Annotated in this window: 47 protein-coding genes (2 of these 47 cut by a window edge); 34 read left to right on the forward strand and 13 right to left on the reverse strand. The window is 47.4% G+C overall.

Annotation, left to right across the window (positions count from 1 at the left end; translation table 11 throughout):
* Window positions 1–767 carry the 5' portion of a catalase family peroxidase gene (locus EJP77_RS00250; RefSeq protein ID WP_127197198.1) on the reverse strand. 166 nt of this gene lie to the left of the window's left edge, so the window shows 767 of its 933 coding nt (coding positions 1–767); the start codon lies at window positions 765–767; its stop codon lies beyond the left edge, outside the window.
* Between the two features lie 165 nt (window positions 768–932).
* On the opposite strand from EJP77_RS00250, the gene EJP77_RS00255 reads away from it, so the two are divergent.
* From EJP77_RS00255 to EJP77_RS00275, 5 genes are all read left to right on the forward strand, one after another.
* Window positions 933–1892: a hypothetical protein gene (locus EJP77_RS00255; protein WP_127197199.1), complete on the forward strand. Its 960-nt coding sequence runs from the start codon at window positions 933–935 to the stop codon at window positions 1890–1892.
* Window positions 1893–2155: 263 nt separating this feature from the next.
* The gene (locus EJP77_RS00260) at window positions 2156–2452 is read left to right on the forward strand and encodes a DUF6509 family protein (protein ID WP_127198231.1); all 297 of its coding nucleotides are present in this window, start codon (window positions 2156–2158) and stop codon (window positions 2450–2452) included.
* Window positions 2453–2474: 22 nt separating this feature from the next.
* Entirely contained in the window at window positions 2475–3014 is a 540-nt protein-coding gene (locus EJP77_RS00265; protein WP_127197200.1) for a hypothetical protein, read from the forward strand.
* A gap of 224 nt (window positions 3015–3238) precedes the next feature.
* Window positions 3239–5269 carry a serine hydrolase domain-containing protein gene (locus tag EJP77_RS00270; protein ID WP_127197201.1) on the forward strand — a complete coding sequence of 677 codons (2031 nt, stop codon included), beginning with the start codon at window positions 3239–3241 and terminating at the stop codon, window positions 5267–5269.
* Window positions 5270–5420: 151 nt separating this feature from the next.
* Window positions 5421–5996: a hypothetical protein gene (locus EJP77_RS00275; RefSeq protein WP_127197202.1), complete on the forward strand. Its 576-nt coding sequence runs from the start codon at window positions 5421–5423 to the stop codon at window positions 5994–5996.
* Between the two features lie 76 nt (window positions 5997–6072).
* Here EJP77_RS00275 and EJP77_RS20530 read toward each other — a convergent pair whose 3' ends face one another.
* Window positions 6073–6231, reverse strand: a complete 159-nt coding sequence (locus EJP77_RS20530) for a hypothetical protein (protein ID WP_185897071.1) — start codon at window positions 6229–6231, stop codon at window positions 6073–6075.
* Between the two features lie 696 nt (window positions 6232–6927).
* Entirely contained in the window at window positions 6928–8232 is a 1305-nt protein-coding gene (locus EJP77_RS00280) for an NCS2 family permease (protein WP_127197203.1), read from the reverse strand.
* A gap of 314 nt (window positions 8233–8546) precedes the next feature.
* Here EJP77_RS00280 and EJP77_RS00285 point away from each other — a divergent pair, with 314 nt between their 5' ends.
* A complete protein-coding gene (locus EJP77_RS00285) occupies window positions 8547–10118 on the forward strand; it encodes a response regulator transcription factor (protein WP_127197204.1) in 1572 nt (523 codons plus the stop codon).
* 81 nt (window positions 10119–10199) lie between these two features.
* The gene (locus EJP77_RS00290) at window positions 10200–13025 is read left to right on the forward strand and encodes a glycoside hydrolase family 3 protein (RefSeq protein WP_127198232.1); all 2826 of its coding nucleotides are present in this window, start codon (window positions 10200–10202) and stop codon (window positions 13023–13025) included.
* A gap of 58 nt (window positions 13026–13083) precedes the next feature.
* On the opposite strand, the gene EJP77_RS00295 is transcribed toward EJP77_RS00290, so the two are convergent.
* Both EJP77_RS00295 and EJP77_RS00300 read right to left on the reverse strand, forming a co-directional pair.
* Window positions 13084–14022: an S-layer homology domain-containing protein gene (locus EJP77_RS00295; protein ID WP_127197205.1), complete on the reverse strand. Its 939-nt coding sequence runs from the start codon at window positions 14020–14022 to the stop codon at window positions 13084–13086.
* An 83-nt stretch (window positions 14023–14105) separates the two neighbouring features.
* Entirely contained in the window at window positions 14106–15002 is an 897-nt protein-coding gene (locus tag EJP77_RS00300; protein ID WP_127197206.1) for a helix-turn-helix transcriptional regulator, read from the reverse strand.
* Between the two features lie 135 nt (window positions 15003–15137).
* On the opposite strand from EJP77_RS00300, the gene yicI reads away from it, so the two are divergent.
* The 12 genes from yicI to EJP77_RS00360 all read left to right on the forward strand — a co-directional run bounded on the left by yicI (window position 15138) and on the right by EJP77_RS00360 (window position 35592).
* The gene (gene yicI, locus EJP77_RS00305) at window positions 15138–17462 is read left to right on the forward strand and encodes an alpha-xylosidase (RefSeq protein WP_127197207.1); all 2325 of its coding nucleotides are present in this window, start codon (window positions 15138–15140) and stop codon (window positions 17460–17462) included.
* A gap of 106 nt (window positions 17463–17568) precedes the next feature.
* On the forward strand, window positions 17569–19350 hold the full coding sequence (locus EJP77_RS00310) for a sensor histidine kinase (RefSeq protein ID WP_127197208.1): 1782 nt from the start codon (window positions 17569–17571) through the stop codon (window positions 19348–19350).
* 98 nt (window positions 19351–19448) lie between these two features.
* Window positions 19449–20438: an ABC transporter permease gene (locus tag EJP77_RS00315; RefSeq protein ID WP_127197209.1), complete on the forward strand. Its 990-nt coding sequence runs from the start codon at window positions 19449–19451 to the stop codon at window positions 20436–20438.
* Between the two features lie 15 nt (window positions 20439–20453).
* Entirely contained in the window at window positions 20454–21353 is a 900-nt protein-coding gene (locus tag EJP77_RS00320) for a carbohydrate ABC transporter permease (RefSeq protein ID WP_127197210.1), read from the forward strand.
* A gap of 94 nt (window positions 21354–21447) precedes the next feature.
* Entirely contained in the window at window positions 21448–23160 is a 1713-nt protein-coding gene (locus EJP77_RS00325) for an ABC transporter substrate-binding protein (RefSeq protein WP_127197211.1), read from the forward strand.
* Between the two features lie 53 nt (window positions 23161–23213).
* Complete coding sequence (locus EJP77_RS00330) at window positions 23214–25607, forward strand: glycoside hydrolase family 95 protein (protein WP_246021578.1); 2394 nt, start codon at window positions 23214–23216, stop codon at window positions 25605–25607.
* Window positions 25608–27641, forward strand: coding sequence for a beta-galactosidase (locus EJP77_RS00335; RefSeq protein ID WP_127197212.1), 2034 nt, complete (start codon window positions 25608–25610; stop codon window positions 27639–27641).
* A 236-nt stretch (window positions 27642–27877) separates the two neighbouring features.
* Window positions 27878–28639, forward strand: coding sequence for a prolipoprotein diacylglyceryl transferase (locus tag EJP77_RS00340; protein WP_127197213.1), 762 nt, complete (start codon window positions 27878–27880; stop codon window positions 28637–28639).
* Window positions 28640–28674: 35 nt separating this feature from the next.
* Entirely contained in the window at window positions 28675–30090 is a 1416-nt protein-coding gene (locus EJP77_RS00345; protein ID WP_127197214.1) for a radical SAM protein, read from the forward strand.
* Complete coding sequence (locus EJP77_RS00350) at window positions 30087–30467, forward strand: hypothetical protein (RefSeq protein ID WP_127197215.1); 381 nt, start codon at window positions 30087–30089, stop codon at window positions 30465–30467. The genes EJP77_RS00345 and EJP77_RS00350 overlap by 4 nt, the downstream gene beginning before the upstream one ends.
* 184 nt (window positions 30468–30651) lie before the next feature.
* The gene (locus EJP77_RS00355) at window positions 30652–34500 is read left to right on the forward strand and encodes a PAS domain S-box protein (RefSeq protein WP_246021689.1); all 3849 of its coding nucleotides are present in this window, start codon (window positions 30652–30654) and stop codon (window positions 34498–34500) included.
* A 249-nt stretch (window positions 34501–34749) separates the two neighbouring features.
* Window positions 34750–35592: a hypothetical protein gene (locus EJP77_RS00360; RefSeq protein ID WP_127197217.1), complete on the forward strand. Its 843-nt coding sequence runs from the start codon at window positions 34750–34752 to the stop codon at window positions 35590–35592.
* A gap of 48 nt (window positions 35593–35640) precedes the next feature.
* On the opposite strand, the gene EJP77_RS00365 is transcribed toward EJP77_RS00360, so the two are convergent.
* The gene (locus EJP77_RS00365) at window positions 35641–35856 is read right to left on the reverse strand and encodes a hypothetical protein (protein ID WP_246021580.1); all 216 of its coding nucleotides are present in this window, start codon (window positions 35854–35856) and stop codon (window positions 35641–35643) included.
* 236 nt (window positions 35857–36092) lie between these two features.
* Here EJP77_RS00365 and EJP77_RS00370 point away from each other — a divergent pair, with 236 nt between their 5' ends.
* Entirely contained in the window at window positions 36093–36638 is a 546-nt protein-coding gene (locus tag EJP77_RS00370) for a DUF1697 domain-containing protein (protein ID WP_342772966.1), read from the forward strand.
* Between the two features lie 104 nt (window positions 36639–36742).
* Here EJP77_RS00370 and trhO read toward each other — a convergent pair whose 3' ends face one another.
* Together trhO and EJP77_RS00380 are read right to left on the reverse strand one after the other, a co-directional pair.
* On the reverse strand, window positions 36743–37636 hold the full coding sequence (trhO, locus tag EJP77_RS00375; RefSeq protein ID WP_425464223.1) for an oxygen-dependent tRNA uridine(34) hydroxylase TrhO: 894 nt from the start codon (window positions 37634–37636) through the stop codon (window positions 36743–36745).
* Window positions 37637–37793: 157 nt separating this feature from the next.
* Window positions 37794–38360 (reverse strand): D-glycero-alpha-D-manno-heptose-1,7-bisphosphate 7-phosphatase, encoded by a 567-nt coding sequence (locus EJP77_RS00380; protein ID WP_127198236.1) that lies wholly within the window; start codon window positions 38358–38360, stop codon window positions 37794–37796.
* Between the two features lie 165 nt (window positions 38361–38525).
* Between EJP77_RS00380 and ku the strand changes: the two genes are divergently transcribed.
* From ku to EJP77_RS00410, 6 genes are all read left to right on the forward strand, one after another.
* Window positions 38526–39479 (forward strand): non-homologous end joining protein Ku, encoded by a 954-nt coding sequence (ku, locus tag EJP77_RS00385; RefSeq protein ID WP_127197219.1) that lies wholly within the window; start codon window positions 38526–38528, stop codon window positions 39477–39479.
* 3 nt (window positions 39480–39482) lie between these two features.
* On the forward strand, window positions 39483–40388 hold the full coding sequence (locus EJP77_RS00390; protein WP_127197220.1) for an ATP-dependent DNA ligase: 906 nt from the start codon (window positions 39483–39485) through the stop codon (window positions 40386–40388).
* Complete coding sequence (gene ligD, locus EJP77_RS00395; protein ID WP_127197221.1) at window positions 40385–41269, forward strand: non-homologous end-joining DNA ligase; 885 nt, start codon at window positions 40385–40387, stop codon at window positions 41267–41269. The genes EJP77_RS00390 and ligD overlap by 4 nt, the downstream gene beginning before the upstream one ends.
* Window positions 41270–41318: 49 nt before the next feature.
* Window positions 41319–41546, forward strand: coding sequence for a DUF2188 domain-containing protein (locus EJP77_RS00400; RefSeq protein ID WP_127197222.1), 228 nt, complete (start codon window positions 41319–41321; stop codon window positions 41544–41546).
* A 35-nt stretch (window positions 41547–41581) separates the two neighbouring features.
* Window positions 41582–42298, forward strand: coding sequence for a class I SAM-dependent methyltransferase (locus EJP77_RS00405; RefSeq protein ID WP_185897075.1), 717 nt, complete (start codon window positions 41582–41584; stop codon window positions 42296–42298).
* A gap of 148 nt (window positions 42299–42446) precedes the next feature.
* Window positions 42447–43541 carry a DNA alkylation repair protein gene (locus EJP77_RS00410; protein ID WP_127197224.1) on the forward strand — a complete coding sequence of 365 codons (1095 nt, stop codon included), beginning with the start codon at window positions 42447–42449 and terminating at the stop codon, window positions 43539–43541.
* On the opposite strand, the gene EJP77_RS00415 is transcribed toward EJP77_RS00410, so the two are convergent.
* A complete protein-coding gene (locus EJP77_RS00415; protein ID WP_127197225.1) occupies window positions 43516–44571 on the reverse strand; it encodes an alpha/beta fold hydrolase in 1056 nt (351 codons plus the stop codon). The genes EJP77_RS00410 and EJP77_RS00415 overlap by 26 nt on opposite strands.
* Before the next feature lie 85 nt (window positions 44572–44656).
* On the opposite strand from EJP77_RS00415, the gene EJP77_RS00420 reads away from it, so the two are divergent.
* The 4 genes from EJP77_RS00420 (at window position 44657) to EJP77_RS00435 (ending at window position 49040) form a co-directional block, all read left to right on the forward strand.
* Window positions 44657–45253, forward strand: coding sequence for a TetR/AcrR family transcriptional regulator (locus tag EJP77_RS00420; protein ID WP_127197226.1), 597 nt, complete (start codon window positions 44657–44659; stop codon window positions 45251–45253).
* 70 nt (window positions 45254–45323) lie between these two features.
* Window positions 45324–46736, forward strand: a complete 1413-nt coding sequence (locus EJP77_RS00425) for an NAD-dependent malic enzyme (protein WP_127197227.1) — start codon at window positions 45324–45326, stop codon at window positions 46734–46736.
* A gap of 250 nt (window positions 46737–46986) precedes the next feature.
* Entirely contained in the window at window positions 46987–48039 is a 1053-nt protein-coding gene (locus EJP77_RS00430) for an SPFH domain-containing protein (protein WP_127197228.1), read from the forward strand.
* A complete protein-coding gene (locus tag EJP77_RS00435; RefSeq protein ID WP_127197229.1) occupies window positions 48036–49040 on the forward strand; it encodes an NAD(+)/NADH kinase in 1005 nt (334 codons plus the stop codon). The genes EJP77_RS00430 and EJP77_RS00435 overlap by 4 nt, the downstream gene beginning before the upstream one ends.
* Before the next feature lie 115 nt (window positions 49041–49155).
* Here the strand turns inward: EJP77_RS00435 and EJP77_RS00440 are convergent, their stop codons facing one another.
* Complete coding sequence (locus EJP77_RS00440; RefSeq protein ID WP_221885989.1) at window positions 49156–49413, reverse strand: WGxxGxxG family protein; 258 nt, start codon at window positions 49411–49413, stop codon at window positions 49156–49158.
* 140 nt (window positions 49414–49553) lie between these two features.
* Between EJP77_RS00440 and EJP77_RS00445 the strand changes: the two genes are divergently transcribed.
* Together EJP77_RS00445 and EJP77_RS00450 are read left to right on the forward strand one after the other, a co-directional pair.
* Window positions 49554–50441 carry a PhzF family phenazine biosynthesis protein gene (locus EJP77_RS00445; RefSeq protein WP_185897077.1) on the forward strand — a complete coding sequence of 296 codons (888 nt, stop codon included), beginning with the start codon at window positions 49554–49556 and terminating at the stop codon, window positions 50439–50441.
* A 238-nt stretch (window positions 50442–50679) separates the two neighbouring features.
* Window positions 50680–51534 carry a copper amine oxidase N-terminal domain-containing protein gene (locus EJP77_RS00450; protein ID WP_127197230.1) on the forward strand — a complete coding sequence of 285 codons (855 nt, stop codon included), beginning with the start codon at window positions 50680–50682 and terminating at the stop codon, window positions 51532–51534.
* 198 nt (window positions 51535–51732) lie between these two features.
* Here EJP77_RS00450 and EJP77_RS00455 read toward each other — a convergent pair whose 3' ends face one another.
* Entirely contained in the window at window positions 51733–52650 is a 918-nt protein-coding gene (locus EJP77_RS00455; protein WP_127197231.1) for a DMT family transporter, read from the reverse strand.
* Between the two features lie 118 nt (window positions 52651–52768).
* Here EJP77_RS00455 and EJP77_RS00460 point away from each other — a divergent pair, with 118 nt between their 5' ends.
* The gene (locus EJP77_RS00460) at window positions 52769–53641 is read left to right on the forward strand and encodes a LysR family transcriptional regulator (RefSeq protein ID WP_127197232.1); all 873 of its coding nucleotides are present in this window, start codon (window positions 52769–52771) and stop codon (window positions 53639–53641) included.
* Between the two features lie 119 nt (window positions 53642–53760).
* Here EJP77_RS00460 and EJP77_RS00465 read toward each other — a convergent pair whose 3' ends face one another.
* Window positions 53761–55263, reverse strand: a complete 1503-nt coding sequence (locus EJP77_RS00465) for a methyl-accepting chemotaxis protein (protein ID WP_127197233.1) — start codon at window positions 55261–55263, stop codon at window positions 53761–53763.
* Between the two features lie 125 nt (window positions 55264–55388).
* Window positions 55389–56579 carry an MFS transporter gene (locus tag EJP77_RS00470; protein ID WP_185897079.1) on the reverse strand — a complete coding sequence of 397 codons (1191 nt, stop codon included), beginning with the start codon at window positions 56577–56579 and terminating at the stop codon, window positions 55389–55391.
* Window positions 56580–56760: 181 nt separating this feature from the next.
* Here EJP77_RS00470 and EJP77_RS00475 point away from each other — a divergent pair, with 181 nt between their 5' ends.
* Window positions 56761–57671, forward strand: the 5' portion of a protein-coding gene (locus EJP77_RS00475) for an ABC transporter substrate-binding protein (protein ID WP_127197235.1). It continues 430 nt past the right edge of the window; 911 of the gene's 1341 nt are visible here — the first part of the coding sequence; the start codon lies at window positions 56761–56763; its stop codon lies off the right edge, out of view.

Raw genomic sequence — 57671 nt, forward strand, 5'->3', positions numbered from 1 at the left:
AGCCGAGTCCGCTGATCGGACCAGATAAGGGTAGGATCGTCTGTAGGATCGCTTGGCTCACCAAGTACAAGATTGAGCTTGAACCTGACTCGTGCCTCTCCAGTTCTCTTTATTAGATCTTCCTCAAGATAATCCGAAGGCAGGGATTTGGCCTCCTTAGCGGACAAAGTATGTACGCCCAGATCCGGTTCCCATTCGTATTTGACGGCTTGTCTGTCCCCTTTGTCGTTCACAAGATAGAAGGCATGAATCGAATAATATGGGATGGTGGCATAACTGGCGGGCGGCTTCAGTGCTCCGAGATGAAAGAAGGCATTCTTGCTCTCGGAGAAATGATCGATTATAGCCCCAATCTTTTCTGGCAGAGAAAGCTCCTTTTGCTTAAATGCGGCTGCGGTCTTCATAATATCAATGAAGGACTCCGGTGTCCGGGCAAAGAATACGGGGATGCTAGCTGCAACGATATTCGTTATGGACTGGTCCGGTAGATGAAATTGAACGGCCATGCCTTTGGCTGGCGACAGCAAATCCGCCATATTGGGATTCGGGTTACTGCCCGAGAATCGCACAACGGCTGGGACTTCCGTATTCTGAAGATGGGAAGCTGTGGTTAAGGATGCTGCACTCCCATTTGGAGTGAATACCGCACTGAAGCAGGCTCCTTTGGCATGTGCCCGGCGAAAGCCGCGGTAGGGACCATCGAAATCCTCAATGGTGTCAACGGCCTGTTGTGCCAAAGTACGTGGATCGGGACGATGTGGGTGCATATCATTACTCCTTTATTGATCAATATGGAAAAGGCATAGCTACTACTTAATAAGATGATCTAAATGGAATGAACCATTTCAGCATGATAATATGAAACTTTTTCCAGAATGGATTCGTCTGTTAGTTATAACTCTTAGATAAATCAGAACAGAGGAGGAAGTCGAATGAATGGGCTCCATGTAAAGAACGACTCGCTTAGAAAGGTTCTCCTGCTCAGTTTGTCTGCCGCGTTAACGGCAGGAATAACTGTCGCGTCATTTAGTCCAAGTGCTGCAGCAGGAGCGCAGACCGCATCTACGGTAACTGCCAAATCATCCAATGATGTGTATCTAGTATATGAATCCTACATTAAGAAACCGAGTAAGCTTGCTGCTGCGAGACAATATTTACTTAAGAACATCAGCAAGGTCAAAGCTTACCCGGCCATGATTATGACCCTTCATCTGGAGAATGCCCAGCGGGCTCAGTTGGAGGCATCAAGTGCGAAACTATATCCTTCTAATGTTCAGAAGGCACTTGATACAGCCTATCGCCAGAAGAAGGATTTGTCCTATAAGACGCTGTTAAGCTTAATAAAAGACTCCAAGATTCGCAGCATTCTTACTGAAGCACGCGACAAAGGCTATAAAGTTGCAACCGGTGAAGGGATGTATTTCCTGACCATGGATTATGAAGGATTTAAGCCCTTCAAACCCTACGTGACGAAGGATATTGCAGCCTATATTGATATTATGGCCACACAGACGAACCAGCCTGCCTTCTCAGATGCAGCAGTAGTGATCAGCTGGGACGAATTAATCAAGCGGACCCTGGCGTTGGAGAATTTCGTCAAGAGCTATCCGAAATCCAACCGGACGAAGGCCGTAAAGCTCGAATATGAAGGGATGAAGTTCAATGTCTTCTATGGATCGAGCAACACGCCGGTGTACAATGAGAACAGCAAGAATGAGTTCACAACACTGCTGCCCAAAGTACGCAAAGCTTATGAAGCTGCTGTTCAGAAGGGAACAGCTGACAGCCAGCTGTTAATAACCATTAAGCAGGTTTTGAAGCTGCTGGACAGCAATGAGGGCAAGTGGTCTAAGGAATTGGACCGCTATTTGAAGAAGCAGATCGAAGTATAAACATGATCCGGATTCAATTCCGGATTCTTGTTAACTGTGGAAGTTCTAATATACAGGGGGTTGGACAGGTGCGAAGCCTGTTCAACCCCTTTTAACTTCTGCCGACTCTAAGTATTTCTCTGACCAGGTTGAACCCGTACGCTGATTTGGATTATTATAAAATAACGTATATTGTAATAGGCACAGCAGCGGGGCACCAATCCAGCTTCCATTTGAGAAACTGAAAGCTTTGGATCAACCGCCGCATGGAAAGGGCGAAGATGATGGATAATATTACTGCATATAGTGTGGAGCTGGTTAAGGATCCATTTGGCATTTTGACCGGCAAGCGTTACGAGTTCATTCTGGATCTCGAAGTAGATGAAGAGGATGAACTTTACTCAGAGCATGGAATTTACCTAAGAGTCATCTATGGTGTTGAAGAGGGCAAGATGGGGATTGTTAAATACCATATCCACGAGAGAGTAACCGACAAGTATATGGATTTCGATCTGGAAGAGGATGAACTTGCCGAAGTAGAGGCATTCTGCAAGGATCATCTTAATGAGGCTGGACAATAACTAAAGAAGGGCTGGGGTTGACTTGAGACGCAGCAGCATTTCTGTGCCCTATGGGTATGAACCGCCCGAAGAGACAAGAAAAGGTACGTTAATCTACTACGATACATTCGAGCATATTACGGACGAGGAATTGGAGGCAGCGGCAGATCTTACCCGGAAGCTGGATTTCAAAAGGCTGGTCCTCTATCCGCTCCACGAGGAGACCGTAAGAAGGATGTCGAAGGAACCCGTCAGAGCCTATCACAAGCGTGAGCAGCAGCTCTACGACTGGAAGAATAACGCTTCCCATTCCGGGGTAGTTGTAGAAAGCTTTGAAGGTAAGCGCAAGAAATATACGCCGCTGGAAGCGGCACTCAGGCATCTGAGTGACAAATATGAGCCGCCCTATTTCTTGTACGTATCGCCAGAAATGACCAACCAGATTGCAGCTTACTCTTCATTTGAAGAGTGGATTGTGAAGCTGAGACTCCTGCTGCCAAGGGAGCCGCAGCATCTGCATCCTAAACTTGAGAAGTATCGTCACAGGTGGAAGACCGTCCGTGAATCGCTGACGGAGGAATAAATACAAGAACAGTATGCGAGGAGCAAGATCTCGGGCATACTGTTCTTTTTTTGTGCTTGTTCAGACTTAAGTCGAGGTACGTAATCCGACTATGGATTTAGCTAGAGTACATCTGGGGCGCCAGATGAGTTTCAGTCGGGGGAACGAGGTGATGGAAGGGGCAACCAGATATGATAATGATCAGGAAATATAAATAATATATACACTAGGTAAGGAGTGAAAGGATGTACCAGGGAAAGTCGCTAAATCGAATAATTTGTATAGCTCTATTAGTTCTATGTGTATTGGGAAGTGTTGCTTATGTTGGTCCCTCTCCACAGGCTAATGCGGAGGCTGCAGCAGGAAAGGGCCCTTCCTCAGCAGATGAAGTAAAAGCATTTGCAGATGCATTTTTTAACCGAGCTGAAATTCGGTCAAAACTGGCAGGTGCGGCGTTTGTAGTCGTTAGCGACAATAAAGTCCTGCTGAACCAAGGTTACGGTTACGCTAATCTGGAGAGTAAGCAACCGATTGAGCCGGATAAGACTTTATTCCGGGTTGCTTCGGTCACAAAGGTATTTACAGCAACCACAGTAATGCAGCTGGCGGAACAGGGGCGAATTAACCTTGAAGACAATGTGGACAAGTATATAGGCGGGATGAAGATTCCCAACCACACCGATAGCCCGCTAAAAGTAAAGCACTTGCTAACCCATACCACCGGTTTTGATTTCACGGATAACTTGAAACCGAACAGTACCGATCTGGACACCGTAACTTCGTTGGAGTCATTCATACAAGAAAGATTACCAACCGTAGTGCGTAAGCCTGGACAGGCCTATCGTTACGATAACTTTGCTTCTGATTTGCAGGGCTACCTCGTACAGAGTGTGGTTGGACAGCCTTTCGAGCAAGTGGTTCGTGAACATATCTTTCAGCCGCTTCACATGAATAACAGTTACTTGGGTCTGAATAGTAAGCTGGCTCAGCGTCTGGCTACTGGATACAACAGTAAGAACCAGCCTATTCAGCCTTATACGGATACTCCCACCATCTCTCCATCAGGTGGATTGATCTCGACAAGCACAGATATCTCCAAATTCATGCTGGCTCAGCTGAATGGGGGAAAGCTTGGCGAAGCGGCAATTCTTAAGCCAGAGACGGTCTCAGAAATGCAAAAGGTTCATGTAGGAATTCTGCCTGAGCTGCCAAATATGGGCTACGGATTTGAGATGTTCTACCACTCTTTATACAACGGACAGAAAGTGGTTGAGAAAAGCGGGGACCACAGCGGTTATCATAGTTATATGTGGCTGCTGCCTGATCGAAAGGTGGGTGGTTTCATTGTAACCAACAGTGATTCAATTGATGTACGTACAGAGTTGTTTAAGGAATTCATGGATCATTATTATCCTGCCGATCAGAAGCCTCGTCCCGCGATTACACTCTCTGCCAAGGACCTAGCCAAATTTGAAGGATCATACCGCTATTTGCGAATTCCCATGCAGGTCTTCGATGTTAAGCTTGAAGACGAACATCTAAGCATTAGTACTCCGGTTGGAGTGAAAAAGCTAAAACCGGTAGGAGATCTATTATTCGAGGATGAGGATGGGAGAATGGCTGCATTCAAAGCGGATGAGAAGGGGGTCATCAGCCATCTTTATTATATGATACCGGATGCATGGAGTGAGCGAGTAGAAGACCAACCGCCTTACTCAGATGTTCCTGTGAATCATCCCTATGCTGGATATATTAACGATTTGCGCAAACTAAACGCGTTTCCTGTAAATACGAGCTCAGCATTTGCACCCGAGAAGACGATGACCCGGGGTGAATTTAGTGCCGATCTAGTCGGTCTTATAGGGATACAACCCACTCAATCCCCGGTCCAATTCAAAGATACAGTAGGCCACCGATTTGCTGCCCAAATCCAGACTTTAGTTGAATACGGCGCCGTTAACGGTTATGCGAAGGACAAGTTTGAACCCGACAGGCCGATTACCAGAGAAGAGGCTGCTGTCCTGTTGTGGAGAATTAGCCAGCAGTTCGCAAATACAGACGTATCAGCAAAGCTTAGCGGAATTACCGACTTATGGGCAAAGCCTGCTGTCGAATTTGTAATAGGTTCCGGTCTTTATGGTCCAGAAGTAAGGACGAACCAAGACGGATTGGCAAATTATCACTCGCGCAGTCCTATGCTCAGGCAGGAGGCGGCTGCTCTTCTAACCAAGGCGGCACGATTCATTTTGACGCAACAGGCCAAGGGAAAAGTTTAAGCAAGGGGATCAAGAAGCTGTACGAATTAACTTTTTTTCATAATTAACACAAAAAGGTTTTACTCGGCATTGTCCTTATGGCATAATCGGGATTGATTGTATAAGTTAACTTATGGAATGGATTCCGTTATTAGGAAAGGAAGAAGTAGGGATGATTGCTAAAAAAAGTTTAATGTGGCTGCCCAGCCTAATGCTTACTATGGCCATGACCGCTTGCGGGAGCACCACAACGATTAAGACAGAGAATGGAACGGCTGAGGTGAAGAAGGACGGGAGCGAGTTCACCGTGAATAGCAAAGATGGGGAGACGACAACGTTCAAAAGTCAGGATGACAATACGTTTCAGATTGAGAGCAATAAAAACGATGGATCCGGAGGGAAAACCACAGTAAAGAGCAGCACTGAAATCCCAGCCAGCTTCCCTAAGGACATCCCGCTCCCGGATGATGCCAAGACCACGGGTTCCATTGAAACGAACGCTGATGGCAAGGAGTCCATTATTGTTACCATCCATACGGATAAAGAGCTTAGTGAACTTGAGACCATGTACAAACAATACTTCAAAGACAATAACGTTAGCAATTCTATGCAAATGGTACAATCGGGTGCGATTCTCTTCTCTGGAGAACTTGAGGGGCATATGATATCGATCTCCGGCAGTCCATCAGGGGATGCGGCTGAAGGAATGGACTTGTCCATCAGCTGGACGGAGAATGAAGCCAAATAAACTTACGTAAAAATGAATTACAAAGAACACCGCCTCCGTCTATCGATGGAAGCGGTGTTCTTTAGGCTAATCCATGTTATTTCAAATCCTCATTCGTGAAAGGAACCGGCTTGGCAACCCACTCATCTGCTTCCGGCTCAATATCTACGCCATTCTCCATTTTCTTCTGCTCCGCTAGAGAATCACGGTTCTTATCCTGCTCATTACGAACTTGATCTTCTGATTTCTGATTCATGTGTAATTCCTCCTTAGGATAGCTTGTCTTCAAACTTCAAACTTGCATAACCTTTACTTATACTTACCCGAAACCTAAATTTGCAAACGTAAATTTTCATCTCATGGGTGTTCGCCGTGATCAATACCACAGCCGGGCATAGACTGTGCATGAAGGACAGGGAATCTACCCAGCCTCAACCTGCACAGTTATAAGCACAGTATACAAAGGTGGTGAACACATGAATAAAAAATACCGTATTCGTAAATTAAGAAATGAAATTGGGCGGCTGACACATGGGAAACGGCTTATTAGAGCATACTTGTCTACCCACAAGCATTCTGGTGATAACAGCCACGTTGTAGTAGATCATGGAAAGTCTGCCGAGAGATCCAAACACAGAGTCATACGCGCTTTGTGAAGCCTCTAAAAATGCAACATAAATAACACATAGATCGTCTTCAATTACAGGACATACAAATTCTGGAAGTGCAGAGGGCGGTCTATTTGAATTTTGCTGGCGACAAGTGAAATTTGGATTGGACAAGCTTTTAGCGGTAACGATGAAAAGAGCAGCGAAGGTCCTGTTCATGGAGGTTCGCTGCTCTTACTTTTATTGGTCGTTTGTGTGATTTGCTTGTATATCCGCTTCCCCGGCAAAGTGAACACAACTTTGATGGGAACAACGGTCCGTTAGCGGCTTCATCACAGTTCATCCTACATTAATGCGTGCAGGATGAAATTGGCGAGGAACAGTACAGTAATGACATACATGACAACCTTAACTTCCCCGCCGCGCCCGGCAGCGAGCTTGGCGATAGGGTAAGCGATAAAGCCAAATGCCATACCGTCTACAATACTATAAGTGAACGGGATCATGACCATCACCAGGAATGCAGGGAAAGCCTCAGTGAAATCACTGAAATTCATTTCTTTAATATTCTGAACCATCAGGCTTCCGATAATGATCAGGATCGGTGCAATGGCGCTGTCTGGAATATAGGTCAGCAGCGGGATGAAGAAGAAGGTAGCTCCGAATAATACGGCGGTGACCAATGGAGCCAAGCCTGTTCGCCCTCCAGCCGCAATTCCGGCGGTTGACTCTGCTGCTGCGACGGTCGGGCTGCTGCCGAGAATGCCGGCCGCAAAGTTGGACAACGAGAGAGCACGAAGGCTTCCCTTAAAGGTCTCGGGTCGTTCAATCATACGAGTCTGTGCTGCAATGAGACCAATATTCTCAAAGACGATGATAAGGAGCAGCAGGAAGACGGCAATCCAGAAAGCGATGTTCGTGAGTCCCGGATACAAAGATAGCTTGCCAAAGATCTCTCCATACTGCTGCCAGGGCTGGGTAGCGAGCTTATTCACATCAGGGTGAACAGCACCCAGAATGTAAGCAAGCGCAGTTCCCACCAGTATACTGATCAGGAGATCCCCTTTGACCTTACGAACAAAGAGAACAAGGGCAAGAAGCAGGGTAACGCAGGCCGTTATTACGTTTGGATCACTAAAGTGACCAATCGTGACAAAAGTGGTCTGATGAGCGACCACGATCCCGCTTTTTTGCAGGCCGATAAAGGTGAGGAACAATCCGATCCCTACGCTGATCCCATGCTGTAGATTGTGCGGGATGGCTTCACTGATTCTTTTGTATAGTGTGGTAAAAGCAACAATGGCGAATAGCAGTCCTGCAACTGCCACTACAGCAAGGGCTTCCTGCCAGGTAAGCTTCATAGAATGCACCAGAGTGTAGGTGAAGAAAGCATTGATCCCCATCCCTGGTACCACAATGATTGGAGATTTGCCCAGGAAAGCCATGAGCAGACAGCCGGCGATCGAGGTCAGCAGAGTTCCAACCATTGCAGCCTGGAGGGGCATGCCCGCATCGCTTAAAATAGCTGCATTCACCATGACGATATATACTACCGCAAAATAGGAAATCAAGCCTGAACTGACTTCCTGTCTCCAATCGTGCTGCCCAGGTTGATAGCCCAGACTTTTGGACAGCAGATTCTGTTTCATGGAAAGGCCCCCATTCAATATCAATAAGTTGACAGCAAGAGTAAGCATACAATCGGAGGCGAGGATAAGCAAGCCATTAATTGTTAGTATACCCTTATGCTTGGATTCTCAAATCGATAGGATTGTGCAACATGCGCATGGAATAATGTTAGAGATTTGCCACCGAGTTATTTATAATGAAATCATACGGAGTGATCTTTAGTTCATTCCATATAGAATGCACCACAATTCACTGACGGATGTCTTATTATATGAAAGCGCTTAACAATATATTAGGCGGATGGATCCGACTAACAAGCAAGAGGGGTTGTACTATGATTAAAGTAATGATTGTAGACGATGAGCCGAAAGTCAGAGAAGGTCTTACCATGCTGATTCCATGGGATTCTTTAGACTTTACGGTTGTAGGTACAGCTGCCAACGGGTTTGAGGCTTTAGAGAAATATAATGAGCTCCGGCCAAACCTGGTTGTAGCGGACATTCGCATGCCGGGTATGGATGGAATTCAGCTCATTGAGAAATTAAGGGAACAAGACGCGAAGCTTCATATTCTGATTCTCAGCGGTTATGCAGATTTCGATTATGCCAAGAAGGCAATCGCAAGCAGAGCGGATGGCTATCTGCTCAAGCCGGTTGATGAAGATGAGTTAATGAGCTATCTTGAACGAATCAGACAGAAGTGGCTGGAGGAGAATGAGCAGCAGAAATGGACTGAATCGGTATTGGAATCGAGCCGCGAGCGTGTAGTTAAGTCCCTGCTAACCGGAACAAAAGAGGAGGCCGAGGCTCTTGAGACCAGCGCTCTGTCGCTTGGCCTAAGCTCTAAAGAATACCAGATCCTCTTAGTGGATCTGTATATGTGTGAGGGGGAGAATCATACGACGGTTGGAGAGGCTGTTGAACGCCTGCAGGCCTATTTTGAACAAATGAAGCTAGGGGTGACCTTCAAGCTGTACTCCCACACAGGGCTGCTGCTGAATAAGCCAATCACCGGATTGCAAATGCGTCAAGAGCTTAGCCGGAATCTGGAAGGCATCTTGAACGGCCTGAATGTAAAGTTCTCGGCTTCGCTCGGGCATGTGGTTCGAAGCATAACGGAGATATCAACATCTTATGTGAAAGCTAAGGAGCTTCTTGAATGTGAATTTTTCTGTGCAGACGAAGGTGTAATGTACTGTGATATGAGTAAGGATACAAAGGCTGAGACACATGTAAATGAACCTGTAGATATCACATCTATTGAAGAACAAATATACTATGCTCTTGATTTGGGTAACCCGGCCCCCATTCCGGAGTTAATGAAGACAGCTGGGGACTATTTAGCGGCAAACGGGAGAACAGAACAAGAAATCAAACGTTATTTTGCTGAGCTGATTACGGGTCTGATTAGTAAGCTCTCCGTACGGAATCCTGATTTGGATGGCATTCTGAGAATCTATACAGAGAGCATTGCTCATCTGTACCAGAAACGGAGCCTGTTCCTGCTTACCCGGCATGCAGCCGAGATCCTTCAGAAAGTGACGAGTCATATTGATCGCTGCCAGCATCAGGATCTGAAGCTTATGCTGGATATGATCCATCGGAATTATGGAGATAATCTGAAGCTGGAGACGTTGGCGGGTGTATTGAACTACAATAATGCTTACCTGGGGAAGCTGTTCAAGAATGCAACAGGAGAGTATTTCAACACCTATCTGGATAAGGTTAGGATCGAGCAGGCCAAGCGGATGCTTCAGGAGGGCATGAAGGTGTATCAAGTCGCGGAGAAGGTTGGCTATACGAACGCCGATTATTTTCACAGCAAATTCAAGAGATATGTGGGAACCTCGCCCTCTGTCTACCGCAAGCAGGGAGAAGGAGCGGAAAAGCATCAAATTTCTATATGAAATTAAAGCTAATTGTAAGGGTACTAAGACGGGAAGCAGAACGTTATGATAGCTTCAAAAAGAGAGAGAGAAGGTATTGCTATGACTTCTGCAAACGCTTACCCTTACTTAAATCCTGATCTGTCGCTTGAAGAGCGTGTAGCTGATCTGGTATCCAGACTGACCCTGGATGAGAAGATTGAGCAAATGTGTCAATATCAAGCCGAGATTCCGCGGCTGAACATACAAGCATACAAGCACGGTACCGAAGGCGCACATGGAGTGGCCTGGCTGGGTGAGGCAACCGTATTCCCGCAAAACACGGGACTTGCGTGTACATGGGACCCGGAACTGATGCGTCAAATTGGTTCGGTCATCGGGGATGAAGCAAGAGTGTATTATCAAAAAGACCCGAAGATCAATGGACTGACCATCTGGGCGCCCACAGTGGATATGGAAAGGGATCCACGCTGGGGCCGTACCGAGGAGGCCTATGGAGAAGACCCTTATCTTACAGGCCGACTCACTACCGAGCTGGTGAAAGGGATGCAGGGAGACGATCCTTTTTATTTCAAAACCGTGGCCACACTGAAACACTTCTACGCCAACAATAACGAAGTGGATCGCGGAAGCGCATCGGTCAGCATAGATCCTCGCAACAAGCGCGAGTACTACCTGAAAGCGTTCGAGCCTACCTTTAAGGAAGGCGGAGCAGCTTCGATGATGACGGCATACAACGGGATCAATGGGGTTCCCTGCAATGTGAATCCCGAGATTAATGACATTGTTAAGGGCGAGTGGGGAATGAAGGGCTTTGTCGTCGGTGATGCAGGGGATGTACTGGGTACAGTGAACGATCACCATTATGTTGAGTCCTATGCCGAGGCTGTCGCCAGATCTGTGAAGAATGGAATAGACAGTATAACCGATGATCAGGATATCTCTTTCCGTGCGCTGCGTGATGCGCTTGAGCAAGGACATCTTACGGAGGCTGATCTGGACCACGCGCTTCAAAATACGTTTCGTGTGCGGTTCCGGCTAGGTGAGTTTGACCCGGCAGAGCGAAATCCTTATGCGCATGTTGAAGAGTCCAAGCTATGTGCCGAGGATCATGCTAAGCTGTCCAAGCAAGCGGCTCTTGAAGGGGTTGTCCTGCTGAAGAACACAGGCATTCTTCCTTTACGCAAGGAGATTGGAAGTGTTGCTGTAATTGGCCCGATGGCCAATGAGGCACATACGGACTGGTACAGCGGAACACCGAAGTACCGAATCACGCCGCTTGAGGGCATTATCTCCCAATTAAACGAGGGCAGGGTCCGTTACTGTGATGGCAGTGACCGGATCCGGATTCGTTCCTTGAAGACCGGCAAGTACGTCGTCGTTGGCAATGAGGAGCAAGGACATGGACTGACCGCTGCGGAACCGAGTCCGGAGAAAGCTGCTATCTTCAGAAGAACGGATTGGGGCTGGGGGAGTGAGACCCTCCGGGAAGATACAAGTGGTAAATTTGTGACCGAGAACGAGGAGGGCTTTCTCTCTGCAACAGCAGAAGAAGCCCGCGGATGGTTCGTGAAGGAAGTCTTCCAGATTCAAGATCAGGAAGAAGGATTAAGCGGGATTACGAACTGGCAGGGGGTACCCGTCGCAATTGGCGGAGACCGTGAACTTAGAGTGAATGGATCCACCGAGAAAGTGGAGAGCCGATTCGCGATCGAAGTCGTGAGCGATGGAATAGCGGAAGCGGTTGAAGCTGCGCGGGCATCAGAAGCTGCTATAGTATTCGCCGGCAATATTCCTTTCATTAACGGGAAAGAAACGATAGACCGAATGGACATTACGCTCCCTTCTGCCCAGCAGCAGCTTATCCAAGCCGTAATGGAAGCTAACCCAAATACGATTGTGGTCTTGGTTGGGAGTTATCCATTTGCCGTCAATTGGGAACAGGAACATGTTCCAGCCATACTGTACACCTCCCATGCAGGTCCTGAGCTGGGCGCTGCCGCAGCAGAAGTCTTGTTCGGGGAGTACAATCCGGCCGGCCGGCTTGCTATGACCTGGTACCGCTCGCAGGATCAGCTTCCGGACATTATGGATTATGACATTATCAAAGGAAAACGGACTTACCAGTATTTCGAAGGCGAAGTTCTGTATCCGTTTGGGCATGGGCTTTCTTACACGGAGTTTGAATACAGTGGGATTCATCTCAGCAGACCAATTATCACTAAGGAAGATGAACTGGTGGTAAGTATCACAATTACGAATAGCGGAAGTCTTGCGGGTGAAGAAGTAGTTCAGTTATATGTGCATGCCGATCAATCAAGAGTACCCAGACCTCTCAAGACATTAAGTGGATTTAAGAGATTGTCAATCGTTCCTGGGGCATCTGAGACGATAGAGTTCAAGCTGTCCACTGCTGATTTGTCCTATTGGGATGTGACCCGGGAGAGATACGTAATGGAGTCAGGCACATATACGATCATGGCCGGCAGTTCATCCAAGGATATTAAAGCTTCTGTCGTCATAACTGCTGAGGGAGAAGAAGTGCCGCCAAGATCTTTGACTAGTCCGGTCAAGGCAGAGAATTACGATGACTATGAAGGCGTCTATCTGGACGAATGTATCGAAGGCGGAAGCAGCGTTCGGACCCGGGAGGAAAGCGGATGGATTGCTTTCTGGGATGTGGAGCTTGGTGAACAGGACCGGGGAGTGCTAAAAGCGAGAGTCTCGTGCATGGACCCTGGTGCCGAGATCGAAGTTCGGCTCGATGAGGCCGCTGGGCAGCTGGCTGGTCGCAGCCTCGTTCCTCCAACCGGCGGCACTCAGGCATGGACCACTCTTGAAATTCCGCTAGAGGGCATCAATGGCCGGCACAGCGTATACCTGCTGCTTAAGGGCTCGATCTTGATCAGCAAAATTCATCTCGAATAGATCATAGAGAAGCGGCTTTCCCGATATATGGGAAAGCCGCTTCTCTTACTTGCCAGTCTTATTTGGAGACATTGCCGGAATCGGTTGCTGTTGTCTCAGTATTTGTATTAGGATCGGCCACTGCCAGCTTGACCTGATACCCAGATGGGATATAGGCGGTATCGCGTACCTTGGTTATGACCTGGGCATACATCCCGGTAGGTCTAGGCTGCACCACCTCGGTATAAATCACCGCTACCTTCTTCGCTTGATCGTACCGAATCGATGAGATTCGAAGTCCGTATCCGGCATGCGGAGCCTGTGCGCTGACCTCTACCTCGGTAACCTGACCATCAATGGTCTTGGTGCTCAGGGCATATTCCTGAAGCGGGCGGCCGTCCGCTTGTGCCTTTAAATTCTTCGTTGCGTCCACACTTTCGTTAAGCCAGCCAGCCGCTACGCTTCGGGTAATCGGCGACTTAGGATTGAAATTCAGCTTGGCATCAAGAAGGGAAATCCCCAAGTTCAACAGGTTCTGAATGCTGCTCGTATAAGCTGGAGTGATGCTGTCTTCATCGGTAATCGTATTGTAACGGTTGATAGTCGAATAATCTTCATTTACTTGGATCGCTTGAGACAGTAAATGTGCGAACTGTTCGCGCGTCATGATCGTATCCGCGGTAATGTCCTTCGGAATGTCCAGACCATGAATCTGGGCAATGACAAAAGCTTCGGAATACCATGCCGAATTGCTAATCTTGGTGAAGTAATCGGAGGCTTCAGGCTTTTTGATAAATCTGTAAGTGTCCAGATTGAGGTCAAGTCCCTTAACGATCGAGTTAATACCCGATGCGTAATCCAGCTTCTGCTGGGGATCCAGACTGCTTCCCGGAATTTGTATGACGTTAATTTTGTTAGCTGTGAGGTCAGGCGCTGTATCTTGAAGCGCACTGACAGGTAGAGCTGCGCTAAGCAGCAGTACCGTAGTGAGCAGCAGCATGCTGTATTTCTTCTTCATGATCTTCGTATCCCCTTTTTGGAGTAATATTCCTGTTCCCCTCTAGACGAGCATGCTGCGGAAAATGTTGCAAAATCAGAAGTTCATATCCCGGATGTTGAACCTTTGCGGAAGGCTGATGGCGAACACTTCATCATTTTTCGAAACACCCGAATGAAATAACTGATGTTATCAAAACCAACCTCGAGTGCAATATCCGAGATTTTGCGATCTTCCACTCTAAGCATTTCAGCCGCCTGCCGAATTCGATAACTGTTCACATAATCCATGGGAGTCTGTCTGGTCATGGACTTGAAGAAGCGGCAGAACTGACCTTCACTCATGGGGATCAATTCGGCCAGCTCATTCAGCCTTATAGGTCGGTCATAATGCTGCTGGATATATAGAAGAACCTTCTTGAGCCGTTCAATTCTGGCCGCTCCTCCGGATGGGTTCATGCTGCGGTTGCAGGCAAGACCGCTTGCTGCAAGCTCGTAGAGCATCATAAGCAGATTGCCTTTGACTGCGGCTTCATAACCGGGAACCTCGGAACGGCAGGCCTCCATGATGGCTGAGATATGGGCTAACAAGCTGATCTCTTCGGGTGAGGTGGGCCGGATCAAGCGGGGGAAAGTAGCTTTTCGCTCCTGAAAAGGAAGTACCGTCCGGTCTTGAATGGCATCATATTGCGCGCTTGCCAGGAGCTGTGCCCCGAAGACAAGCGCAAAAAACCTGCAGCCTTCTGTTCCCAGTGCGTGCCCAGCGTGGATATCACCACCATCAATGAATACAGCCTCTCCGGCGCGGACAGGGAAGTGCTCTTCATCTAATTGGAACAGCACCTCACCTTCAAGCACGATAAAAATCTCGGATTCATCATGCCAGTGGCAATCCAGCACATGCTTACCTGGTCCAAAATCCATCCAGTAAGCCCCGAAAGGCTGCAAGTGCTCCCCGTGTATACGGCTTTCCTTTAACGAACTTTTCAGAGTCGGGTCCATATTGATCACCTCATCAAAATAGTGCTATATAAACATTCAATAATGTAAGTTTTAAATGAATGGTATCAGTATAATGCGAGTATAACGCTTACATTTAGATTTGTAAAAGTATATTGAAAAGGTAGTGTGACGATTATGAAGTTTACGGATGGTAACTGGTTAATCAAAGATGGCTTTTCTCTTCTGAATGCAGTACAAATGCATGACTTTGATATTACGGATAACAGTGTAACCGCATATGTATCAACTACCCCTATTGCTGATCGCGGAGGAATGATCAATACCATTCTATTAACGGTGAAGTTCCATTCTCCAGCTCCTGGAGTTATTGGAGTAAAGTTAATTCATTGGGACGGAGAACGTGATCTGGGTCCGAATTTCGAGCTTAAGCAGGACAGCGGACACCAGGTAACGATTACGGAGAACGAACAGGAAGTCGTGATGCAGAGCGGGGACCTAAGTGTCCATATTGCCAAGGGCAGCAAATGGTCCTTCGATTTCTACCGCGGTACGGAGCGTATTACGGGCAGTGGCTTCAAATCTGTGGCTCACGTGAACGATACACAAGGAAATGTCTACATGCGGGAAGAACTCGACCTTAGTGTCGGAGAATGGGTGTACGGACTTGGGGAGCGTTTTACTGCTTTTCAGAGAAACGGGCAGATTGTTGATGTCTGGAATCAGGACGGAGGCACAAGCTCCGAGCAGGCTTACAAGAATATTCCGTTCTACGTAACCAATAAGGGTTACGGTGTGTTCGTTAATCATCCTGGGCTCGTATCCTATGAAGTTGCGTCCGAGAAAGTGAAGAAGGTTCAGTTCAGCGTGACAGGCCAGACGATGGAGTACTTCATCATCGATGGTCCAAAGCCAAAGGATGTTCTGAACAAATATACCAACCTTACAGGGAAGCCAGCGCTGCCGCCAGCATGGACCTTTGGTCTGTGGCTGTCCACCTCCTTCACGACGAATTATGATGAAGAGACCGTGAACTCCTTCGTTGACGGTATGGCAGAGCGGGATCTCCCACTGCATGTGTTCCACTTTGACTGCTTCTGGATGAAGGAATTTCACTGGTCGGATTTCAAATGGGATGAGCAGGTATTCCCCGATCCTAAGGGGATGCTGACTAGGCTCAAAGCCAAAGGACTTAAAATCTGTGTCTGGATTAATCCTTACATTGGACAGCGTTCCCGCTTATTCGAGGAAGGCAAGAGACTCGGTTATCTGGTGAAGCGTCCTAACGGGGATGTATGGCAGTGGAACCTGTGGCAGCCGGGTATGGCGCTGGTTGACTTCACGAACCCGGAAGCCTGCGACTGGTATGCCGGATATCTGCGGGAACTGGTGGACATGGGCGTGGACAGCTTCAAGACGGACTTTGGTGAGAGAATCCCCGTGGATGTCGTATACCACGATGGGTCGGATCCTGAGAAAATGCACAATTACTATACATTCCTTTATAACAAGGTTGTCTTTGAAGTGCTTCAGGAGAAGCTGGGCAAGAAGGAAGCCGCGGTATTCGCTCGTTCAGCAACAGCGGGAAGCCAGCAGTTCCCGGTTCATTGGGGTGGAGATTGCTACGCAGACTATGAATCTATGGCTGAAAGTCTTCGGGGCGGATTATCTCTTGGGCTGTCAGGTTTTGGATTCTGGAGCCATGATATCGGAGGTTTCGAGAATACGGCCCCAGCTCACGTATTCAAGCGCTGGCTGGCATTCGGACTTCTGTCCAGCCACAGCCGCCTGCATGGCAGCAGCTCCTACCGGGTGCCTTGGGCTTATGACGAGGAAGCCGTTGAAGTTACGCGCTTCTTCACCAAGCTCAAATGCAGCCTGATGCCTTATCTATATAGCTCGGCCGTACAGGCAGCAGAGTATGGATTGCCTATGATGCGAGCCATGCTGCTGGAGTTCCCGGATGATCCGGCAAGTGAACTGCTGGATCGGCAGTATATGCTCGGTGATTCCATTCTTGCAGCTCCTGTATTCAGTGAAAAGGGAGACGTTAAATATTACCTGCCTGAAGGCAGATGGACCCACTTGCTTACAGGTGAAGTCGTTGACGGCGGGAAGTGGAGGAAAGAAGTTCATGATTTCCTGAGCCTTCCTCTCTATGTGCGCCCCAACTCTATTCTTTCCTTCGGAGCAGAGAATACGAAGGTAGATTATGATCTAGCCAATGAAGTAAAGCTGGTCATCTACGAGCTTGAAGAGGGTGCCGAAGCACGCGCTGTAGTACGCAATACGGAAGGAGAGGCCGAACTTCTGGTCACTGCAACCAGGGAAGCCGATGTGATCGAGCTTAAAGTTTCCGGTGCAGGCAAGGCCTTCCGGCTCAGCGTGAATGGAAGAGACAACCTGAACATTCTAGGTGATACGGATGCAGGGCCGACAAGCCCTGAAATCCGGGTTGGCGATTGGAAGGACGAGACACATATTCGCATAAAATTACAGTAAAAATTACAATAGAGGAAAAAAGTCCCCTTTTACCAAAGTGAAAGGGGACTTCGCTTATCTGCTATAATCGGGAGGTAGACTTGATGAGAAAGAAAGAGGGATAGCCATGCTGCACCGTATCGCCCGATTATCCAATAATCTCAAAATGAAGAATAAGCTGATCCTTTCTTTTGTTCTAATCGTGATGGCACCCGTCCTTATTATTGGCGGAGCGGTCACGTTCTATTTCAGGCAGCAGGCTTTGGATAATGCAATTAACCAAGCTACCAATAACGTCGAGAAGATCAAGTCACAGACACTTACGATGCTGAGGGTACCCACGGATGTGTCGAATCTTCTTCTATTTGATGAGAATTTGAAGCAACTCATTAATACGAGATACACCAGTGCATTAGAGCTTACCAAGAGCTATTTGTCCTATACCAAATTCAGTGATTATGTCCGGCAGTACAAGGAAGTGTCTGCTATCCGATTCTACATGGACAATCCGAGTCTAATTAATAACTCGGAGTATATTCCGCTGAATAACCAGATTAAGCAGGCCCATTGGTATCAGAAGGCGATGAGCAGTAAAGTCATTGGCTGGTTCTACATTCCTGACGAGGAGGAGTCGCCGATCCACAGACTGAGCCTGGTCAGGAAAGTGAGCTATCCTGAGTATCATTCAAGCGGGGTGCTCATGGTAGTACTGAATCAAGACGGCCTTAATGGAATGCTGAAGCAGGAGCAGTTCGATACTTTTATCGTAGACGAACAGGGCTTCGTTATTGCTGCGAATAATCCGGCAAAAGTGGGACAAACCCTGGAACAGATGAAGCTGGGGCTGAAGCCGGAGACCGTGAATAAAGGAACTTATAATCAGGTAATCAAAGGCAGTCCTTCTTATGTAATTACAGATAATCTGGTGCCGGAATCAAGTATGAATGGCCTTCGGGTTATCTCTATATTCACAACTGAAAGCATCGTTAAAGATGCGAATCGAGTCAGCTTCATGGGATTCTTGTTCATGCTCTTAGTGCTAGTCATTGCACTACTCTTTGTCTATATCGTATCGGTTCTCACAACCGGACGTCTGCTTCAGTTAAGCCGCCAATTAAACATGGTTGCGCTGGGCAAGTTTGATGTTGAATCCAGAATCGATGGCAATGATGAGATCGGTCAGCTTTCCCGCCAGTTCAATTACATGGTGAGCAGTATCCAGCAATTGATGAATCAAGTCGTTGAGAAGACCGAGTATAATAACGCACTGGAAATTGCCCAGAAGGAAATTAGGCTGAAAATGATGGCAAGTCAGATCAATCCTCACTTTCTATTTAATGCACTGGAATCCATACGGATGAATGCGCTGCTGAAGGGGGAGAAGGAGATTGCCCATATTGTGAGGCTTCTAGGTAAATTAATGCGGAAGAACCTCGAAGCTGGACGGGAGAAGACTACACTTCGTGAAGAAGTGGAAATGATCCGTTCCTATCTCGAAATTCAAAAGTTCCGTTATGAAGAGCGGCTTAACTTTAACATTACAATCGATCCAGCCGCGGAGGGCGTTCTCATTCCGCCGCTTATCATTCAGCCCCTAGTAGAGAATGCGGTTGTGCATGGGATGGAGAACAAATCAGACGGTGTTGAGGTCAATGTAACCATTAAGGCTATGTATGACCGGCTTCAAATTGCAGTTGAAGACAATGGAGCCGGGATAACGGAGGAACGCATGGATGAAATCATTCAATATATATCCGGTACGGAAGATTCAGAGAATCGCAGTATTGGGCTGCGGAATGTTCACCAGCGGCTTACCATGGTGTTCGGGCAAAAAGCGGGTCTGCAAATAACAAGCACCTATGGGGAACGGACCAGAATTTCATTTGTTATCCCCACCGGTGAGGAATGAAATCTCTAATTTTTACATGGTTTTCGATCAAATCTGTTGGGTATTTACGAGTCAATTCCTGCTTTACAATGTGAGTATAGCAGAGGAGGGAACCAGATATGAAAACGCTAACAATGGATGACAACCTCCAACATGAAAGCGTAACCCCTAAAGCTCCCAAGAGAAAAAAGAAGACAAAGGGGGATTTCTGGAAGAGTGTTGGACAGCAGAAGTACTTATATTTTATGTCCATTCCATTTGTAATTTGGTTATTTGTTTTCAGCTATGTACCCTTGTGGGGATGGACCATGGCTTTCCAAAATTACAAACCAGCTAAGTCATTCTCTAACCAAAAGTGGGTAGGTCTCAAGAATTTCGTTGAGCTATTCCAGGATGAGCGGTTCTACCTAGTGCTCAGGAATACGCTTGCCATGAGTATTATGGGGATTGTCGTGGGCTTCATCGTACCGATCGTGTTCGCCATTCTTCTGAATGAACTCAGATCCATGAAGTTCAAGCGCACCATTCAGACCGTATCTTATCTTCCCCACTTCGTATCCTGGGTCGTTGTAGCCGGGATCATCACCAAGCTGCTGTCGATCGATGGAGGAATTGTGAATGAAATTCTGTTATCGCTTCATATCATCGACCAGCCCATTCAATTCATGGCTAAAGGAAATTGGTTCTGGGGAATTGTAACCGCTTCCGATGTTTGGAAAGAAACGGGTTGGAACGCCATCATTTACCTTGCAGCGATTACCGGGATTGATAAAGAGCAGTATGAGGCAGCCCGTGTAGACGGAGCCAGCCGGTTCCGGCAGATATGGAATATTACATTACCTGGCATCAGACCTACTATTATGGTCCTGCTCATTCTGTCGATCGGTCATCTAACCAGTATCGGATTCGAGAAGCAGATGCTGCTCGGCAACAGCCTGGTAACGGACTATTCCGAGGTCCTCGATCTGTACGCACTGAAATACGGTATTCAGATTAACCGGTTCTCCTATGGTACAGCTATCGGGATGTTCAACTCTATTGTCAGCATTATCCTGTTGTTCACTGCGAACGGACTGTTCAAGAAATTTGCGAAAGAAAGCATCATGTAGAGGGGAGGAAGACACATGGCAGGCAGCGCATTTAATTCCACACGATCTGAGAAAATATTCGATTGGTTCAATTACACTTTCTTGACCCTGGTGCTGATAGTGACCCTGTATCCTTTCCTTAACGTGCTGGCGATCTCGCTAAATGACTCAACAGATACCGTACGTGGCGGAATATATTTGTGGCCCCGGGCTTTCACCTGGGACAATTACCAGACGATTTTTAACTACACTGGACTCATACAAGGACTGAAGATCTCAATTCTCCGGACCCTTGTAGGAACCGTGCTGGGTCTAATCGCGGCCTCGATGCTGGCATTTACGCTCAGCCGGGTAGACTTCAGAGGCAGAAAGTTCATTTCCACTTTTGTCGCTTTGACCATGTATTTCTCTGGCGGAATTGTACCGACATACATCCTGATGAGAGACCTTCACTTAATCGGTACGTTCTGGGTATATGTTCTACCCGGTTTGGTAAGCGGATTCAATGTATTCATTATCCGTTCATTCATTGACGGTCTGCCGTTCGCCCTACAGGAATCAGCCAAGCTGGATGGCGCCAATGACTTTACGATCTACTACAGAGTCATTCTTCCGCTTTGCAAGCCCGTGCTGGCCACGATCTCTCTATTCCTTGCGGTAGGTCAATGGAACTCCTGGTTCGATACTTATCTCTATAATGGCACCAAACAGCAGTGGACCACACTTCAGTATGAGCTGATGAAGGTGCTCCAGAGTACACAGCAGGGCGGCAATATGACTAATGCCAACGATCTGGCCACCCAGCTGGCACACGTCTCACCCGATTCCATCAAAATGGCTATAACCATAGTGGTGACCATTCCAATTCTCGTGGTATATCCATTCCTTCAAAGATACTTTGTCGGCGGGATGACCCTGGGTGCTGTTAAATCCTAATTTCTAATTTCTAATTCAGGTCCTTAATCATGGTGAACTCAGGCTCAGCCTGATCACATAAAGAATTGACTCAAGCCTACAGAGGGGGATAAAGATGAAGAATTTCAGAACGACGAAGCTCTTAACTCTTGTTCTGGCCGGTACATTAGCACTGGCTGGATGTTCAAGCTCCAAAGATGCAGGTTCTTCAGGAGCAGCTGATGGCGGCAATGCAGCCGATACTAATTCAACAGCTCCGGTAACGTTCACCTTCTTCGGTGCAGATGCAAGCCCGAACTGGAACAACATGAAGGATGATGTAGGCCAGGAAATTACCAAGAAGACTGGAGTAACCATTAATGCTGAATACGATGTAGGCAGCGGGGGCGGAGATCAGAAGATATCTCTAATGGCAGCCAGTGGGCAATATCCGGACTTAATCTATGCAAAAGGTAGTCTTAGCACTCTGATTGATGCTGGTGCGTTGGTTGACATGACAGATCTGATTGATAAATATGCTCCTAACCTCAAAAAATTGTACAGCAGCAATATGAATCGGCTCAAATACAGCAATGAAGATCCGAAGATCTATTCCATTCCTACCAACGTAGGTGTAGATAATATGATCTTTGATGCAACGGGCGGATTTGAAATTCAGCACCGGGTATTGAAGGAACTGGGCTACCCTAAAGTTAAAACCGTTCAGGATTACGAGAATGTTCTGAAGCAATATGTGGCCAAGCATCCAACCACCAACGGACAGCCTACCATTCCTCTGACGCTAAATGCGGATGACTGGAAAATTATGATTACGGTGACCAACCCGGCATTCCAGGCTACTGGAGCACCGGATGACGGTGAATATTACATTGATCCGACAACTTATGAAGCGAAGCTGCACTATAAGAGACCGGAAGAGAAAGAATACTTCCGCTGGTTGAACCATATGTACAATGAAGGTCTCCTGGACAAAGACACCTTTGTTCAAAAGGATGATCAGTACAAAGCCAAGATTTCCAGCGGCCGTGTACTGGGCCTGATCGATCAGGAGTGGGACTATCAGGATGCTGAGAATGCCCTGAAGTCTGCTAACAAGAATGAGTTCACTTATGCTCACTTCCCAGTAACCATGTCTGAGGATATCAAAGACAAATCCATGCAATCTGTAGGCTTTGACGGTTATGGCATTTCCATTACTACTTCTTGTAAAGATCCGGTTCGTGCCATCAAATTCCTTGACTGGCTTGCTTCTGACGAAGGTCAAGTCCTGAGAAACTGGGGAGTTGAAGGCAAGCACTACAAAGTTGAGAATGGCAAGCGTGTAATCCCTGCAGAAATTCAAAACCGCAAAGTGAATGATGCTTCAACCTTCTCTAAAGAGACAGGAATTGGTCTCTACACAGCAATGAGTGGTCGTTATGGTGACGGTGTGAAGGATTCAACAGGCAACTACTATACTACGAACTTCCCTGAACAAATCGTAGCCAGCTATTCCGATGCAGAGAAAGAGTCCCTCAAAGGTTACAATGCAACAACTTGGAAGGATCTGTTCCCTAATGAGAAAGACTTCCCTGTTAAAGATTGGGGCGCAGCATACAACATGACCGTTCCAACAGATGGTGAATATCAGGTGATCTGGAAGAAGACACAGGATATTGTTCGTAAGAGCATTCCGGAAGCCGTGCTGAGCAAACCAGCTGACTTTGACAAAGTGTATGATAACTTCCTGGCAAGTCTAGATAAAGCCGGAGCTCCAAAAATGGAAGCCGAGTACACTACGCTTGTAAAAGCAAGAGTATCCCTGTGGACTGGAAAAGACATTAAATAAAAACTTCTGTAAGCCCGGGCCGTTGTCCGGGCTTTACTTTATAGGAGGGATTGATGCTCGTGATGCAGGACAAGAAGGAGTTCTGTGAGCGGCTGTGGTATAGGCAGCCTGCGGGGCCCTGGGAAGAAGCCCTTCCGATTGGGAACGGGCGGCTTGGCGGAATGGTGTATGGCGGCGCTGCTGTAGAGAGGATCTCGCTCAATGAGGATACTCTGTGGTCAGGCTATCCAAGAGATACGAATAACTATGATGCCCTTCGACACTTGGGAAAAGTAAGATCGCTTATCGCGGATGGTGGATATGAGGAGGCTGAGCAGCTGATTGAGCGCAGTATGCTCGGACGGCGTACGGAGTCATACCAGCCGCTGGGCGATTTATGGATATACCAAGACCATTCTGAGGATGCAGTTACGGAGTACGAACGCTCCCTGGATCTGAACACCGGTATAGCCTCCGTCAAGTACCGCTGCAGAGGAGCCAAGTACAGCCGTGAAGTATTTGTTAGTGTGCCAGATCAGGTAATGGTTGTTAGGCTTGAAGGTGAAGAGGACATGGATATTACCGTAAGGCTGTCCTCACCGCTTCGGCATGAATTTGTTCAAGACCCCAATCAGCTTGTACTGGTGGGCCGTGCTCCCATACATATAGCGGACAATTACTTGGGAGACCACCCTCAATCTGTTCTCTATGAAGAGGGCAGAGGAATTTCTTTTGCTATAAATGCTGCTGCACATAATTACGGAGGACAGATTGATGTCCTTGGAGACGGACGGATACGAATTACCAGGACCCGAACGATCACGCTGCTGCTTGGAGCTGCGACGGATTTTGAGCATTACGAACAGGTTCCCGGCATGGGGAACCCTGCTCTTACAAGCAGGGCTGTACTCGAGACAGCAGCTCAGCAGGAATATTCGGCTCTGCGGACAGCTCATATTCACGATCATCAGGAGTTGTACGGTCGTGTGAAATTGTGGCTTGGAGCACCGGGTGAATCTGCTTCTGGCCGTGAAGAGCTTCCAACCGACGAACGTCTGCAAAAATACAGTGAGGGAGCGGAGGATCCAGGGCTTGAGGCCTTGTATTTCCAGTATGGACGTTACCTATTAATGGCCTCGTCCAGGCCAGGTACTCAGGCAGCCCATTTGCAGGGGATCTGGAATCCGCATATCCAGCCGCCATGGAACTGTGGGTATACGACGAATATTAATACCCAGATGAATTATTGGCCCGCAGAAGTATGCGGCCTTAGTGAGTGCCATGAGCCACTGACGGATCTAATCCGAGATCTGAGTATAACGGGGAAGAGAACAGCCCGTATTCATTACGGGGCAGAGGGGTGGGTCGTTCATCATAATGTGGATATTTGGCGAACAGCAGGTCCTTCGGATGGGAAGGCCAGCTGGGCCATGTGGCCGCTTGGCGGAGTGTGGTTGTGTCGTCATCTCTGGGAGCAGTACCTCTATCAGCCGAATCATACAGCGTTTCTGAGAGACACGGCATATCCATTAATGAAAGGCGCAGCCCTATTCTGTATGGATTGGCTGGTGGAGGATACCCAGGGAAGGCTGATCACGAGTCCATCCACCTCACCGGAGAACCAATTCATTACCCCGTCGGGTAATGTATGCAGTGTCTCCGCAGGCTCCACGATGGATATATCCCTGATCCGTGAATTATTCCATCACTGTATGCAGGCTGCCCGTATTCTGAAGCAGGATGAAGAGTGGATTAACTCGGTGCAGGAAGCTTGCGATAAGTTAAGACCGCTAGAGATTGGAGAGGACGGTAGACTGATGGAATGGTCTGAGCCATTCCCGGAAGCTGAGCCTGGACACCGCCATGTCTCCCATTTGTACGGACTCTATCCGGGAAATGAAATCCATCCGCGTCTTACACCGGATCTTGCTGAGGCGGCGCACAAATCTCTGGAAGCACGGCTTGAGCATGGAGGCGGTCATACCGGCTGGAGCTGCGCGTGGATCATTAATCTATACGCCCGCTTATACGATGGCGACCGTGCTCATGAATTCATTAGGACATTATTAAGCCGCTCGACCTATCCGAATCTGTTCGATGCTCATCCTCCGTTCCAGATCGATGGGAATTTTGGAGGGACTGCCGGAATTGCCGAAATGCTGCTGCAGAGCCACTCGGATTCTATCGAGCTGCTGCCTGCGCTGCCAAGAGTCTGGCAGGACGGATCGGTGAAGGGACTTAAGGCCAGAGGCGGATTCACGATAGGTATGGATTGGATAGACGGGGAGCTTGTACATGCCACCATTCGTTCCGGGGCTGGAGGGGGATGCCGGATTCGATATCTGGGTCATATCCTTGAAGTGACTGGGCAATCGGATATTCCGTGTGGGGAAGAACTGAGTTTTAGCGCAGAGTCTGGCGTGGAATATACAATCCAAATCAAGAAATCGAGAGAGGATGAAGTGTAGATGATTAACTCTAAACTGCCAAAAATTTGGTATGGCGGTGACTACAATCCTGAACAGTGGGAACCTGAAATCTGGAGCGAGGATGAACGGATGTTCAGGCTGGCCGGGATTGACGTAGCCACTCTTAACGTATTCTCATGGGCACTTAATCAGCCCAGCGAAGAGGAGTATGATTTTGCATGGCTGGATGAGCAGATGGACCGAATGTCACGTACCGGCGTATATGTGTGCCTCGCCACGAGCACGGGAGCGCATCCCGCCTGGATGGCAAAGAGGCATCCGGATGTGCTTCGTGTTGACAAGAACGGCAGCAAGAGGGCTTTTGGCGGAAGACACAATTCATGCCCGAACAGTCCCACCTACCGGAAATATTCCGCGCTGATTGCGGAGAAGCTGGCTGAAAGATATAAGAACCATCCTGCGCTTGTCATCTGGCATGTATCCAATGAATATGGCGGCTACTGCTATTGCGAGAACTGTACTTCGGCCTTCCGGTCCTGGCTCCAGGAGCGTTATGGAAGTCTGGATGCCCTGAATAAAGCGTGGAATACCCGCTTCTGGGGTCATACGTTCTATGACTGGGATGAGATTGTGCCTCCAAATGAACGAAGTGAGGAGTGGGGACATAACCGTACGAATTTTCAAGGCATTTCCCTAGATTACCGGCGCTTTATGTCGCATAGTCTGCTCGAATGCTACAAGCTGGAATATGACGCCATCAAGAAGCACACACCTGATGTTCCCGTGACCACGAATCTGATGGGGCTTTATCCGGAGCTGGATTATTTTGAATGGGCGAAAGAGATGGATGTGGTATCCTGGGACAATTACCCTTCACTGGACACCCCCATCAGCTTGACCGCGATGACCCACGATTTGATGAGAGGGCTGAAGCAGGGTCAGCCGTTCATGCTCATGGAGCAGACGCCTAGTCAGCAGAACTGGCAGGCCTACAACTCCTTGAAGCGCCCCGGAGTTATGCGGCTGTGGAGCTATCAGGCCGTAGCCAGAGGAGCAGATACCGTCATGTTCTTCCAGCTGCGCCGCTCCATTGGAGCCTGCGAGAAATACCATGGTGCTGTGATTGAGCACGTGGGACATGAGCATACAAGAGTCTTTCGGGAGTGCGCTCAGCTTGGTGAGGAGCTCCAGGGACTGTCAGACAAGCTGCTTGACTCCCGCAGTCAGTCTAAAGTAGCGATTCTGTACGACTGGGAGAATCGATGGGCGCTGGAGCTGTCCAGTGGTCCGACCGTAGCGCTGGATTATGTGAAAGAGGTACACAAGTATTATCACGCACTCTTTGATCTGAATATCCAGACGGATATGATTGGGATCTCAGAAGATCTCTCGAAGTATGACATTGTCATTGCTCCGGTTATGTATATGGTCAAACCGGGATTTGCCTCCAAAGTGGAAGACTTTGTAGCAGGCGGAGGCACGTTTGTGACAACCTTCTTCAGCGGTATTGTAAATGAGACGGACCTGGTCACCACGGGGGGATACCCGGGTGAACTTCGCAAAGTGTTGGGAATTTGGGCAGAAGAGATCGATGCCTTGTACCCGGATCATCATAATCAGATTGTGATGATAGAGGATTGGAATGGTCTAAGCGGCAGCTATACCTGCGGTATGCTCTGCGATCTCATCCACACTGAGGGGGCCGAGGTTCTGGCTGAATATGGCGAAGACTTCTATAAGGGAATGCCTGTACTAACCCGGAACGCCTGGGGAAAGGGCAGTGCCTATTATGTAGCGAGCAGTCCGGATGCCGCATTTATGAAGGGATTGATGGAGAACCTTTGCCGGGAGAAAGGAATTGCCCCGCTGCTTCACACACCCGAGGGAGTAGAGACTGCCTTGCGGGTGAAGGACTCAGCAGGTTATTTGTTTGTGCTTAACCACAATCCAGAAGAGGCTGAAGTGGAGGTCGGTCAGGAAGCTCTGCACGAGCTGTTGACCGATATTCAGGTTCAAGGAAAGGTTGTTGTACCTGGGCGAGGTGTAATGATTCTGGAACAGAAGCAGAAATAAATAGCCATAATATATATATAAGGCATTAACTGCGTTGAGATAATCAGTTAGGCCACCTATACACCACTATCACGTTCTCTGGACAGGACAAGGTAGTGGTGTATTCTTACTTTCATTTTAAAAGTATCTACCACCCTGCGAAATTGGTATGATAGAATGAAGACTTGTAATATCCTAATTTAACCAATTATCCGGATTGGACATAGGATTAGAATATCGGAGTAGGAGAGGGAACCGTGCATTTTCCAGTCTATATACATATCGGCAGTTTGGTCATTCATCCACATGTATTGTTTGAATCTTTGGCTTACTTTATCGGCTTTCGAATTTATCTATGGACCCGACGAAAGACAGATGTCCCCTCGAAGAATATGTTTTGGGTTATTGTGGGTGCGGCATTGGGCGCGGCTCTGGGCTCCAAGCTGCTGTGCTGGTTCGAGAATCCGTCAGTTCTATTATCGCCCTGGGATCATTGGGAGGCCCTGCTTGGCGGTAAAACCATTGTAGGCGGATTGCTGGGCGGATTATTTGGCGTTGAGCTGGCGAAGAAGCTGGTAGGCATCACCCGGTCCACCGGGGACGATTTTGCCTTTCCTTTGTTAATTGCAATTGCCATTGGCCGGATCGGGTGTTTCCTGACAGGGCTTGATGACCATACCCATGGCATTCCGACGGATTGGATCACAGGCTTTGACTATGGGGACGGCATACTAAGACATCCGACCCAGCTGTATGAAATCGGCTTTCTTTCGCTTTACGTCCTAACCTTATATTTGATCAAGAAAGTAAGATCAGCTCAGAACCGCCCGCTTCCAGACGGGTCATTATATCAGTGGTCCATGCTTGGTTATTTGTTCTTCAGATTCTGGGTCGATTTCATCAAACCCACCCCGCATCTTTATTTGGGGCTTAACAATATTCAAGTAGCATGTCTGCTTGGCATGATCTATTTCATATTTATTTATAAGACACAAAAGCCGCAGGATCCTGCGCTTTAGTCTATTTTAATTAAATAAGGGGAGTACAAATCGGTATGACAACCAAAAACAGACCGTATCTATTCTATGAATTGACGAACAGCATCTGTTCCAAGTGCATGAAGAAAGTAGAAGCCAAAGTTATCATTGAGAATGACCGTGTATACCTGTCTAAATACTGTTTCGAGCATGGAAGGGAGAAAGTACTGATCTCCACCGATGTGGAATACTATAAGCGCTGCCGTGAATTCATCAAACCTTCGGAGATGCCGCTTCTCTGGAACACGCCGATCAAGTATGGATGTCCATACGACTGCGGACTCTGCCCGGATCATGAGCAGCACAGCTGTCTGACCATTGTCGAGATTATTGATCAGTGCAACCTGAAATGTCCTATCTGTTACGCCGATTCCTCGCCGGAGAAGAAGTTATGGCGTTCCCTGGAAGAAGTGGAACGAATGCTGGATGCCGTCGTGCGCAATGAGGGGGAACCGGACATTGTCCAGATCAGTGGGGGAGAGCCGACCATACATCCTCAATTCTTCGATATTTTGAGGGCGGCCAAGGCGAGGCCCATTCAGCATTTGATGATCAACACGAATGGAATCCGGATAGCCCAGGACCGTGAATTTGTGAAGCAGCTGGCGGAGTTCACCCCGGGTCTGGAAATCTATCTGCAATTCGACAGCTTTGAGAAATCCACCTTACAGGAGCTTCGGGGAGCAGACCTCAGGCAGATCCGGAGCAAGGCCATCGAGCACTTGAATGAATTCAACATCTCGACGACATTGGTGGTCACGTTGAAGAAAGGCCTGAACGATCACGAAATTGGCGAGATCATCCAGTATGGCTTGAAGCAGCGAGCAGTCAGAGGGGTGACCTTCCAGCCGATTCAAGCGGCGGGTCGGTTGGAAGACTTTGATCCAGCCACCGACCGTCTTACTTTAAGTGAAGTTAGGCAGCAGATCATTGACCAGTCCGATCTGTTCCAGGCGGAGGATATGATCCCGGTTCCATGTCATCCAGACTGCTTGGCAATGGGATATGCACTCAAATTGGACGATCAGGTGATTCCGTTAACCCGAATGATGGACCCTGAAATTCTACTAGAGGGTGGACGCAATACAATTGTGTTTGAACAGGATGAGAACATCAAGAACCGAATATTTGAACTATTCTCCACAAGTCATTCCCCGGAATCCTCAGCCCTTTCATTAAAGAGCCTGCTGTGCTGTCTTCCGCTTGTTCAGGTTCCTGAGACGATTAATTATGATAATGTATTCCGGGTAATCATTATGCAGTTCCTTGATCCGTATCATTTCGATGTCCGTTCAGTAAAGAAATCCTGTGTTCATATCGTCCATCCGGATGGGAGAATCATTCCATTTGATACCTATAACATGTTCTATCGCGGGGATCTGGAAGATCGGTTGAACGACATGAAGGCAGAACTGGAAGGAGCCAGGCCATGAAAGATGACCTTGATAGGGACAAATTAACAGAGGATTCTTCGCTTGACAATTCGCATGATCCGCAGTCCGCTCAGCCCGGAGAATACCAGAACAATCCGAACCGCAATGAACTTCACTACCTTTACGAGAAGCAGCAGCATGGTAAAGAAGTCTTGAAGGGTGTTCTGCTGTTAGCTCTCCTGCATGTAATTTGGGTGGTATTTCCACTTGCCTTTTTCGGGATTGGAGTGGCTCAGCTGCTCTATCTCATCCCTGCCATAGTTATAGCGTTGGTCAAGAAAAGGACAGGAATTGCCCAAGGGCTTATCCTCGGAGGAGTAATTACCTTTCTGCTGAATGCCGCCTGTTTTGGACTTCTGTCCATGTCCGCGTTCTAGGTGTTCTTACAACTAAAAAAGATGGGTCCCGATGCTTCATCGGGGCCCTTTTTAGGATATATATACTTGTTAAGTATTATCAAGAATTTCATTTGAGAATATCGTATACTTAAGTTATCAACTTAGAATTGTCTTATAAATGTATAAGGAGGCCTATGTAGTGACGGTATCCTCAACTACTCAAATGGCAATATTCAGGCAATTGTATACACGTTCGCCCATAGGTATAGCCGTTGTGTCACCGGATGGAAATCGATTTTTGATGGTAAATCCTGCGCTTTGTAAAATATTTGGGTATGAGGAACAGGAACTTTTGATGTTGGGGCCAGGTGAACTGGAGGATCCGAATAACAAGGATACAAGTTCCCCTTTTTCAATAATGGACAAGCTCACTCTTCAGAGGAATCAAGATGGAGTAACTCTTGTAGGGCGTTATGTGCATAAATCGGGCAATACATTAACACTTAAACTGGTTGTTGAGCCGGTAATCGAGGACTCTTCAGACTGCCCCGAATGTATGATTATACAGTTTGCGGAGATCCCTGCCGAGCCTTTCATTGATAGCAGGCTGGACCTCAATCTTGATCTCTACAATTTGATTACCAAGAATACACCGGATCTTATAACGGTGAGCACTCCGGATGGATATATTACGTATGTCTCACCTTCCTGTATTTCCGTGCTGGGCTATGAGCAAAGTGAAATGATCGGTATTCATCGTACGCTGTTCTATCACCCTCATGATGCCGAAGAGATGGTGCGCGATAATACCCTATATTCAGATAAAGATGTGTACAGAAGACGGGTCCGGCATAAGGATGGTCACTACCTATGGATAGAAACTTCGTTCCAGATTATTAGGGATGACTTGAACAATATCGAGAAGGTCCTGGCCATCGGCCGGAATATTACGGATAGAGTGAATTTCGAGAAAATGCTCGCTGAAGCTCAAAGTATAGCAAATATGGGAACCTTCGACTGGGATATTCCTAATAATAAGGTCACCTTTTCAGAGGAAATGAGAAAGATCTTTAGTTATCGTGTAAAGCCTGTAGATACGATGGCGCCTATGTCAGAAATTATCCACCCTGAGGATCTGGAGAGGATCAGGGAGATGTATGAGAGCACGATATCCAAAGGCATCGATGGGGAAGCTGAGTACCGTATGATCAGACCTGATGGTAGCATCAGAACGCTGTTCTCCAGGTGGAGAATGGAAGTGGACCCGGTAAGCGGACAAGCTATTCAGATGTTGGGAACCGTTCAGGATATAACGGAACGCAAGGAGACCATCGATAAGTTAAGAGAGAGTGAACGACACTTCAGATTAATCTCGGAAAGTTCCCAGGATTTTATCTCCAGACATGCTGCCGATGATGAGGCCACGTTTCTCTATGCGTCTCCAGTCTGCCGCGCCATCTTAGGATACGAGCCTTCCGAGATGGTCGGACTTCCGGGATTAACCTTCATTCATGAAGAAGACAGGGAGACGGTTAAATATTACCTGGAAATGAACCAGCTGGGACTCGGTCCAGAGACCGTTGTGTTCCGCTTTATTCGTAAAGATGGCTCGTACGTATGGTTTGAGACCACTTCCATCTTTGCCTTTGATGAAGCCAGACAGGTTGAGGAGATCATTGCAGTCTCCCGCGATATTACTGAGCGCAGACTGATTGAGCAGCGACTGCAGGAAAGTCAGAGCCGATATAAGTCACTCTTTGAATATAACCCAGCCGGTATATTTGCGATTGACCTAGAGGGTAGATTACTTTCTATTAATACCGGCATGGAGGCACTGATTGGGTATTCTCGTGAAGAAGTGAGGGGTGAACTGCTGCTGCCTTTCTTCGATATTCAGGACCAGGAAGAGGTCAAGCTGAGTACCCAAAATGTATTTCGCGGGAATACGAAATCTTATGAGACCCGGATACTCTCGAGGGGAGAACAGCTGGTTGATATCAGCCTTACCCTGCTGCCCATCGTTGTGAATCATCAAATTGTGGGAGCATACGGAATTGCAAGTGATATCAGTTCCCGCAAGCAGTCCGAAAGATTGCTGAAAGAGAGTGAAAGCCGTTACAAGTCCTTATTTGAATACAATCCGGCTGCCGTCTATTCAATGAATCTGGAAGGCGACTATTTAACTGCGAACGAGAACCTGGAACTCTTGACGGGTTATTCTCTGGAAGATCTGATAGGCAAATACTTTGGTCCACTTGTCCCTGAAGCCTTTACCAGCAAGACACTCCATCACTTCGCTTTAGCTGCCAAGGGATTTCCTCAGAATTACGAGATTTCGATCCAACATAAGCAAGGCCATTTGGTGGATATCTCGGTAGCTAATATTCCAATTATTATCGATGATGAGATTGTAGGCGTATACGGTATATCCAGTGATATTACGGACCGCAATGACTACATCAAGCAGATTGAGAAGCTGAGCAATGAATATACCCTGATTCTGAGTTCGGTATCTGAGGGGATATTCGGCGTCGATAATGAGGGTAAGACTACCTTTATTAATCCGGCCGCTGCCGCGATGCTTGGTCTGGACAGCAAAGATATCATCGGTCAGTTTCACCTGGACTGGATCCAGCAGACCCGTGGAGACGGAACCTACTATGCTCCGGGAGAGACTCCGATCTACAAGGCAGTTAAGGAAGGACGCTGGTATCAGAGCAAGGAGGATATCTTCTGGAAGAAGGATGGAACCAGCTTTCTGGTTGAGTACCGGATCAGTCCCCTTGTCGATAAGGGAGAGCGCAAAGGTGCAGTTATTGTATTTAGGGATGTGACCGATGAGAAGGAGATCATCCGGGCCAAGGAATCCGCTGAGCAAGCGGATCGTGCCAAATCCGAGTTCCTCGCTATTATGAGTCATGAATTACGTACGCCAATGAATGGAATTATCGGTATGACTGGCCTGCTTGCCACTACGGAGTTGGATGAGGAGCAGCAGGAGTATACAAATATCATTGTTCAGAGCAGTAATTCACTGCTGCATATTCTGAATGAGATTCTGGATTTCAGCAAAATCGAGGCCGGTAAAATGGTGCTCAGCCACGATCCATTCTGTCCTGTACAGGTGATCAAGAGCGTGGTGGAGCTGTTCGAACCCCGTGCTGAGGAGAAACAAGTTAAGCTCATATATGAGATTGATGCTTCCGTCCCAAGTCCTATCATGGGTGATGAGCTGCGGTTGCGCCAGGTGCTGATTAATCTGGTCAGCAACGCGGTGAAATTCACGGATCAAGGGATGATTAAGCTATCCGTATCTGCCAAGCAGCTAAGAAGCTCGCCAGAGTCGCTGGTTCTCGAATTCATAGTTCAGGATACCGGAATAGGGATACCCCTGGATCTGCAGAGCCAGCTCTTCCAGTCATTCTCTCAGCTTCACCCTTCAATCAACCGGAAATATGGAGGAACAGGACTAGGACTTGCCATCAGCAAAAAACTGGTGGAGCTCATGGGGGGAACGATTGGCATGGATAGTGAGCCCGGACAGGGATCTACGTTCAGGTTCACTCTTTTATCAAGCCAGTATAAGGATACCTCTGTGTCTAGTGAGCTTGTTGAGAAGATTGAGCTCGTTGTACCAGACTACGAAAGTAATCGATCTGTAGATGAGCCTGAGGAGCAAAGATCTCTTCGTATTCTAATTGCCGAGGATCATCCGGTGAATCAGAAGCTTCTCCATACAATTCTGGCTCGAAGAGGATTTGAGGCGGATATTGCGTCTAATGGGAAAGAGGCGGTGGAGGCTGTTCTAAAGGGGAATTACGACCTTGTCTTCATGGATATACAGATGCCGATTATGGATGGTCTTGAAGCGACTTATTCCATTCGCAAGCATCCAGAGCATGCTCTTAAGCCCATCATCGTGGCGGTTACAGCCTTTGCGAAGAATGAGGATAGAGAAAGCTGTCTGGCCAGCGGAATGCAGGATTTCGTTGCCAAGCCGATCTATCTAGCTGAAGTCGATCGAATCTTGAAAGACTGGTTACCTTATGCTGCCGGGCATGTCCATGAATAATCTTCTTAAGACATCTGTTTATAGGAAAGAGCAGTGCAGCAGCGCTGCTTTTTTCTATACTTCTACTTGGTTTGCTGTCCAGATTTGGGCACGGGCGTGGTTGTATTTCCCTGCACCAGGCAATGCTAGGCTTATGGGAACTACGGATGTTCTTTTAAAGGTGAAATGTGTAGAATAGGAATCAGATAGAAGGATTATGTTCGGACAAATCCAGGGACTAGACCCCATGTATTAAGGAGGGAGCAGGCGATGAGATTCTACTTCAGCACAGCAGCAATTATACTGACCCTATCTGCGGTGATCGGATGTACCCATGAGGGAAGCCCTCCTATAGCTGAGGCGGACGAGCTGCAGATTCCAGCTCATGAACAACATGCTGTGAACAAGACCGCCAGTCAAGGAAGCAGCCATTTGGATAAAGAATTCTATGACATTCGAGAGGTAAGCCAGGTTCAGATTCAGGATCATACGCAGATCAGCTGGCAGGAAGAGGGTGTCTCATTGACTGCCCTGGCGGTCCAGAATGATCAGTTAGGGGCTTCTACGCAAGTCAGCTCCATAAGTATTACTCAAGACAATATCGATCATCCCATTGAATTTGAAGTAGCACCCGCTTCTATCTCTTCCGTCTCGTTGTCAGCAGATCACCAGTATCTGGCACTGCACCTTAAATACAATGAAGGACATCGTCTGGTTATTATCAATATGACGGCGGGTAATTATTATACGCTCAATGACTATCTAAGCAGGAATGGCAGAGGATCCGTGGACACCATCCATTCGTATCAATGGGCGCCTAAAGGAAATCATTTGGCTCTGGCCTATGGGGATGAGACCCGCAGCAGTGTGGCGATCTACCAGCCTGACAAAAAAATGCTGCTCGATATTCCAACTTCTGTGCTTTATGAGGATACACCCGTAATTGTGTGGCATAAGCGAGGTAAGGGATTTGACTTTGTGAGTGCCAAAGACAATGATATCTATGTGCTTAACAGATATATCCGGGGGAAAAGCCTGGTAAGCCAGGTGAAAGTGATTGAAAGAGATGAGGTAGCTGATCTGCGGTCTATAAGTCCAACGTATGCCAAATAGATAGTGTAAGAGGCGTCTGAACCTGCGATCAGATGCCTCTTTTGATGTTTAGGAGTTGGTGGACAAGTAGATCGCTGCCGCTGCAAAGCTTACTGCAGCTGCCGTAATATAAATCCAGGATAGCTTACCCCAATTCACTTTTGTCCGGTTGTCATATTCCGGGTTGCTTACCTTGTTGGCTTTGGAATGGCCAATTACAAGTGTACTGACACCGCCAATCACGGCGACCAAAATGATCAGAATATACGGAATAACTTCCATCATGCTTTACCCCCATATGCCTCATTGTCTTGTGCTGATATATAGATTAGATATATACCTTATATACATTACTCCTATTATAATCTGCAAGTTAATTTACTAAATTGTAAGATAAGAATAAGCTTGAAGGTAACCTGCACGGGTTACCAGATTGCTAGTTATATTATGGTAATATGTTGACTAAAGGAAGAAGAAGTTAGCTTTAAATATGATACAGGATATTGAATGGAGGTTACATAATGATCTACATTGCTTTGCTGCGGGGGATCAATGTCGGCGGAAGGAACAAAATTAAAATGGCTGACCTGAGAGCGGTTTTGGAGAACCGAGGTCTGAAGCAGGTGAAGACCTATATTCAAAGCGGAAACGTTCTCTTCGAATCCGATAAGGAAGAATCCACACTTGTGCCGGAGATTGAGGAAGAGATCCATACCTCCTTCGGAATCGAGCTCAAAGTCATGCTGCGCAGTTCGGAGGAATTCAAGGATCTTGTGACGAACTCGCCGTTCGCTGGACGTGAGCTAAGCGATGGAGAGAGTCTATATGTATCACTTCTTGGAGAACCCCTGACGGGCGATCAGGTACAAAAGCTTGAACAATGTGAGCAGGCAGACGATGAGTTCGCTGTAATAGGGAGAGATGTATACTTTCTGTTTCGACAAAGTATCCTGGACTCCAAGCTGGGAGATGCGCTTAATAAATTGAAGATTCCTTCTACTTCACGCAACTGGAATACAATGAATAAGCTGAATGCATTGGCTCAAGAAATGCAGCTGCAGGGTTAAGTCCGATGTCGCATTTGCAATCAATCGCTTGAGCCTCGTATTCGAACATGCAAAAGGGGCGGCCCCGGGTAAATTCAACCCAGGACCGCCCCTTGCTTTATCATTTAAACAACCATTTCAGCTTTCTCTCTGCATGCATCGGAGCAGTAGTGTTCATGCTTCTCTTCGCATTCTGGGCAGCTGATATGCTGAAGGTTGCAGACCGGACAGTTAACATAGTGGTCATTGGCCGTTTCGCAATGGAAGCACTTCCCGACCACAACATCCTCATCCGTATGATTGATGGGAATGGAGATCCGTTCGTCGAAGACGTAACATTTCCCGTCGAACAGGCGGCCTTGAACTTCAGGATCTTTGCTGTAAGTGACAATACCGCCTTCTAATTGGGCGACATCCTTGAACCCTTCTGTAAGGAGGTACCCCGACAGCTTCTCACAGCGGATTCCGCCTGTACAGTAGGTTAGGATAGTCTTGTCCTTGTACTCACTCAAGTTCTCCTTAATCCATTCAGGGAATTCACGGAATGAATCTACTTCAGGTCGGATCGCCCCCCTAAAGTGACCGATATCATACTCGTAATCCGTTCTACCATCGATAACAATGACATCGTCACGCTCAAGAGTATCATGCCACTCCTTGGGTGAAAGTCTCTTCCCGCTGATCTTGTTCGGATCCAGCTCCCTGTCGTCAACCCGGAAGGTAACAAGCTCCTGCTTATAACGGACAAAAAGCTTCTTGAAGGCGTGCCCTTCAGACTCATCAATTTTGAAGACGATGTCTTCAAACAAAGGATTTGCCCGCAGATCTGCCATATACTTCTCGGTCTGCTCCACGGTTCCGGACAAAGTACCATTGATGCCTTCTTTTGCAATAAGAATACGTCCCTTAATGCCTAGTTCCTTACAATATTGAAGGTGCTCAGCAGTAAAAGCTTCTGGATCTTCTATATTTACAAATTTATAAAATAATAGAATCTGGTATGGACTGGACAATGCTATCACCCTAACTTATTAGAAAATTAATAACCTATTCTATGAAGTTCACCCATGGCTTCACGGGGTTCATTCATATTTCTATGAAGTTCACCCCCAACTTCCGGGGTTCATTCATATTATTAAAGGCAAATTTAAATTTTATACCCATTTTGGGGATTCGTCAATTTAGGATCTCTGGTTCCTCATCCAATATCCACTGAACAGCCTTCCACAAAGAAGGAAACTCATGATCAGCCTTCTCGGTGTATGCAGTGTGACTTTCACCGCGTTCCGCCTTGCTGCGGATCCGAATGGTCCTTGTTCCAGCTGACCTTCCCGCCTTTATATCCGTATCCATGTCCCCGATTGTATAACTATGCTTAAGGTCAACCTGATGCTTGGCAGCAAGGTCCAGAATCATTCCGGGTCTGGGCTTTCGGCAGGAACATCCGGCTCGTGGCTTATGAGGACAATAAGCGATATCGTCAAGATAAGCCCCGGCGTGACTTAGACGCTGCAGCAGCTCAATATGGATTTCAAGCAGAGTTTCAAGCCTCATATAACCCAGCCCGATACCTCCCTGGTTCGTCACGATGAATACCTTATAGTTAGCTTCACCCAGCAATCTAATTGCCTTGGCCGCATTGGGCAGAAGATGAAGATCCTCAGGATGGTTCACATAGCGTACCCGGTGGCTGTGTACTTCATTAATTACTCCGTCTCTATCCAGAAATACGGCTCTTTCCACGCCTGTTCCCTCCCGTCCTTTACGATATCTCACAACTAACCTTCTATCCATTACCCACCTAAGCTATGGCATGGCCTAAGTCTTTCCTGATTAACAGGGGATTCCTTGAGGTTATATACGAAGTAATCATACCCGAACGGGGAATCGCCAAAGGGAGGGCTAATTATGCAAACCGTATGGAAAGGTGCAGTGAGCTTCGGTCTCGTCAATGTTCCGGTCAAAATGTTCTCGGCAACCCATGACAACGACATTCCGATGAAAATGCTGCATAAAGAATTTAATGTTCCCATTCAATATCACCGGACATGTCCCAAATGTGAAGAGAACGTTAGCTGGAATGAAATTGTGAAAGGGTACGAGTACGAACCGGGGCATTTTGTCACTTTCGAGAAAAAAGAGCTGGAGAAGCTCGCTTCTGAGACTTCACGTGAAATCCGGATCCTGGACTTTGTCGATCTGTCCGAAATTGATCCGATCTACTATCAGAAGACCTACTATCTTGCTCCTGAGGAGAGTGGGGAGCATGCCTATAATCTCTTGGTGGAGGCCCTTCTTGATACGAAGAAGATCGGGATCGCCAATGTCAGTATCCGTTCGAAGAGCAGTCTGGCCGCAATTCGGATCGTTGATGGAGTCCTGTCGATGTCAACCATGTATTACGCCGAGGAGATTCGTCCGAAGGAGCAAATCCCGAATTTGCCGAAGCAGACTAAAGTGGATGAGCGTGAGCTGGAAATGGCCCGAATGCTGATTGACCAGCTTGCAGCTTCTTTTGAACCAGAGAAATACGAAGACGAGTATCGGGAGCGACTGATGGATGCCATTGAGGATAAGGTGGAAGGCAAGGAAGTGAAGTACGCTCCGGAAGAGAAGAAGACCAATGTCATTGATCTGATGGATGCGCTGAAAGCAAGTCTCAAGCAGAGTAAAGATGCGACCGGTGCCAAGCAAGGGGAATCGGGTAAATCCGAGATTAAAGCGGCAAGCAAGCCGGCAGCCAAGCGAACATCCAAACCCAAAGCTAAATCATCTACGCGCAGCTCAACTTCCAAGTCTGCCAAAGCGACATCCGCTTCCAAGACAGCGGCCAAGCCGCGCCGTAGAAAGACGGGATCTTAAGAGATGCGTCCCTTTACCCCCATGTCACCCATTCTTACAGAGGAGCTCCCCACTGGCGAGGAATGGGTCTATCAGCTAAAGTGGGACGGATTCCGAATCCTTGCCTGGGTGCATGAAGGAGAAGTCGAATTGTACTCCAAAAAGATGCTGCTGAGGAACAAAAGCTATCCCGACTTGGTGCAGGCCCTGTCCCGGTATCATGGCACATTTCTGCTTGATGGGGAAGCGGTTATCCTGGACGGAGCTACAGGCAAGCCCAGCTTTCAGCTTATGCAGCAGAGGGACAAGCTATCGGACGCTTCACTTATAAGAAGGGCGGCAGAACGGAACCCCGTGCAGTATATCCTATTTGATCTGCTGCAGCTTGGAGACCAGAACCTGCGCACACTAACCTATGAAGAGAGAAGAGCCCACCTGCAGGAGCTTACAACAGGGTGGGAACCACCCCTATACCTTGCTGATGAATTTGAGGATGGCGAGCTGCTGTGGAATTGGATTGTTCAGCAGGGCTGGGAAGGCCTGGTGTGCAAGAAACGGTCGAGTAAGTACAAGGAAGGCAAGGAGCATCAGGATTGGTTCAAGCGGAAGACCCTTCTTCATTTTGATGTGGAGATCGTTGGTGTGATCTGGAAGGAAGGAAGGGTGTCCAGTCTGGTTATGAGAAAAGATGGACATTATTTCGGCCGAGTCTCCTCCGGCCTTAATGAGCGGGTGAAGCTTAGACTGAGCTCTCTGCATACCGGAGCAGGTCAGGAGGATTATTTCGCTGAACTCCCTGAGGGGATTAGAAATGCGGATGTCCGATGGCTTGATCTTCCGCTGGAAGCCAGAGTAAGCGGCAGAGAGACCACAACACTTGGGCTGCTTCGTCATCCCAAATTGATTGACTTAGGAGGAATTCCATTATGACACGAGAGAATTCAAGTATTCTCGAAGTGGAAGGACACGAGCTGGAGATTTCTCATCCAGATAAGATGCTCTGGCCTGAGCTTGGAATTCACAAAGCGATGTATTTGCAGAAGCTGATTATGCTGGCTCCCTATCTGCTTCCTTACTGCAGGAACCGGTATTTAACCACGATTAGATATCCGAACGGGGTAGGCGGCAAGTTCTTTTACCAGAAAAATGCCCCGCAGCCTCTTCCGGACTTTGTTCATACCGCCCATAGTGGTGGCGTGGACTATATCAATCTGGATTCACTCGCTACCTTATTATGGCTTGGCAATCTGGCTGCGCTTGAATTCCATCCTTCCTTTGAGTATATAGGAGGAGAAGAGCCAGCCGAATGGGTGCTCGATATTGATCCAAGTGAAGAGCTTATGCCAAGGGTCATGGAAGCGGTAGCTCTAATTGGTGAGGCGCTCGATTCCATGGGGATTCAGTCTGTTCCTAAGACCAGCGGGGCGACAGGGGTGCAGATTATTATTCCGGTGAAGAAGGGCTATACCTTTGGCCAGCTGCGCAAGGTTGGACAATTCCTCGCCAAATTTCTAACCGAGAAGTATCCTGATCTGTTCACCATTGAACGGATGATCAAGGAACGACGGAATAAGATTTATATTGATTATGTACAGCACGCTGCAGGCAAAAGTCTATCGGCGCCTTATACGCCAAGAGCCCGGGAGCATGCGACCGTCTCGACACCCTTATTATGGGACGAGGTTCGGAACGGCGTGGATCCGAAGGACTTTAATCTGCTGACCATTGAGGCGCGTCTGAACGAACTCGGTGATCTGATTGCACAGACACCGAAGCAGTCGCTGGACGATGTGCTTGCATTTGTGAAATAAGACGACTAATCGGGTAATAAAGACTAATTATGAAGAGGGAGTGAAGATCATGTCGAAAATCAATGAGTTCATTCATACAACACCGAATCCGGAAGGTGGCTGGGATAATCAGCAGGATGGGGAGAAAATAAGCCATCATAAAACCAAGGCGGAGGCCGAAGAAAGAGGCCGTGAGGAAGCGAAGAAGGAAGAAACAGAACACAAGATTCACAATTTGGATGGCAAAATTTCTGAATCCAACAGCTACGGGAATGATCCGTTTCCGCCTCGGGGCTAAAGCCAAGCAAGAATATTATGAGTAGGAGTGAACATATGGAACAGGCTAATTTCGAAGAAGCCCGCAAGGCGGAAGAACAGTATCACAGTAAGTTGTATAGTGAGAAAGAGATTCTGGAGCCGGGAACTTGGATGTCTGAACCCATTCCGGTAGTTATGGAGCTTCAGGAGCGGCTTCTGCAGCTCAAGAAGGATCTGGTCATTATGGATCTTGGCAGCGGAGCTGGCCGAAATACGATTCCTTTGGCCCTTAGATTAAAGGGATCGGACAGCAAAGTGATAGGGATTGATCTGCTGGATGAGGCGGTGGACAAGCTCCGGGAGAATGCGGCCGAGTATGGTGTGAACGCAATCGTTGAAGCGCAGAAAGGCGATGCGGAGCATACGAATTTCGGTAGTGATGAATATGACTATATCATAGCCTGCGGCTGTCTGGAGCATGTCTCCTCCGAGGAAGCGTTCGTGCAAGTCCTGGAGCGAATGAAGCAGGGGACCCGGCTCGGCGGGATTCACTGTATTGCAATGAATACCAATGTTCAAGAGGTTGAAATGGATTCAGGCAAGGAAGTTAAGACCCTAATTGAACTTAACTTATCATCGACCAGAGCTATAGAAATTCTAGAGCAGGTCTATCAGGATTGGAATGTGCTGGACCAGAAAACAGTTCTTCAATCTATCGAAGAAGAGAAGTATGAAGTGCCTACGGAGTTTCGGGCGCAGTCTCTTACTTTCGCTGTTCAGCGGATCAAGTAGAATATAATCAGCTTACAGGAGATCCATGAAGCCAGTTAATAGCTTGTGGGTCTCCTTTTTGCGTGATCGTGATAGATAGGATTTCGCCCGGATAGACACTTCAGGCCGTTTCAGGTATTATCAGTGCAAAGACAGGGGGCGGTGCCTAATGGAGGCAATGAAGGATAAGTATTCAAGAGCATTTTTTGAACAATTTGTACCGATTGTGAAAGGAGCTTATTCCGCGTTCGACGAACACAATTTCCTGAATCTCATCTATGACGATGCCTGGGAGGGACGGGAGCTTAAGCAAAGAATCCGGCATGTTGCGGTCACCTTGACGCGTACACTTCCTCATAACTACGAGGAGGCTATTGATATTCTTACCGGGATTGCACCGCAGTGCAGGGGATTTGAATATTTATTTTTCCCGGATTTCGTTGAATTGAATGGGCTGGAGCATTATGATACATCCGTCCGGGCCCTGGAGCAATTCACAGTATATTCGAGCGCGGAGTTTGCGGTTCGGCCTTTCATTATTCAGGACCCAGGGCGGATGATGCAGCAAATGAGACAATGGGCCACCCATGAGAATGAGCACGTTCGCAGGCTGGCAACCGAAGGATGCAGACCCCGATTGCCTTGGGGAATCAGCTTGGCTCTGTTCAAGCAGGATCCTCATCCTATTCTGCCGATCCTCAATGCATTGAAAGAAGATTCTTCCGAATATGTCCGCAAAAGTGTAGCGAATAACCTCAATGATATATCCAGGGATCATCCGCGACTTGTCCTTGATATTGCCGAAGAGTGGTATGGGCACAATCCGCTTACAGACTGGATTGTAAGACACGGCCTGCGGTCTATGATCAAGAAAGGAGACCCTGAGGCGCTTGCCCTGTTCGGTCTAGGGGACTGTACGAGCCTGAATGTACAGGCTCTTAATGTGATGGATGAGAGAGTTGCAGTAGGTGATGACCTTCACTTTTCTTTTGAAATTGTGAACCAGTCGGACGAGCCCAGAAAAGTCCGTATTGAGTATGAAATCGGCTATATGAGAAGCAATGGGAAGTTATCCCCCAAGCGTTTCAAGCTTTCCGAGAAGATGTACAACACAGGACTCACCACTACTATGAAAAAGCACTCGTTCAAGCCGATAACCACCCGTAAGTACTACTCAGGAGAGCATCGATTGGCTATTATCGTGAATGGACAAGAGATGGCTTCTGTTCCGTTCGAACTTAACTTTCCTCAGGGGTCTCTTTAACCAAATCCTTAATGACTTTAACGACGAGTCCCGGTTCATCATGAATGATATAATGACCGCTTTTCTTCGCAACAATCAACCGGCTGTCAGTGGATAACTTCAGCATTTCCCTTTGACCTTCCTGCCAAATCTCTTCAATGCGCTGACCGGCTTCTTTGGAGAGACCGGCCTGAGCATTCTCCTTTGGAACGAGTCCCCTAGCGACCACTCTTATTGGAAGGGCGCCCAGGTTGTGACCGCGAACCATGTCTGCCAGCATCGGTACAGATTGTCCTTCTTCTTCAACAGCGTCGAAGTATTTGGGCTGGGCGATCACATTGATGAATGCAGGCCGATCACTCTTCTGGACTAGTCCATCCAAGAGAACGTCCTGCAAAATCCGCATAACGCCAGATTGCTTCAATAGCTTGGATACAAAGGCAGAGGGAGTGGGCTTCTGAAAATGTTCCCGTTCCAGGATTGGAGCTGTCTTAAGATCATCATCTTCAGGTTTTGCGTCGATAAGTACAAGTCCGGCGACCTCATTCCTATAGGTCTGGGCGAACAGTCTGGAGTACATCCCTCCCAGCGAATGACCGACAAGGATATAAGGACCTTGAATACCTTCGTTCTTCAGCGCTGTATGGAGTTCCCGAACGATATTGGGTCCGGTTCTTGGTGTGGTTGCCTTCTCACTCCAGGCAAATCCTCCACGGTCATAGGTGACCACTGTAGCCGTGTCAGCGAGCTCCTTCGGAATGTCCTTCCAGGATAGGCTGGTCTCTCCTGACGCAGCTTCAAGAAGAATGGTTGGAGAGCCGCTGCCGATTTTGTTGATATGAAGCTTGTATCCTCCCGCATCTACCAACTTACCTGGTGGAGGATAATCCGACTCCGCTTGTCTTGAAGCATACCATTCATACCCAAAGCCGGAGCTGATCAGCAGAAGCAGAGCTGAGAACAGAATAAGGAAAGCTCTACCCGGGCGGAATCTTCGGGCAAATTTTCTGTGGATGGAAGGTGCTTCGGCATGACTCAAATGATTCGACATAAATAAGCCATCTCCTTTATAGTACATTGTATTAAAAAGAATATAACACGTTGTATTAAATAAAACAAAAACTTATAATGGACCTATGCCAAAAATCGTAGATCATGATAAGCAAAGACAGCGGGTTGCCGAAGCGGCAATTCGGGTTATTCGTAAGTCTGGATTTGAACAAGCGAGCGTTCGCAATATTGCACAGGAAGCAGGATTGTCTGCAGGGTCCATGAGACACTATTTCTCCACTCAGGCCGAGCTCTTTGCGTTCTGCATGAATATTTTTCGTGAGCGGATTGAGAAGCGTATTGAGCGGATGACCTTTAGAGGACCCATTTTACAGGAATTGAAGCATCTTATCCTGCAGTTCCTGCCCCTCGATGAGGAGAGAACGATGGAAATGGAGGTATGGTTGTCTTTTAACGCAAAAGCATTAATTCACCCCGAGCTTCGGGTTCTAAGCAATGAAATGCATAATGCCTTGTACCGGGCATCCAAATTCGTCATTGAGACTTTAGTAGAACGAAGGCTGGGAAGCCCTGGTCTTGAGCCTGAGATCGAGACGGAGAAGCTGTATGCCCTGATTGACGGACTAGCCATTCACCAGATCATGCAGCCAGGCAGGCTGGATGTGGAACGGATCGAATTCATGATTGATGACCATCTAAATATGCTCTGCAGATCCTTGTGAGTTTCGGGAGAAGAGGATATCATAAGTGTGAAGCGCTTTCATATCAAGGATAGGGAAGGGGGCAGAATTTATGGCTTTTAACAGTATCATTCTGCGATTGGAACTCAACCACACGCTTGTAACTTTCGGTCAGGTAGCCTCAGCGGTAAGTGATGCAGGTGGAGACATTGTATCCATCGATGTAATCAGACCGGGTTCTGACAACTCAGTTCGGGATATTACGGTTCAGGTGGCGGATGAACGGGAGAAGCTGGTCGTGGATTCGCTTCGGGCAATGCCGGGCATCCACATCATCAACGTGTCTGACCGTACATTTCTGGCCCATCTTGGCGGGAAAATCTCGATTCAGCCCAGTATGCCCATTCGTAACCGGGACGATCTCTCCCGGGTCTATACACCGGGCGTAGCCCGTGTCTCTATGGCCATACATGAGAATATAGATAAGGCCTATTCGCTTACGATCAAAAGAAATACTGTAGCTGTAGTGACAGACGGTACCGCAGTCCTTGGACTTGGAGACATTGGCCCTCACGCGGCAGCTCCGGTAATGGAAGGCAAGGCTATGCTGTTCAAGCAGCTTGCGGAGGTGGATGCCTTCCCGATCTGTCTGGATACGAAGGATACGGAAGAAATTATACGGACGATTAAGGCGATCAGCCCGATCTTTGGAGGCATTAATCTGGAAGATATCAGTTCTCCCCGCTGCTTCGAGATTGAAGATCGGCTGGCTGGAGAACTGGATATTCCGATTTTTCACGATGATCAGCATGGGACAGCTATCGTGGTTGTCGCTGGCCTCATTAACGCGCTTAAGGTGACCGGCAAATCAATGGAGAATATCCGGGTCGTGGTTAATGGCATTGGAGCAGCCGGGGTATCGATCTGCAAAATGCTGTTGGCCTCAGGAGTTCAGCATCTCACTCCTGTCGATAGGGAGGGGGCTATTATCCGCGGCGGCACTTATACCCACCCGATGTGGCAGTGGCTGGCGTCGCAGCCGCAATTAGAGGACAAGCCAGGGAGTCTTCATGAAGTAATTGCTGGAGCCGACGTATTCATCGGCGTATCCAGGGGCAATGTCCTTGGAGCCGAAGACGTCCAGCTTATGGCACCAGACCGGATTGTCTTCGCCATGGCGAATCCCGAGCCGGAGATTGACCCGGAGGTGGCGCTTCCGCTCGTGAATGTATTTGCTACCGGGCGAAGTGATTACCCGAATCAGATTAACAATGTACTCGTCTTCCCGGGACTGTTCCGCGGCGTTCTGGACTGCCGGGCTAAAGTCATTAATGAACAGATCAAGCTTGCGGCAGCTCATGCGATTGCAGCTGTAGTCTCCTCTTCCGAGCTCAATGAGCAGTATATTATACCCAGTATATTCAATGAGAAGGTTGTCAAAAACGTCCGCCGGGCTGTCATCGAGGCGGCCATGCGCACAGGTGTGGCGAGAAGAATACCGCCCGACATGAGATCCCTTGATTAAAATATGGTCAGAATTCAGCGCTTTCCAGTCATCAATTAACTGAATGAATTTGTCGAACCCGCTCTGAGGAGAGCGGGTTTCTTTGTGTACGACGGACTAACTTATAGCAAGGTAACTTTCTGGATCAGGAGAGAGAGAAATATTTTTCATAAAATATGTTAGTAACATATTGATAATATCAAAAGTTCGTGTTATTATTTTGTTATTAACAAATTGTTACTAAGATTAATGAGAAAGTGAGGTAGTTATCATGTTTGGATTCAAATTTGTGAAGTTTCAACCTAGTGAATATGTGATGAAGGTTCAGGGTGGCAAAATTGTCCGGGAAGGTGTCGGGCTGTCATTTTACTATTATGCTCCCACTACCTCGGTCGTTGTTGTTCCTGTATCCTCGATTGATGTGCCCTTTATGTTTGAAGAGATAACCAATGACTATCAGACTGTAACGGTTCAAGGCCAGCTGACTTACCGGATCATGGACTATAAAAAAATCACGCAGATTCTTAATTACACCTATAATCTGCGCAAGAATAATTACATTTCGGACGATCCGGCCAAGCTGGCCCAGCGGGTGATCAATATTGCCAAAGTGCAGACCAAGAAACACCTGGAGCATATGCCTCTTAAGGAAGCCATCCAAGCAAGTGAGCGACTGGCTCAGAACGTAACACGGGAGATTCGAACACACGAAGAAATTGAGAAGCTGGGTATCGAGCTGATGGGGCTGTCGATCCTCGCCATCCTGCCGAACCGGGAGACGATTCGAGCGCTCGAAGCTCATGCCCGGGAAGAAATACTGCGGAGTGCGGATGAAGCTTTGTATGAACGCAGAAATGCTTCGATCGAGCAGGAACGCAGGGTCAAAGAGAATGAGCTGAATACAGAAATTGCGGTCGAGACGAAGAAGAGACAGATTCGGGAGACTCAGCTGGACGCCGAGCGGTCGATGAAGCAGAAGCAGAACGAAATGAAAGAAGAACAGCTGAAATTTGATACTGAGCTCGAAGAGAAGAAGCAGGAATTGATCGGCCTTACCGTAGCGAACAAGAAAGCTGAAGCGGATGCCAAAGCTTATGAGCTTGCTGTGGTAATGAAGTCGCTTCAAGACGTAGAGCCAAATGTACTTCAGTCGCTTACAAACATGGATATGAAGCCGGATAAGCTGATTGCGATAGCTTTTCAGGAGCTTGCTGAGAATGCCGGTAAAATTGGTCAGCTAAATATTACTCCCGACCTTCTTCAAGGTCTGATGACGGAACCCGGTACCGTTAACCAGGGAGGCAGAGGAGCGGGGACAAGGTGAACAGCCCATTAACGGAACGAAAGATTATTCTAATCAAGCGGAGAACCCGGCTGGAGGAATTGGTCGTCCGCTACAATACCGTTCAGCAGGCAGAATTCTATATCGAGAGATTAGGTGCTGATTTTGGTGAATATGTACAGGAGGATAAAGTCTACCGGGAAGCCCTTAATACAGCGGTTAGCGAACTGACTGCAATCGGCAGGGTCCAGACACTCGAACGGGAGCATGTGCCAAATTTTATTTTCGGCCAGGAGGACATTATCGTAGTGCTGGGTCAGGACGGATTGGTCGCCAATACGCTGAAGTATGCGGCCGGTCAGCCCTTGATCGGTGTGAACCCTGACCCTGGAAGATGGGACGGGGTGCTGCTTCCTTTTACCGTAAAAGATATTAGACTCATTGTTCAGGATGTGATTCACCACCGCAGACAGATTCAGGAAGTGACGCTCGCCAAGGCGCAGTTAAATGATGGGCAATGTCTCTATGGTGTGAACGATCTGTTCGTGGGACGCAGGACACATGTCTCTGCACGTTATCAGCTCAAGATGGGTCAAATGATGGAACAGCAGTCTTCAAGCGGGGTCATTATCTCTACTGGACTTGGTTCGACGGGCTGGTTCAAGAGCGTACTCGCCGGAGCGGCCGGGATTGTAGGGAGTGTCCTTCAGCAGCCGCTTACGCTCTCCCCGGGGGATATTCATAATGCTAACCCCAAATCTACTGAGACTGACAGGCAGGGGGGAAATGGTCCGCAATCACGAGCCATGTGGAATTCTTCTAATCTTTATTTTACAGTAAGAGAACCATTTCCAAGCAGAACTACTACAACCGAGCTAGTCTTTGGTAGAATTGAGCGGCATGAACCTCTGAGAATCATATCTCAGATGCCTGAGGACGGAGTAATCTTCAGTGACGGAATTGAAAGTGACTATTTGGAGTTCAACTCTGGCATTGAAGCGATGATCGGGATTGCGGAGGAGAAAGGGCATTTAGTTGTATAGTTGGTTCACTAGTCTGAGTTGTGACTATGTTGATGACAATATAAGAGGGAACTGCCGTTGTGCAGTTCCCTCTTATTCATGTATTAAGTGAAAGGTGTTTATCTCTCAAAGGTTATTAATGTCTATCTGTAGTAGTGCGTGTTACATGATCATCGCGATCGCGTCGTTTCAGCCCCGCCAATCCGGCTAGACCAAGCAGTCCAAGCAAGCCCCAGTTACCGTGATCGTCATCATTATTGGTCGATTGAGTTTGGGTAGTATTTGCGCTAGTATCAGAAGTTGTACTTGTATCCGATGTTTCAGCAAAGGCAGAAGTTGCCCCCAGACTCGATACGATTAGTACGGTCATGAACATTGTTTTTACTTTAAACATGATGATCAGCTCCTTGATGTTAGTATGATGTCTGTTTAGTATCTAACCTATATCATTTCATCTGAATCAAATAGGATGGTAATTTATTTATATTAAATAGAGATAGGCCAGGTAATTAGAATAGCCTACAAGGAGGACTAATGGAGCCCAAAATGCTTAATTATTCAATAGTTGATGTGTTCTCGGAAGGGAAATATACTGGAAATCCACTCGCAGTTTTCAGAAATGCGGGTAATCTATCTGATGCCGAAATGCAGCAAATAGCAAAGGAAATTAACTATTCCGAAACAACATTTATTGTGTCTGAGTCAATAACGAACAACTACTATGACGTGCGTATTTTTACACCTAAGGAAGAGATTCCTTTTGCTGGTCATCCGGCTTTAGGAACGGCTTATGTTATACAGAGTGAGATTCTGACGGAATCTGTGGAGAAAGTTATCTTGAATTTTAAAGGCGGCCAGATTCCCGTTACCTTCAACCCTCAAGAAGGGGTGCTGTGGATGACCCACAATGAACCCATTTTTGGCCGGATTCTGGATGCCCATCATGTTCTGGATGTACTTAATGTAGCCAAAGAAGACATAGATTCCAGATTTCCTATTCAAGAGGTTTCAACGGGGCTGCCTGATATCATTGTTCCTCTGAAATCGCTGGAAGCTGTCAGGAAAGTGAAACTGAATAGTGCGAAATATTTCGATTTAATTAATCAGACTGAGGCAAAAGCCATTATGGTCTTTGCTCCAGAAACGTATCATTCTGTAAATGACCTGAACGTGCGGGATTTTGCAGAATATTACGGTATTCCCGAAGATCCGGCTACAGGGAGTTCGAATGGTTGTTTAGCTGCTTACCTAGTCAAATACCGTTATTTTGACAACAATAAAATTAACATTCGTGTAGAACAAGGATACGAAATGGAGAGACCTTCTTTATTGTTCTTAAGAGCGAGTGATGATCATGGAATCATCAACGTTTGTGTAGGTGGAAGGGTCGTGAAAGTGGCGCAGGGTGAGTGGTTTGTTTAAGAAAATTGCCGGCCAAATCAGCTAAATAACTTTTCAGGAACTTCTAGCGTTTTAACATTGTATATAGTTCAGGAAATGAGGATTTAAAATGCCTCAGAGGTATTTGCTATTGAAGTGAACTGACTATCCGAGAAGTAAGCTGAATTTAACTGATGGATGTGGTCTTTCCCGCTAATTTGCTGAACCTAAAGCAACAATAAACCGCTATCCGCGGGTTGTGTTAAGGAGTGATTCATAAGTGAAGAAATGGATTTCATTAGTTATTCTCATCTTAACTATTTTCGCTTCACCGTCTGCATATGCTGCAGACCAGACAATCAGGATTGACACTGTTCCTGTCGTGTCTGAAGTGAGGCCCGAAGTGAGGGACAATCGAATCATGGTGCCTTTGCGTGTTATTGGTGAGAGTCTGGGAGCGGAGGTCGAATATTCGAAGTCTCAAGTGACTTTAACTGCAGATGGTATGAGAGTGACTTTGCAGCCGAACAGCGGTACGGCTGTGAAGAATGGGGCAACCGTGAAGCTGGATGTTAAGACGTATGTCAAAAATAATCGCATTTACGTTCCGCTTCGTTTTATTGCGGAGACCTTTGGCTGCAAGGTCAATTACAGCAAGTCCGGTGTAACTGTTGATACCGATCCATTGATTATAGATGGCCGGCAAGTGAAGGTGTTGCAGGAAGAGTATCACATGGCTATGGGAGGCGTCATACAGCATATCCAGGGGAATGCCTATAACAGGGGGATTTACAACATGTTTGTAAATAACCTTGGAGCCAAGGTCGATGCCCCTGCGAATTACTCGTGGAGTCTTAAACTGGATGTACCAGGGTTGTATTATAAAACTGCACAGTATGACTTTTTAGATAACAAAGGGAATAGCTTGAAACAGTTCGATATCTATACTTTACTTCCTGCCTCATTTCGAGGTGAAGATGATACTGTAATGCAATACCCGAAAGTTTTGGTGTATGACGGCTCTGAACACCAATGGTATTTATTTAACGAGCATGCATTGGATTCCATTGATCGCCTGATGAGCTCGGCATTATATAACGGGTTTGTGAAGGTAATTAGTAATACGGCAGCTTAAAATGATAAAGGGCACGCAAAGAGTGCTTTGATATTACATCAAAAAAGGGCACCCGCCGGGGAGCCCTTTTTGTTTAGAGAACTAATCGTTACAGACAATGCGGAGAACTATATATAAGTCTAGGAGCTCCCATCAGAAATATTCTTTTGCAGACTGATTATTTCGGTTAAAGATGGTTAATCGACGTAAGCATGGAAGTCATGAAGAGAGAGTTGTACATTTTCGGTCACCCAATCCATGCCGTTTATTAGGCAATCTTCTAGGTGAATTGCCCCGATTAACCAAATAAATACCAAGACACACCAACACGCATCCAGCCACCGCTTCCCAGGCAATATTCTCTCCCAAGAGCACCCAGCTGCTGAGTACACCGAATATAGGCGCGAGAAATAGAAAAGAGCTTGTTCGGCCGGGCTCTCCTTGATCCAGCAGGTAGAACCAGATGGAAAATTGTACGATGGAGCACATAATAGCAAGCCACAATGCAACTACTACAGAAGTTGCGTTTATATACAAATAGGCATGCTCCGTCAGAAGGCTTAGCAGAAGAAGGATAATTCCTCCGAACAGCATCTGATAAGCGGCAAGAACCGTCATATGGAATTGACCGCCCCAATGTTTGATTAGCAGTGTAGCCACCGCGAAGCAAAGGGCTCCGAGAAGTCCAATCCATGTGCCTGGCTGAAGACCGATATGAAATCCAAAGCTGAAGGCTATTCCGGCGAATCCGAGCAGAACACCCAGCCATTGGAGCGGGCGATATCGCGTGCCTGAAAAAAGCGTTCCAAACAGAACCACGATCAGCGGGCTTGAACTCGTAATGATTGCCGACTCGCCCGATGTAATCCAGTGCATGCTGTAATAGGCGCAACCCATGACTCCAACGGACTGAAACAAGCCAATGACAGCTGCCTTCAACCAACCTGAGAGGTTCTGCGGTTGAGGCAGCCTCCTCATTAGGGTCCAGCCAGCTAGAATCCCTCCGGCCAAGACAAATCTAATTCCCATGAGCAAGAATGGAGCGATATAAGCCATTCCGATTTTCCCTGCAGGAAACGCCACGCCCATCAAAAAAGTTGTAAATAGGATCAGTGCGTAATATTTCTGATTGCTCATTCCAATTCCCTCCTTCTGAATGGTAGTACAGCCATTGTAATTTCTGATTGGTTTCATGTAAAATGATTATAATTGAATCAAGACATCACTTAGGATGATATCAGAAGGGGAGGAGCAGATGGAAAGTACCGATCTTCGTGTGTTTTTAGCTGTTGCCCGGGAGGGCTCAATCACCAAGGCCGCTGCCCGGCTGGGCTATGTGCAGTCGAATGTGACGGCCAGAATCCAGCAGCTCGAGGCTGAATTGCAGACTGTACTTTTTCACCGTCACAACCGGGGGATGAAGACGACTTCGAGTGGAGAGAATCTGCTAAAGTATGCGGAACGAGTCGTCTCGTTGCTGGAAGAAGCTTCCCGGGCAATGACTGTGTCTTCAGAACCGAGTGGTCCACTGAGGCTCGGTTCGCTGCAGACGACCGCGGCAGTTCGGCTGCCGGGACTCTTGGCAGATTACCACAAGAAGTTCCCTGATGTCGCTCTGTCTCTGACCACGGGTTTGTCCCAGGAACTTATTGAGAAGGTACTTCACTACGAGCTGGACGGAGCCTTCGTAGCCCTGCATGACCAAACCTCTGACGTTCATGCGATACCTGTCTTTGAGGAAGAACGGCTAATCGTCTCAGAACACGGCATTCAGACCTTGGATGAGGCTTTGACCAAGCCGATCTTGGTGTTCAGCTCGGGCTGCTCTTATCGTGAACTGTTGGAGGAATGGCTGCGATCGCGTGGAATCTTCGCGTTTAATGTAATGGAGTTTGGCACTCTGGAGGCTATTATTGGTGGGGTCACTGCAGGGCTGGGCATTTCTCTTCTGCCTAAGTCGGTCATCAGCCGCACGGCAGAAGCCAGTCTCGTCCGTATGCACCCGATTCCCGAGAAGTACAGCCACTCGTCAACATTTTTTGTTACCCGAAGAGATAGCTTCATCCCTAGCTCGCTGCAGGAGCTAATAGGCATGCTGACGAAAGACCGGCAGAGAATTGTAGTCTAATCGTCTGTCTGAAATCTACCATGATGCAAAACAGCGGCAGTCCCCGTGGACTAATATTTCAGTCCGGGGGCTGCCGCTGCTTATTTGAGTTGTCCTATTTAATGTCTCTAACCTTACTACTACATTGCTTCCTTCGTCTGAACCAGGTTGTTCATTGCTGTCTCGTTATGCTTGATTCGTTCAAGCACAATGCTGTTCTGATTGACTAAGGATTCAATGGTAGCCGATAGCTCTTCCAGCGTCGCGGAAGTCTGTTGGCTAACCGAAGCCAGATGCTCCGAGGATTCCTCGATCGATCGGGAGGAGGACTGTATGGTCGTAATGGATTTGTCATAATGAGCTGTTCGCTCATTAATCTCTTTGACTGAATTGTTAATCTCAGCAAACACATCCCGGGTCTCCAGCGTCATTGCCAGGCAATCCTTCATCTGATCGGAGATCGTATTCATATTAACTTGGGTCTGACCGGACTGGTCAATAACAGCCAGCAGGTTGCTGGAGATCTCATCCGCAGCACGTGCAGATGAATCGGCCAGCTTGCGGATTTCGGATGCTACGACAGCAAATCCTTGACCGCTCTCACCAGCTCTGGCTGCTTCAATACTTGCATTCAATGACAAAAGATTAGTCTGTGAAGCAATGTCCTGCAGGGTAACAATCAGCTCGGATGAGCCTTTGATCTGGGCAGCGAGGTCATTCACCTGATCGCTTACCGCTTGAATTTGACCGCTGAAATCCTTAATCATAAGGTACATCTCATCTACCGTCGCATCTCCCCGCTCGGAAGAGTCTGCCGCATCCTGAATTCCCGCACGGAGCTGACCTAACGATTGGAACATACCTTCAAGCTGGGAGTTACTGCTCTTCACCGATTCCGAAATCGTTACCAGAACTTCAGATTCGGAGACGACCCCTTTCGTAATTTCATGAAAGGCGTTACTCATTTCACCAAAGGAAATTGCGTTCTCACTGCTTCCCTGGGAGATCAGCTCCATATTCTCAGAGATTGTTCTGACATTCTCCCGAAGCGACTTCTCATGTTCGCCTAGCTGGTTCATCAACGTTTCTGTTCTCATCTGAGTCTCAGCCAGATTTGTAATCATCCGGTTTGCAACCTTCTGGAAAGCAACCAAGATCACGACCACAATTAAATAATAGAACCAGAGTCCAATCATGCTATCTTTGTTAAGTCCAATTGTAACGCCATTCTTGTACATGTTTAACCATAGAATAAATGCTCCGGCGATTGAGCCTGTAATCAGTACCTTGTTGTCCATATAAATTAGCGCTACGGCTAATATGAAGAATCCCTGGAACAGATTCGAGATGCTGGGCATATAAATTGTGGATACTGTGAAAATTGCCATAATACCGCCAATGGCTACATAAGGTATGGCATGTTCCCATTTTCTGCCGAAATGCAGGATACCAATGACCGCCAGTACAACGAGATCCAGAATTGACATTAGAATCTTGATATTCATACTCTGGTGAACGGTAAAATACGTAACTTCTGCAAGTACCACAGTCACGGCCAGCGCTTTAAAGATCAGATCGTTCTTCTTGCGTACATCCTCCTTTCTTATTGTTGATAAGCTGGAACTCTGCTGCTCTCCTGACATTCTCTCAATTCCCCTATCAAATTAATTTATATGTGTCCATAATAGCATAGGACTTTAAGGAAATATACGACATTTTTCGTCCCTGACGGAAGGTCAAAAGATCGATATTTCTCTGATGCAAGCCCCTATTTAACTAGTGGGACCATTTCGATTTGTCCCGGTTTCGGTTGACTTTTCTCATTCATCCGGAAGACGAACCAGGCCGCTGGAACGAGTGCGATTACGCCAAGGAGAACGAAGCAGGTCTGAATGTTGAACAATTGCAGCATCAGCATGCCTGCAAACGGACCGAGGGCACCGCCGACATTCGTAAGCAAGGCCACATCCGAGAAGAAACCGGCCTCGTCCTCATGCTTTCTCGATTCCTCAATGGAGAGCGTCTCCTGGGCGATCCCTGTGAAGCTGCCAATTAGGTCACGTACAATTTGAAGACCCAGCAGCACCGCGTAAGTATGGGAAAGACCGTATAAGCTGACCGTACACATCAGCAGGGCATACCCGGTGAGCAGCGTGTTCCGATATCCGAAACGCTTGATCCAGCGGCGGCCAAGTGGAATGCAAATAGCAGATACGACGCCTGAACAGATGGAGAACAGTGCAATCTGCATATTGCTGAAATGCAGCACATTTACATGGTAGATGACCCATAGGGAGCCTGGAAGAGCGCCGCCCAGTGACATGAAGCCAACCATAATCAGGAACGGACTTAATCTTCGGAGCGGTGGTTTCCATTGAAGCTTAATCTTCTTCGATTCTTTTGGCGCCAGACGGGCCATCAGGTTCATTCCAGTGAACGTGCATACCGCTCCGATGATCATGCAGATGAAATAGTTATATGGAAAAATCGTATCATACCGGTCCAGCAGCGTACTGGCACTGTAGGAGCATACGATGGTCACCAGAATGGCGATGATTCGGATGTTACCGAACAAGGTCGACATGTTCGATTCAGCCACATTGTGCTTGATCAGGGAGTGCTGCTGCACGTTCAGAATCATGACCACGATGCAGTTAATCGACCAGAAGACCAGAATCCAGGCAATCGAATGCGGCAGCAGAACGGCAAATGCGATGCACAGGAAAGCCATTTGCCGCAGAATCCCAGCCGAATAATAGACCTTGAAGTTGCAGGGCAGCAGCCGCGTCACGAACACAACCGAGATCGCAGACATCAGCGGCGGGAGCGAAGTGGACAGTGTGATTTCGAGCGGTGAAGCTCCAAGTCTCGCAATTAGAATGGGAAGGAACATAAAAAACAAAATATTTTTCATATTTTGCAGGACGGCATCAATATAAATCCTGGTTTCGGGCTTCAAAATTTCATCTCCTAGAAGTAATTCGCTGTTTAAAAAGCTTTGCATTGGTTTACATCGGAATTTGCTGCCTGGAAATGAATAAAAGCGGCTCTACAATTATTGGAAAATACATAATCTGATGCAATTCGAGCTTGCTTGGTTAAGTAGTGTATACAGCTGAATACTATCTAGGGGGATATACATGATGAAGTTTGGAAAAAATCGCAAATCTTGGGCTATCATTCTAGCTATTCTTTGTTCTTTCTCAGTTTTAACTGCTTGTTCAGGCGGAACCTCAGGAGGACCTGCGGGCACAGCCTCTACGAACGAGACGAATGGCAAATCGGAAGATGGCAAAGTGGTGCTGAACTACTGGACATGGTGGGGCTCTGAGACACGCAGACCGATTGTTGAGAAGTTGGTCGATGATTTCAATAAGTCACAGGATAAAATCATTGTGAAACACAGCTATTATCCTTTTTCTGATATTTTTACGAAGGAGCTTGCTGCAGTAAGTGCCGGTAATCCGCCAGACATCATGATGAACGATATTAATACGGTTCAGCAGCGTGCCAGCAAAAAGCAGGCAATCAACTTATCCAAATACGTCGAGCAAAGTAAAGTGAAGGACCGGTTCTTCCCGGAACTCTGGAACACGGTACTGTATCAGGGAGAACCGTACGCACTGCCTTTCAATACCGATACCCGAATGATGTTCTATAACAAAGATGATTTCAAGGCAGCAGGTCTTGATCCCGAGAAATTCCCTACAACGTGGGAGGAACTGGACAAGGTTGCCGCCAAGCTGGACAAGAAGGATGGAGACAAGTACACCCATATCGGGTACTCGCCGCAGTTCAACTCGGACTGGAATCTGCTTCAGCTTAATTTCGATCAAGGCCGCAATTTCTTCGATGAGAACGGAAAGCCTGTCGTTAATGCCCCTGCCAAGGCAGAAGCTATGCAGTACATTCTGGATAATGCTAAGCGCCTCGGACAAAGCAATATTGATGCCTTCAAAGCTGACTTTGGCAGCAAGCAGGCCAATCCGTTCATTGCAGGAAAAGTCTCAATCTGGACAGACGTAACGAACTTCTACACGCAGATCCGTGA

The sequence above is a fragment of the Paenibacillus zeisoli genome, assembly GCF_003994465.1.
Taxonomy (GTDB): Bacteria; Bacillota; Bacilli; order Paenibacillales; family Paenibacillaceae; genus Fontibacillus; species Fontibacillus zeisoli.

Excerpts from the sequence above, each read along its gene's own strand:
- EJP77_RS00255 (WP_127197199.1), top strand. The coding sequence starts at position 933 with ATGAATGGGCTCCATGTAAAGAACGACTCGCTTAGAAAGGTTCTCCTG.
- EJP77_RS00260 (WP_127198231.1), top strand. The coding sequence starts at position 2,156 with ATGGATAATATTACTGCATATAGTGTGGAGCTGGTTAAGGATCCATTT.
- EJP77_RS00270 (WP_127197201.1), top strand. The coding sequence starts at position 3,239 with ATGTACCAGGGAAAGTCGCTAAATCGAATAATTTGTATAGCTCTATTA.
- EJP77_RS00275 (WP_127197202.1), top strand. The coding sequence starts at position 5,421 with ATGATTGCTAAAAAAAGTTTAATGTGGCTGCCCAGCCTAATGCTTACT.
- EJP77_RS20530 (WP_185897071.1), bottom strand. The coding sequence starts at position 6,231 with ATGAATCAGAAATCAGAAGATCAAGTTCGTAATGAGCAGGATAAGAAC.
- EJP77_RS00280 (WP_127197203.1), bottom strand. The coding sequence starts at position 8,232 with ATGAAACAGAATCTGCTGTCCAAAAGTCTGGGCTATCAACCTGGGCAG.
- EJP77_RS00285 (WP_127197204.1), top strand. The coding sequence starts at position 8,547 with ATGATTAAAGTAATGATTGTAGACGATGAGCCGAAAGTCAGAGAAGGT.
- EJP77_RS00290 (WP_127198232.1), top strand. The coding sequence starts at position 10,200 with ATGACTTCTGCAAACGCTTACCCTTACTTAAATCCTGATCTGTCGCTT.
- EJP77_RS00295 (WP_127197205.1), bottom strand. The coding sequence starts at position 14,022 with ATGAAGAAGAAATACAGCATGCTGCTGCTCACTACGGTACTGCTGCTT.
- EJP77_RS00300 (WP_127197206.1), bottom strand. The coding sequence starts at position 15,002 with ATGGACCCGACTCTGAAAAGTTCGTTAAAGGAAAGCCGTATACACGGG.
- yicI (WP_127197207.1), top strand. The coding sequence starts at position 15,138 with ATGAAGTTTACGGATGGTAACTGGTTAATCAAAGATGGCTTTTCTCTT.
- EJP77_RS00310 (WP_127197208.1), top strand. The coding sequence starts at position 17,569 with ATGCTGCACCGTATCGCCCGATTATCCAATAATCTCAAAATGAAGAAT.
- EJP77_RS00315 (WP_127197209.1), top strand. The coding sequence starts at position 19,449 with ATGAAAACGCTAACAATGGATGACAACCTCCAACATGAAAGCGTAACC.
- EJP77_RS00320 (WP_127197210.1), top strand. The coding sequence starts at position 20,454 with ATGGCAGGCAGCGCATTTAATTCCACACGATCTGAGAAAATATTCGAT.
- EJP77_RS00325 (WP_127197211.1), top strand. The coding sequence starts at position 21,448 with ATGAAGAATTTCAGAACGACGAAGCTCTTAACTCTTGTTCTGGCCGGT.
- EJP77_RS00330 (WP_246021578.1), top strand. The coding sequence starts at position 23,214 with ATGCTCGTGATGCAGGACAAGAAGGAGTTCTGTGAGCGGCTGTGGTAT.
- EJP77_RS00335 (WP_127197212.1), top strand. The coding sequence starts at position 25,608 with ATGATTAACTCTAAACTGCCAAAAATTTGGTATGGCGGTGACTACAAT.
- EJP77_RS00345 (WP_127197214.1), top strand. The coding sequence starts at position 28,675 with ATGACAACCAAAAACAGACCGTATCTATTCTATGAATTGACGAACAGC.
- EJP77_RS00350 (WP_127197215.1), top strand. The coding sequence starts at position 30,087 with ATGAAAGATGACCTTGATAGGGACAAATTAACAGAGGATTCTTCGCTT.
- EJP77_RS00355 (WP_246021689.1), top strand. The coding sequence starts at position 30,652 with ATGGCAATATTCAGGCAATTGTATACACGTTCGCCCATAGGTATAGCC.
- EJP77_RS00360 (WP_127197217.1), top strand. The coding sequence starts at position 34,750 with ATGAGATTCTACTTCAGCACAGCAGCAATTATACTGACCCTATCTGCG.
- EJP77_RS00365 (WP_246021580.1), bottom strand. The coding sequence starts at position 35,856 with ATGATGGAAGTTATTCCGTATATTCTGATCATTTTGGTCGCCGTGATT.
- EJP77_RS00370 (WP_342772966.1), top strand. The coding sequence starts at position 36,093 with ATGATCTACATTGCTTTGCTGCGGGGGATCAATGTCGGCGGAAGGAAC.
- ku (WP_127197219.1), top strand. The coding sequence starts at position 38,526 with ATGCAAACCGTATGGAAAGGTGCAGTGAGCTTCGGTCTCGTCAATGTT.
- EJP77_RS00390 (WP_127197220.1), top strand. The coding sequence starts at position 39,483 with ATGCGTCCCTTTACCCCCATGTCACCCATTCTTACAGAGGAGCTCCCC.
- ligD (WP_127197221.1), top strand. The coding sequence starts at position 40,385 with ATGACACGAGAGAATTCAAGTATTCTCGAAGTGGAAGGACACGAGCTG.
- EJP77_RS00400 (WP_127197222.1), top strand. The coding sequence starts at position 41,319 with ATGTCGAAAATCAATGAGTTCATTCATACAACACCGAATCCGGAAGGT.
- EJP77_RS00405 (WP_185897075.1), top strand. The coding sequence starts at position 41,582 with ATGGAACAGGCTAATTTCGAAGAAGCCCGCAAGGCGGAAGAACAGTAT.
- EJP77_RS00410 (WP_127197224.1), top strand. The coding sequence starts at position 42,447 with ATGGAGGCAATGAAGGATAAGTATTCAAGAGCATTTTTTGAACAATTT.
- EJP77_RS00415 (WP_127197225.1), bottom strand. The coding sequence starts at position 44,571 with ATGTCGAATCATTTGAGTCATGCCGAAGCACCTTCCATCCACAGAAAA.
- EJP77_RS00420 (WP_127197226.1), top strand. The coding sequence starts at position 44,657 with ATGCCAAAAATCGTAGATCATGATAAGCAAAGACAGCGGGTTGCCGAA.
- EJP77_RS00425 (WP_127197227.1), top strand. The coding sequence starts at position 45,324 with ATGGCTTTTAACAGTATCATTCTGCGATTGGAACTCAACCACACGCTT.
- EJP77_RS00430 (WP_127197228.1), top strand. The coding sequence starts at position 46,987 with ATGTTTGGATTCAAATTTGTGAAGTTTCAACCTAGTGAATATGTGATG.
- EJP77_RS00440 (WP_221885989.1), bottom strand. The coding sequence starts at position 49,413 with ATGTTTAAAGTAAAAACAATGTTCATGACCGTACTAATCGTATCGAGT.
- EJP77_RS00445 (WP_185897077.1), top strand. The coding sequence starts at position 49,554 with ATGGAGCCCAAAATGCTTAATTATTCAATAGTTGATGTGTTCTCGGAA.
- EJP77_RS00455 (WP_127197231.1), bottom strand. The coding sequence starts at position 52,650 with ATGAGCAATCAGAAATATTACGCACTGATCCTATTTACAACTTTTTTG.
- EJP77_RS00460 (WP_127197232.1), top strand. The coding sequence starts at position 52,769 with ATGGAAAGTACCGATCTTCGTGTGTTTTTAGCTGTTGCCCGGGAGGGC.
- EJP77_RS00465 (WP_127197233.1), bottom strand. The coding sequence starts at position 55,263 with ATGTCAGGAGAGCAGCAGAGTTCCAGCTTATCAACAATAAGAAAGGAG.